This is a genomic window from Pseudoalteromonas sp. J2K-J031 (genome assembly GCF_058197095.2).
On sequence record NZ_CM200279.1, the window covers coordinates 1,476,888 to 1,534,558 of the forward strand.

Below are 57,671 nucleotides of genomic sequence, written 5' to 3' on the forward strand. Positions count from 1 at the left end.
AAACCTGGATAGCTACTGGCGGCATGTTGGCGTCGAGTGTTCCGGCGATTTCGCTCATGCTCGTGTATGGCTCAGCAATAACCGCTACCCACTTGGCTGGACGTCTTCAAAACGGTGATGCAATTGATGAAAAGATGGCAAGTCCAGATGTCGCGAAAAATGCCCCGGTGATGCAATCACAGTCAATGTTCCAAAATTCAGCCCTCACTGGTTCTGCTATGACCGGCGCGTCAAACCTACTTAGCAGTTTCTCTGTCGGAAATGCGGTGGGTTCAATGGTCGGCTCTGCAAAAGAATCCATGACTCAGGCAACTCAAGCCTTTAGCCGTCAGGTTGGCAATACCATGAGTCGAACTTTTGGTGAAAAGCTAAGTTACGACAACCTTTCTTCAGTTGGACGTCAAATCGGTTCTTCTAATTCCGCATCTAGCGCCGTTGTTAATCAGGTCACTGATGACCTTCAAACACGGTATGGTTTCGGAGACGATAAAAAAGACGCTGTACGTGGCTTGGTATCGGGCGTGCTATCGGGAGGCCTAAGGGTCGGTGGCGATGGAACTATTAGTAATCCCGGTGAGAAAGAAGTTGCTGACAAGGGTTTTCTTGGAAGGCTTCTTGGTACTGGCGGCAATGATTCTCCACAGGGCAACTTGCCAGGAGTCGATAAGCCAGACTCATCTCGTGTACCAAAACTATCAAGGGTACGAGCAGGCTTAGATTTAGGTGGTAACTTTAGTGGCCAAGTTGAGTCATCAGAGGGCAGTTCTCGATCTACGACCGCAAATACGCTCACTGGGGAGATGCAAAGCTTGGCATCAAGTGATTCACGACGTGCTGAGTTTCGCGATGCGATGGTTAAGGACCTTTCAGATTCAAGACGCTCTGGCGTTGAGATGTCGTTGTCTAATCAAGACTATCAGTCACTTCAGAGTTCAGCACAAGACGTTATCACGGCATCAAACCGCTTTAGTGAGCTTGATCAGGCCAGCTACAGTCTATCAGGACAAAGGAACACGGATGGTGCGACGTTAACTCGATTGGCAGCGGATAATCCTGAAGTCATGGATTATTTAGGTCGCTATATGAACCAGCATGTTGAAGCAGGTAACCGATTACGTGAAAACCTTCCAATGTATCAGCGCTTGCTACCTGATGATAATCAGGCGTATGTGGCCGCAGCTGTGGAGTCTTTAACCTATAGCAACTCCTCGACGCCCGCTGAACGAGACAATGACTATCAAGCAGCAATGACTGTTATGGCCATGGCTACCGGAGCCGATTTACGATCTATTCAGCCACGCTCTAATGAAGGCTTGTCATCAGCTGCACCTACTTTTGGTGGCACTCAAAGCCAAGTTGAATCCGGTGTTCTGGGAGGCTATGAGGATGCTGCAACAGTTCAAACGCAGTTCAATTCGGCTCAATCTGCTTACCAAACCAATCTGTCTGGTGTAGATGGACAGCTGAATGCGCATCAGCAACAAGCCCAGCAGGCCGTAGCTTCTGACACAAGTACTTATCAATCTGGACTAAACAGTGAAGCTGGCTCTCAGTGGCGATCTCGCATTATGGCTGATGATAGCGGAGTCTCTGGTGCCGAAATGTTCTTCAACAGCGCCAGTGCTATTGGTGATTTCAGTGGCAAGCATACTGATGCAGCACTGCATACCTTGAATCATTTTGGCGAAGACTATGAGAGTTACAAGGAGCAAGCCCTTGCAGAACCTGGCTCACGAGGTTTCTTGCACAATGCAACGGTGGCCAGCAAATCAACATGGGATGGGTTAAAAGCAGCCGTTGATGCCGGAACCTCTTTGGAAAATCCTTTGACGGCGTTTAATGATACATACAGTGGATCGAGTTCGCAGTATGCCTCCGAAGTTAACTGGGGCACTAAGTCTGAAGCCATGTTGGCTGGGGCATTCGGTGCGGCAGTTAACAATCGATACGGTGAGTTCTTAGAACAGTACGCCGATGATTTTAAACAGGAAGCATACAGCGAAGGGCAGAGAATGGGATTGACCCCGATTCAAAGTCAAGTGTTCGCTCAAGCTTTCAATGAAGGTTTGGCGGGGCGCGTATTCAACTCTGAAGACTCATCGAGTTGGTCGCCTGAAATGCTAGGTCTAAGGGAGCAAATGCTAAATGAGTATCGTCAAAAGGATGAGAGTGGCGCTTACATTCCTGACAGTGTGTCCGAAGAAGATAAAGCCTTTGTGGATAAGCAGATAACATTGATCTCAAATGCATCGCTTGCGGGAGATTATGCTAAGAACAACTTGATCGATATTAGGGCTTATAACCAGGCATCAGGAAGGAACTGAAAATAGAAGGTAGCCAGCTTGTGGTTGGCTGGCTATTTTTTTGGCTTTTTGGGATACCTTGGATAAAAGCCATCAAAAAACGAATGGAGCTTATACCAATACCATTTTTCTTCAATGCTCAAAGTTCTACCCGAATCTTTAACTTGGCTACTCAAGAATCTAATTCCAGTACAAATAGCTAAGAAAAAGAGTCCCAAACCAACAATTGTCCAACTCGCTTTCCAATATGCGATTGCTACAAGCATAGTGATTATGGCTATAAGTCCGATGGGATTACAGGTCGCTTTGAATCCCAAGTAGCTGAAAAAAACGGCGGTGCAGAACAGAAATGGCAAAGCCGCTAACTTGGCAGATGCCGTTAATATTTCTGATGGAAAGAAATGAGCCGCAGCCAAAGTCGCCAGAAAAAGCCCCAGTGATATAAACCAGCAGCGTGCTGGTAAAGATTTAAGTAAGTTTGTCATCTTCTTAGTACTCTCAAAGTGCGCGGGCGGTGCACAATCAAATCATGCATCAATATGTTAGTTCTCAAAAAGTGCTCTAGTGGTTTGCTCGGCCATAATCTCACAAACAGGGCATTTAAGTTGAATGCGCTGTTGAGATACCGTCAAATACAGACTACCGCATCGACACCGATTTAAGGTTGCAAGCTTCGATCTAAGATCGCGAGCTAGAACCCATCCTTCATTAATAGTCAACTTCTTCCAAGGTATCTCAGTAGGAAGTTCGGCCTCTTGTCTTGCAACCGAATAAGCATCGTAAGCTTTCATCAAGGCATCAATATTTAATTTTTTGTAGACACTATCGCCACCAATATTGACATAGATCGCCATCAACAAGGACCCTTCAACCAGTGATCTTCTAGTTTTCACGATGGCATCAGACTCAGGCAATTGACCTGGACAAGGTGACTTGCCGGTCACTTCTTTGTGAAGCCTTCTGATAGTGTGGATTGGCAAACCAGTATCGAGCGCGATAATCGTTGTCCGAAATCCATATTTAATAAGTAGTGAGGCTCGGGTAAACAGCTCACTTTTATATAGGTTATCAATCATGCATCCCCCTTGTTATTTAAGGTTGATAATAGATAAGCGATTCTTGGGATACCTGTACCTTTGCTCTTAACCATCTCAATCAGTAGGCTTTGGTTTCCCCTTGGTTGAAATAGCATGAATGATGAGGTTGCAACTCGTTGAAGGTCGTCAACACCTGCATTAATAAGTGATTCAACCACGTCGCGTGTAAGTCCAAAGCGTAATACAGCCTCTTGTGGATCAATTCGCGCTAATTCACGTGCTGCGTGAAGATACGCCAAATTTAATTGATAGAAGTCTTGTTGATTGTTAGTCATTGATGGGCCTCCAGTTCATGTAAAATATTGCGATAAATAGAAAGTACTCTTTGCCCATACCAGCGTGCCCGTTCTTCGTTCCAGCTGTGGTAGCGGCCTATGCCAAGCTCTAAATCGTTTGGTGAAGACTTAATCGCTTCGGCCAAAATACTGGAGCCGACCGTAAGGTTGGTGATTGGGTCTAACAGTTCGGACGCTGAGTTCACCCGATGCCCATGCCAATACAAATTGATTTGCATAAGGCCGATATCGAGCTGGTATTTTTTATTCTCTTGCAGAGCTTGATTTAAGAGTTGCTCAGCTTCTGTCTTAGATTTGGCGTAGGTTGCATTTGAACCATTGCGAATTGCGTATGGCCATGGGCTGGTCATGTTAAGACCTCGATGTGAGGCTGACTCAGCCAAGGCAACGGCGTAGAGTATGACTGGATCAATCCCAACACTTCGTGCTGCTTTTTCCCACTGATAGCCTGGAAACGCATAGATTGAAGTGCTTGCGGACATGGCTATCACTAGGGCAATGGTTTTTGCTTTAATCGTTTTCATTTTTGTCCTCTAATTGATTTTCGAGAAGCGCTTGTATGGCTTTCGGGCTTATTCTTTTTAAAGGCACTGCGCTGAAGTTGGTGATGCCTCTCGTGTAAACTTGTGCCGCTTTTGCCCAGTCACCCACGGCAACAGGCTCTCGCATATCAAATCCTTTTTGCAGGTTCTGATGGTCTGCAATACCCGGTAATAGCCTTGGGTATTCACCCACTTTGTCATGCAGCAAGTAAGCCTGGTAGCGTGTTAAAAACTCTTTTTGCTTGAAGGGATATTCCCTGTCATCAACTTTGCAGAGTTCAACCCACCCACCCATGTCTGAAATCACTCGGTGGATAAGCGCATCGTCAAACATCACTGATGTCCAAGCGCCAACCTGACGAACAGCATTGTCAACTTTGTTCCAAGCAACCATGGCTGTTGAGCCAGAGTTGCCGTCGATATGCTTGATGACGTCAGCGGGCTTCGGGAAAAATTGCCCAGTATCCGGTGATTGAATATGCCGAGTCAGACCGATTCTCACTGCTTCAATGCTATAAGCACGAAGGGCTTCAAATGCGATGGATAGCAATTGCGGTGATACGCTTTTGCCATACATGGCCCAAGCTGCTCCCCAAACCTCAGCAAACTCGCGTTTATCAACCTCCTGCACTTGAACGAACCTCCCGAATACCTTGTCTGGCCCAGCTTTCAGCAATGCGACGATTGCTTTCTTCAATATTCAATTGGTGATTGCTTCCCTTTAGGCTCGTCGATGTTTGCTGTACTTCATCAATGCGAACGTACTCGTCTTCCCATTGCCGGTTTAAAAGCCAGTTATATGGCATAGGGGTCTTAGTCCGATCTTGATACTGCAATCGGTTGTCTCGTTGCTCTTTCCAGCGTGTTAGCACTTCCAAGGCGAGTTCATGGTCTTCATTAAGGCCCATGCGTACCCATTCTTCTTTGGCTTTCGCTTTTTTCTCTTTGCGTATTTGTACATCCCAGAAGTCTTCAAACTGTATGTGTTCAACAGTTTTAACTGTTAGTTTATTGTTTCTCTCAGAGTCATCCGACCGTTGAGAGTCCCTAAAAGGGCTGCCATCAGGCATAAACAATGATGAAAATTCTTCAGGAAGCCGAGCTTGAAAAGCGGCAAGAGACTTCAAGAGCGATGCCATGCCAACGAAGTCGACAGGTACATCTTTAAGCAACCGAAAGGCTGCCTTACCTTGGTTTGGGTTTTCGATTGGGTTGTGCTTCAGAAAGCTCCGAATCAAAGTCCAACCAGATTCCTCGCAACGAATGAGGAACAGATCTTGTTCTAACTCACTTAAAGCCTTGGCAACGCGTTGCTCATCCCAGTTCAAGTCAGAAGCAACGTAACCAATCGGCAGTCGAAAACAGCCAAGCAAATTACAATGTGGGCATGTAAGCAAATACAGTCCTAGCAACTTCGCTGAGTCACTCCAGGATAAAACGTTTTGTTTTAGCCAAAAGCGGGTATAGACCTTCCCATAATCACGCATGGAGAAACTCGCTTTTGTGTTTACGTAAAATGCAGACCATTACTTGCCCTTAATCCTACTGGTTACTGGCTTTTTGTTCGCTTGGGCATTCGGGGTAGATGTCCGGTCTTAACTGAGATCGGGTTACCTGTCCTTGCGTAGCTTGTTCGATGGGTAAAACGAATTCAGCAGGAACACGCCCAGACTTATTCAACCAAAACCAAACGTTTTGCTGTTTTGAGTTGATGGCTCGCGCTAGTGCTGATTGCCCGCCGACCAAGTCAATGGCACGGCGGAGATGTTTTTGTGTAGTGTTTAACACTTCCATACCATCTCCTGTTACAATAATAAGTGTTACAAAATTTAATGTTACAGTTTTAACTGTTATCTAGTCAACAGTTAAAATTGTTGAAAAGTTACAGTTTTATTTGTAGAATATAATCGTATGAAAATTTTATCTGAACGGCTAAACCATGCATTACACCTCACTGGAGTTACTCAGTCTGAGCTGGCACGCCGCATTGGTATCAAACAGCAGTCGATTAGTCAGATTTGTTCTGGAAAATCGGCTAGGTCTCGTTACACCATGCAAATTGCTGAGGCGCTTAGAGTCAATGCTCATTGGCTTGCAACAGGTGATGGTGATATTGGATTAGGGGTTAGTAATGTTGAATTAGGGCCTGACATCAAAGGAAATATTCCTCTTATTAATTGGGTGCAGGCTGGTTGCTGGACTGAAATTGCGGAGGGATTTGCTAATGAAGATGCAGAGGAGTGGCGAGAAGTCACTGGGAAAGTTCATGAGGGTTGTTTCGCACTCCGTGTAAAAGGCGATAGCATGGAAAATCCAAGCGGCAAAAAATCAATACCAGAAGGTGCTGTTATAGTTGTAGATCCTGATGCTCCTTACTCATCTGGTTCGTTGGTTGTGGCGCGGCTTGACGATTCAAGAGAAGCAACCTTTAAACAATTAGTCTTAGATGGTGATCAAAAATATTTAAAGCCTCTGAATCCTCAATATCCAGCTATTCCTATAAATGGTAACTGTACTATAATTGGGGTAGTTAAACAGGCGATTATCGATTTTTTTTGAGTGGTGGGAACACTAACCGTATTTTACATAACATTTAGAATTAAAACGTCTTTTTTTGAATATATTAAAGTGTAGGTACTCGTGTATGACGCCAATTTAAATTATGAAGTATTCATTTTTAAATCAATGGCTTATACTGCAAAATCGGATTCCTCCGTCACCGCCATCTTATTAATAAAGACGTCTAAGGCGTTCTTTATGCTTAGAAATAATAAAAAATCAATAAGTTATTTCCATTTATGTCCATTTATGTCCATTTATGTCCATTTATGTCCATTTATGTCCATTCGACAGCGCTACGGCAAACCTTTTTAAGTTAACTGCAAAAACCCAAACCATCGAATGGTAAATCACTTCGTATATCTGATGGAGAGGACCTGCATCTGCATGTCAACACTACAGGATACGCTTTTGGGAGTTTAAATATACCAGAGCTTTTTTGGATGAAATTTTGAGGGATTTCTTATGTTGAAATTACTCTAAGACAAGCTCTCTATTTTATTGATGCTTTTAAATGGTGGGTTAAGCAATATTTCTGTTTTTCAGTAAGTGTCTGTGTTTCAAGCTTTTTTTAGATGTGATCGTATTGAAATTCTAAATGTTGAGTTTATGGGTCTTTTTACCAGATTGGCTCTTGATAAGATAAAGAATATAGTCAACTCTGCGGTCAACATAGCGTAATTGAATTTAGCGACAGGTAAAATAGCTTTTTTGGAAGGCTGATTTTTAGGAATTGGTCGGCATAGCAGGATTCGAACCTGCGACCCCTTCACCCCCAGCGAAGTGCGCTACCAAGCTGCGCTATATGCCGACGACCGAAGCCAATACTACTCAATTTTATATAAAAATCAATACGCTTAAAATCGTTTGCTTAAAAACCATCCAAGCATGTCAATATGATGCTCATTTACGCCACTTATTTATCTATCAATGCATCGCCAATTAACCAAATTAACCTTAAAGTAATGTTAAAACGTTTTAAATAGCCACAGCAAAAGAGCAGAAAAAGTTGCAGTAGTACTGATCTGCTACTTTGTATAGTTTTTTTACGCTAAAAGGTCGTTTCTGCTAGCCAATCAGTGATCTCTTTGGCCATGAAATCCCGTATTATTGGTTGGGCTTGCAGATTTGGGTGTAAATTATCGTTTTGAATGAGCTCAGGATTTCCGGCTACTGCAAGCATAAAAAATGGCATGAGTTTGGTATTTGTTTTTTCCGCTGTTTCGCTAAAAACAGCCGTGAACATGGCAGTATATCGGGGGCCAAGATTAGGCGGAATTTGTATTTCCATGACCGCTACATGCGCACCAGTTGCTTGGCTTGTTGTAACGAGTTGGGTTAAGTCTTGTTTAAGTTGTTTGATTGGAAAGCCACGCAGGCCGTCATTTGCTCCAAGCTCAATTAAAACGTGGCTTGGGCTATAACGCTTAAGGTGTTCTGCTAAAGTTAGCAAGGCGTTGCCAGTTGTCTGGCCGCTGACACTGACATTAATTAATTCAATAGCGTGTTGCTCTTGGTCAAACTTATTTTGTAACAAATTGACCCAGCCTTCTGATTGTTTTAGGCCATAGGCGGCACTTAAACTATCACCCACAATTAAAATTGTTTGCTTTGCTGATACACCTAAAGGTGTGAGAATGAAAATAAATAAGATAAATAAACGGATCATTGTAGGAGTCATATGTCAGTGCTTTCTCAACTTAATGTAATTCAGGTCAATGGATTAGCTAAAACAGTTTCCACCTTAGAAGGGGATTTAGCCATCCTCAAGGACATCAGCTTTAATGTCAAGTCTGGTGATTCAGTAGCAATAGTCGGTGCATCAGGCTCGGGTAAATCCACTTTATTGAGTTTATTGGCAGGACTGGATGTCGCCAGCCACGGTGAAATATATTTAGATGGTGAGCCGCTCCATACCTTAGATGAAGAAGCGCGAGCAGCGTTGCGGGCACAAAAAATTGGTTTTGTATTTCAATCATTTATGTTGGTACAAAGTTTAACAGCTCTTGAAAATGTGATGTTACCCGCTGAGCTTGCCGGAAAGTCTAACGCCAAAGAACAAGCCCTAGCGTTGCTTGAAAAAGTAGGGTTGTCACATCGTATTGGCCATTATCCATCGCAATTATCAGGCGGTGAGCAACAACGTGTGGCGATTGCGCGTGCGTTTGTTGGTGGGCCTAAAATTTTATTTGCTGATGAACCTTCAGCAAATCTAGATAGTAAAAATGGCCAATTAATTGAAAAGCTATTATTTGAGTTAAATGAGCAAAATGGCACAACCTTAGTTTTAGTGACGCACGATGAGCATTTGGCGCAAAAGTGCCACCATATTTTGCATATAGAAGGCGGTGAGCTTGAAAAACTAACTCAAGGAGTGCGCGCTCATGTGGGTTAAACTCGCCCTAAAATTATTTATGCGTGAACTAAAACGCGGTGAACTCACCATTATTAGTGCTGCTATCGCTTTGGCGGTACTTACGGTATTTACTTTATCAGCCGTAACTGACCGTATTCGGCTCAATATTGAGCAAAAATCAACGGAATTTATTGCAGCAGACCGTCGTTTAGATAGCAACCATGCTATAGACGCTGCTTTTTTAAGTGAGGCGCAGCAGCGCGGGCTGAAAACTGCAGAGCTTACTTACTTCGATACCATGTTGTTTGCTAACGATGATATGTTGTTGGTTTCGGTCAAAGCCGCAGCTTCTAGCTATCCATTACGAGGCAAAGTAATTATAAAAGACACCTTAGAAGGCGAGCCACTTGAAGTAAGTTCAGGCCCTGCAGAAGGTGAGGTTTGGTTAAGCGAATCGATTTTTTATAGCATGAAGTTGCAAGTGGGTGATGAGGTTGAAATTGGGGCTGGTCGTTTTGTGGTTTCGCATGTGTTGGTACGCGAGCCTGATGGCGCACTATTTTCCTTTACAGGTAATCGTCGCATCATTATTAATCAAAATGACATTGCGGCGACGAAAGTGATTCAGCCCGGAAGCCGGGTCTTTTATCGTTTCTTGTTTGCTGGTGATGAAACTACACTGAGTGATTATTACAGCTGGTTAAAACCACAATTAAAAGATAATCAAACCTGGGAGGGCATTAAAGATCGCCAATCACCATTAGGTGATAATTTAACGCGTTCAAGCCAATTTCTACTTATTGCCGGTTTGTTAGGCATTATTTTAGCCGCAGTGGCAATGGCGGTTTCGGCTAAACGCTATTGCGAGCGCCAATACGATCCTGTGGCTATGATGAAAACCTTGGGTGGGTCACGCAGTACTATTCGTAAAATGTATCTCTTACATTTGAGCCTGATCTGCTTTTTTTCAATCAGTTTAGGATTGCTAATAGGCTTTGGCCTGCAAACACTTGGTGCAGATTACCTAGCTCAATCGATGGGAACAACGTTACCAAGTGCAGGTTGGAAACCTTGGTTTATGGCGATTTTTATTGGGGCAGTATGTGCGGTGATGTTTGCGCTAAAACCATTACTCGATTTATTTGATATTCCACCACTTCGAGTGCTGCGCCGTAATTTAGGTGATACGCTGGCAATTGGTCGTATGCACATGGCAATGTCGGCATTAACTGTATTTGGCTTAATGTGGCTTTTTAGCGGCAATTTAAAAGTGAGTGTGATTTTGTATGGCGCATCTGCGTTAGTTGTTGCTGTTTTGTTTGGGATCTCACGGCTTATTTTTGGCGGCGGTCGTCGTTTAGGTTTAAGCCCTGCTAACAGCTGGTCATTGGCTTTGGCAACGATTCAAAAGCGGGCTAACGCCAATGCAATCCAACTGATTAGTTTTGCGTTAGCAATTAAATTAATGCTGCTATTGGTGGTTTTAAAAAATGACATGATTGCAGATTGGCAAGCACAAGTACCACAAAATGCACCGAATGCTTTTTTAATCAATATTGCTAAAGACGAAGTCGCCCCTATTTCGGCCTATTTTGAGCAACACGGTATTGAAGCCAGCGAGTTTTATCCGGTGATCCGTGGTCGTGTTCAATCATTAAATAATGAAAAGTATGCCCGTGATGTCTCTTTACAAGAAGGTGAGAAAAAAGATGAAGATGCCAAACAAGGGGTTGGGCGTGAGCTCAATTTAACGTGGGCACAGGCAATGCCAACCACCAATAATTTAGTAGAGGGTGAGTGGTTTAATAATGATGGCACTGCACAAGTGTCGGTTGAGCAAGATATGGCCAAAGGATTGAACATTAAGCTTGGTGATGAACTGACATTATTGATTAATAATCAAGAAGTCAGCGCAAGAGTCACTAGTTTTAGAAAAGTTGACTGGGGTAGTATGCAGCCTAACTTTTTTATGATTTTAAACCCTGAGGCGTTGGAACACTTTCCAGCCACTTATTTTACCGCATCCCATGTCAGCAAGGATCAAAACAAAGTATTTAACCAATTGTTGATGCAATATCCGACGGTTAGCGTAGTTGATATTCAAGATAGATTATTACAAGCCCAATCTATTATTAATCAAGTATCGCTTGCGATTGGTTTTGTTTTGGCCATTGTGGTGCTGTGCGGTACCTTGGTTCTGATTTCACAAGTGCAAGCAAGCTTGGCCGAACGAATGCAAGAAATTGTAATTTTAAGAACTTTAGGTGCACGCGGCCGTTTAATTAAGCAAGCAACGTTATATGAGTTTTTATTACTGGGTTTAATTGCTGGATTAGTGGCTGCGATTGTGAGCGATGTCACGCTTTTAATTATTCAGCAGCAAGTATTTGAATTATCAGGTAGGTTGCACCCTAAAATTTGGTTATTTGGCCCGCTATCGGGTGGCGTGTTTGTTGCATTAGTCGGTTACGGCATGGTGGCAAAAACCATGCGCCAAAATACTCAAGGTTTGTTACGGGCACTTAATTAATTGAGCGACTAGGTTCTAAATTAAAAAAGGTGAGTAAGGTAATGCCATTTGTTTAAAAGCATCTTGCATTATAACTATAGCTACAAAGGGATTTTATTACCTTGTACCTTACTCATCATAGGATACATAATTCGATTTTTTGTTAAAATTAGCCGTTATCTCTAGGGGATCAGTAAATATAGTTTTTAGGCGGTGCATCAGAGTTGTGTTTTTACAAAATTTGGCGGTGATAGTACACACTCTAAGTAAACTCAATCATAAAAAATCGGCTCTAACAGATATTAGAGCCGATCCTGAAGCCTTTGAAAGTTCGATTAACTGCTTAAAACGATAGGTATTAATCGATAAGTGGCTTTTTTATATTAATTTTTATTCTAATGTCCCTGTGCTGTCGCGGATAACGAGCTCTGGTGTAAACATTTTACGTAACTCTTTGGGTTTATTTCGGGTGCCGCGGGTTTTGGTAAATAATAACTGAGCAGCATGCTGGGCAATTGTTTCAATCGATTGGTGTGCGGTTGTCAGTTTTGGCCAAGTTTGACGCGAGAAGGGGTTATCCTCAAATCCAGCAATTGAAAGTTGCTGCGGAATTTTTATTGTCATGAGTCGGGCTGCGAAGAGCGCACCCGCTGCAATTTCATCGTTACAGGCGAAGATTGCGGTTACTGATTTATTCTCGCTTAATAAGGCTTTTGCGTTATTAACACCGGATTCGAATGAGTAATGACCATCAATTATTAATGATTCGTCAATTTTAATATTATTGCTTGATAGTGCTTCTTTATAGCCTGCTAGGCGCTCAAGAGTTGATTTATGCTCTTTATCACCTGATAAAAAGGCAATGTTGCGGTGTCCCAGTGAAATTAAGTGCTCGGTAATTGCAAACGATGCATCTCGGTCATTCACAAAAATACAGTCAGTTTGTGTTTCTTCTGTTTGGCAACCAGATAAAACACGTACGTAGTTTACTTCTAGTTTATCGAGTGCTTCGATTACATCTTCACGTTCAGACAAAGGCGGTGTTAAAATTAAGCCAGAAATCCGCGCTCGGGTTACCATGGTGGTTAATTCTTCTAACATATTTTCATCTTTGCCAGAACAAGGGTGAATGAGCAGCTCATAACCTTCGTCTTTACAGCGCGATAGAATTCCTTTTTGCATATCAAGGACGTAATAAGCATTTGGATTATCATAAACTAAACCGACGGTAAACGATTTGGTACCTGCTAAACTGCGAGCTGCAAGGTTGGGTTGGTATTTTAATTCGTTGACCGCTTTCATGACTTCATCGTAGGTTTTTTTACGAACAGATGGTTCATTGTTCATTACACGTGAAACGGTTTTCATTGATACGCCAGCTAATTTTGCGACGTCATTAATCGTTACTTTCATATTGTTATTCTATAGTGGAATACAGCTTAAAATATCTGACTGGATCATTGCAAAAATAGACCCTGTCGCGATCCCTTTAATTCATTTAATCTTGATGTTTAACATTTATTTTTACATCAATTAAATTGTTTTAACCTAGTCTATCTAACTTCTGCCAAAGATAGCAGAAAATATTTATTCAATTATGCATGACAACGGTGTCAAATATTTATTCAGGCATATTGACAGCGTTGTCATTTTTACTTATTGTTAACTTCTATCAAATAAAGCCATTCTATTAATGAGGATGGTGAGCAGTTTAGTAGTTAATTTTGCGTTTGGGTAAATTTAACTTTTGAGGAATTATTATGATTAACCGTTCTGCATTGCCAAGTTGGCAATCATTACAATCGCTAGCAAGCAGCATTGAGGGTGTTCATTTAAAACAGCTTTTTGCCGATGATGCTGAGCGTTTTGACCGCTATTCAATCTCGATTGATCGGTTATTATTTGATTACTCAAAAAACTTAATTACACCTGAAATACACAGCCAGCTTTTAGCGTTAGCCCAAGAGGTTAATCTTGTTGACTGGCGTGAAAAAATGTTTCGTGGTGACAAAATTAACGTTACTGAAAACCGCTCAGTATTGCATACCGCATTACGCCAACGCGCTGATAACGCATTTATGCTTGATGGTGAAAACATCAATGACGCGGTTCATACTGAATTAAATAAAATGAGCGCTTTTGTTGAAAAAGTACGTTCAGGTACATGGCTGGGCTTTGATAATCAAGCTATCACTGATGTAGTCAGTATCGGAGTCGGTGGTTCTAATTTGGGACCGCAAATGGCGACCGAGGCACTAAAGCCTTATGCAGATAACAGATTAAATGTGCATTATGTCTCTAATGCTGATGGCGTTCAAATTCATCAAGTACTAAGAGCATTAAATCCGGCTACAACTTTGTTTGTTGTTTCTTCAAAAACGTTTACCACATCAGAAACAATGACCAATGCACGCACTGCATTGGCATGGCTCAATAGTGCAACTAGTTCCGAAGGTGCAGTAGCCAAACATTTTGTGGCCGTGAGTTCAAACCTAACTAAAACGGCTGAGTTTGGTATTGATAGCGCTAATGTATTTGCAATGTGGGACTGGGTAGGGGGGCGTTTTTCGCTTTGGTCTGCTATTGGTTTACCTATCGCATTGTATTTGGGATTTGACACTTTTACCGAGTTGTTAGCTGGCGCAGCTGAGGCAGATGAGCACTTTTTAACAGCAGAGTTGGGGCAAAATATTCCAGTTATTATGGCACTGTTAAGTGTTTGGAATACCACCTTTTTAGGTGCAAAAGCACAAGCTATTTTACCGTATGACCAAACGATGCACATGCTACCTGCGTATTTACAGCAAGCAGAAATGGAGAGTAACGGTAAATCAGTCACATTTGCAGGTGAGTCAGTTGATTACACGACAGTTCCATTAATTTGGGGTATGACTGGTATTAATGGGCAACATGCTTTTTACCAATACCTGCATCAAGGTACAACAATTGTACCTGCTGATTTTATCGGTTCGATTCAACCAAGTGTTGCAATCGGCGATCATCATCAAATTCTAATGTCTAATTTCTTTGCTCAAACGCAAGCTTTAATGAATGGCGTTGATGCAACAGAGGTAAGAGCTGCTCTTGAAAAGAAAGGGCTTACTGATTTAGAAATAGATGATTTAGTGGCGCATAAAGTACATCAAGGAAATCGCCCGACTACGTCTATTATTTTAGATAAGATTGATGCCAGAGGCTTGGGTCGTTTAATCGCATTTTATGAACATAAAATATTTTGCCAAGGTATCTTGCTTGAAATTTGCTCTTTTGATCAATGGGGCGTGGAGCTTGGTAAAGGCTTAGCAAGTAATATTGAAGCTGAACTTAAAAATAGTAACTCAGTAGTTGCACATGATAGTTCAACTAATGGCTTAATTAATTATTTTAAGCAAAAACGGACAAACTAGAATTTAATTAATCACTGCTGTGATTAATGATGAGTAGCGCTGGCCTACTCGAAGAGTACTTAGCACACTGGGTATTCTTCGAGAGCCATTTTACTCAAACCAAATACCTTTGAACGGGTAGCGCTGAGTACTTTGGACCTGTAATTTTGTGAGAGGAGTTACAGCGTCCCAAGACTCATTACCTTCCCTTGGTAAACGAACCTTTGAGCGGGTAGCGCGGGTGTCTTAGAGTCTTGCAATTTGTGAGAGGGTTGCAGACTCTTAGCCCCTTATCCCGAAGAACTGAATTAAAGCAAGATGTTTTAATTGCCTCCTTAGTGTGCTTTTGGCATATTTGTCATCTTTAAATTGATACTTGCATACGAATTCATAATAAAAGCTTTTAAATAATCAGCAATTTATTAAAGCAATTACCAATTAAACGATACTATTATCCTCAGCACGACAGTAAAATGTGACCAGACTTAGAGCCCTCGCTCCTAATAAAAGAGAGTTAATTATGCTAAACCCATTTGATATTATTATTTTTGGTGGTGGTGGTGATTTATCATTACGAAAACTCCTACCTGCATGGTATCGCGCTTATCAAGAAGGCAATTTGCCAGCTGGTAGCCGCATTATGCCCACAGTAAGAGAACTAGCAGATCGTGCCGATTTTATTGCAAAGGTAGACAGCGCGCTGCAAGCCCATTTAAGTGCAGGTGAATATAATAAAAAAGATTGGGCTATTTTTGCTGAATTTATTCATCCGATAGCGATTAATGTCACTGAAATTGATGAAAACTGGACTTTGTTAAAAGAGCGCCTTGAGGCAGAAGCCGCTGATCGTTCTCGCGTATTTTATTTATCATTACCGCCAGCAGTGTATGGCCGTTGCTGCGAGTTGTTGTCGCAGATGGAGCTTATCACGGAGACTTCTCGTGTTGTGGTTGAAAAACCTATAGGTTACTGCGGTTTTTCTGCTGAAGAAATTAACTCTCAAGTTGCTCTGTATTTTAAAGAAGAGCAAATCTTCCGTATCGATCATTATTTAGGAAAAGAAACAGTACAGAATTTAATGGCATTACGTTTTTCTAACGTGCTGTTTGAAAATTTATGGGACGCTAAAACAATTGATAATATTCAAATTAGTATCTCAGAAACTGTAGGTTTAGAAACACGCGCTGGATTTTATGATAAAGCGGGTGCGTTGCGCGATATGGTTCAAAACCATTTACTCCAATTGTTGTGTTTAGTTGCGATGGAGTCACCGCATAAACTAAATGCAAATAGTATTCGTGCTGAAAAATTAAAAGTACTTGAAGCCCTTCGACCGATAGTAGGTAAAGAAGTAAAGGCTAATATTGTGCGTGGACAATATGTACCCGGAACAATGAACGGCAAAGTCGTACCTGGTTATTTAGAAGAATTAGGTGATAACTCAACGACTGAAACATTTGTGGCCATTCGTGCTCATATTGATAACTGGCGTTGGGCGGGTGTCCCTTTTTACCTTAGAACGGGTAAGCGTTTGAAAAAGCGTTGTGCAGAAATCGTTGTTGAATATAAATCGGTTTCGCATAATGTATACGAGCAAAATGTAGGGCCAATCCAGCCAAACCGTTTAGTGATTCAAATTCAACCAGAGGAAAGCATTCAACTTACGTTGATGTCAAAACGCCTCGATAGCCTTGAAATGCAACTAGAGCCTGTAACCTTAAACATTGAACTAGCTGAAGATTATAGCAATAACTATCAAGGTGATGCGTATAAGCGTTTAATGCTTGATGCCGCCGCTAATAATCCAGCACTCTTTATTCATCGTGATGAAGTGCGTCAAGCTTGGAAGTGGATTGATCCGATTGTTGAACAATGGCAAAAGTCAGGTGTACCAGCGCTGTATCGCGCAGGTTCTTGGGGGCCAATTGATGCCGATGAGCTATTAGCTGAGCGCAACCACACATGGTACAACGCTGGGGATAATATATAAAATGGCAATTATCGAAAAATTTTTTGATTCAAAAGAAGCGCTTAATGCTGAATTATCAGCGTCATTAGAAAAGTCATTAGTCGCTGGAATTGATTCGGATGGTCGCGCGACATTATTAGTATCAGGTGGTTCTTCACCTGCACCGGCATATAAGCATTTATCTGGTTTAGCGTTACCTTGGCACAATATTGATGTGGCGATGGTTGATGAGCGTTGGGTTGATGCAACTCATGAAAAAAGTAATGAAGCATTTATTAAAGATACTTTATTACAAGGTTATGCCAAAAAAGCTAACTTTATCACCATGAAAAACAGTGCTGTGTCAGCTAAAGAGGGGGCAGTGCAGTGCGAAGCTCAATACCAAAAGCTAAAACAACCTTTTGACGTCACTATTTTAGGGATGGGACCTGATGGCCACACTGCATCATTGTTTCCTCATGCTGATGGGTTAGAGCATGGTTTAACGACTGAACAATTAGTGTGTGCGATTAACGCGACTAAAAGTGATGTGACTGGTGATATTACTGAGCGTATGACACTGAGTTTACAGGGGATATTAAATTCTAAGGTCATTAAACTGTTGATCAGTGGTCAAGAGAAACGCGATGTTTATCTTAAAGCGAAAGAAAAAGCAGATATTTACTCAACTCCAGTAAGTGCTGTGTTACATCAAGATAAAGTCATAGTAGAGGTATATTGGGCACCTTAAGGTGCCTACACTGCCTATTGCGATTTAAAAGCGGTTTTCTAGGCATTTGTGTTTTTTTAGCCGCTTATCAGTCAAATTTTTTATTGCAGATTAGATAAATTCTCTCTTAATCCTTCATTTCTTAAATATTAAAACGTTTCTCCTTACGTTTGAAATGTGTATCAAAGTTAAATATCTGGTGTAAAAATCAGCCCTTTTTCGTGAAATAAGGCATCTGTTATATATCACTAACTCACTTATTGCAGAGATGATTAATTTACTAAACATATTAAAAGTTCTAAAGCTGCGTATTATCTTAAAATTTAATGTGTTTACTACTGGATTTTAAAGGAAGGAGTGTTAGAATACACAAATGACAGCGCTGTCATTTGTGTATTCTAACACTCCTTAGCTCTCAATTCCTGCCCGAATTGTGTGTTGCATAAAAATACAGCTAATATGTGTCCCTTTGAATCCAACAGCAACGTCATTTTATGCAGCGTCTGTGATAAAAATGACTTTATGGGCCTTGGTATGCTTGAGGCCTTTAATTCTTTCATCTGGTCGCTCCAGTTTGCAATTATCAAAATGTATTTATAACTTGTTGTTTTAAAAGTTTATTATTAGTGAACTTTACCTTGTTCATATTTCATTACATTTTTATGTCCTCGTTTCTTATCGCTAACATCTTTACATCCTCATACATCGGTAGGTACTATTACCTTCAGCAAAGGAGCGAAATGCTCTTTGCGGGCTTTTTTGTGTTTATTTTGTTAATTTAAAGTTTGTTTAATTTTAAATTAAGCAGAAAAACTGTACAAATTACACAAGAAAAATGTAGCGAAGTTGTAATTTTGCGTGTATGGTTTGTTACTAGATGACAGCGTTGTCATCATCACTGGGCAGAAGTGATTTAAAAACCAACAAAATTGATTCAAGGGGAATCCTGTGTTAGCTAAAAATTTTAAAAAAAGCTTACTAGCAGTTAACATCGGTCTAGTTATGACCGCTGGCTTTACTGGTACTGTTTACGCTGCTGAAGAAACTCAAGTTAAAGAAGATGTTGAAGTTATTGAAGTACGTGGTATTCGTCGTTCACTAGAGGCATCACTGAATACTAAACGTTTTGCTGATGGCGTTGTTGACGCGATTACAGCAGAAGACATTGGTAAGTTTCCGGATAAAAACGTTGCAGATTCATTATCACGTATCACTGGTGTAGGTGTTAGCCGTGAGTTCGGTGAAGGTGAGAAAATCACTATCCGTGGTTCAGATCCATCAGTTAACCGTTCATTATTAAATGGACAAAACGTAGGTACTGCTGACTGGTTCATCCTTGATAATCCATCACGTAGTTTTAACTACACATTATTACCATCATCTTTAGTTGGCTCTTTAGAAGTTCACAAATCTCCAACAGCTAAAATTGATGAAGGTTCAATCGGTGGTACGGTTATTATGCGTACTCGCCAACCTTTAGACTTAGATGCCAACACGGTTAATATTGGTGTTCAAGCTCAGTATTCAGATGCATCTGGTGAAACAGATCCTCAAGTGGATGCACTTTATTCTTGGAAAAATGATGATGAGAACTTAGGTTTCTTAATTTCATTAACTAAGCAAGACAGACAAGTTCGTCGTGAAGGTTTAGAAGTATTAGGTTGGCAAGAGCGTAAAGATGCTCAAGGCAATAGCTTTATGGCTCCAAAGGATATTGGTAACCCAATTTTCCGTCAAGACCGTGAGCGTGAAACTCTTTTTGCAAGTTTACAATATGCACCATCTGATAAATTAGAATTAACACTTAACGTTTTAGAGTCAAAAATGGACTCTGATAATGTTAACTCTAACTTCCTTATCCGTCCTCAGAATGATGGTTTTGGTGAGTTTTCAAACGTACAAATCGTTGACGGAAATATGGTCGGCGGAACGGTTGCGACTGATGGCGCCTATGAGTGGGATATCATCAACCGTGAATCAAGCACAAAAACTTCAACATATGATTTACAAGTAAATTATGATGGTGATGATTTCAAACTTGATTTCCAAATCGGTGTTACCGATGCAAAAGGTGGTACATATAAAGAAACATCTTGGGCATATGGTCCAGCGGCTAAACCTGGCTATTCATTCGACCTAACTGGCAAACCAACTGTTAATACTCAAGCAGATCTTACAAATGGTGCTGAGTTTACACCAGGTTGGGTTTGGGGTGGTGCTAAACCAACAACTGATAAAGAAAACTATGCTCAAATTGACTTAGAGCTTCCAGTTGAGTTTGGTCCATTCACAACCGTTGAAACTGGTCTTAAATACCGTGATCATGACCGTACTCAAGGTCGTCATGCGTATAGCTGGCATGGTCCACAAACTGCAACTGATCCAGCATACGCTAACTATTTAGCTCAAATGTTTGGTAATTGCCCTAACTTAGGCTCATGTGGTTTCACTTCAGGTAGCGAGTCTGTTGCTGATGCGGTTGTTGGTGGTAACGTTGTTAACCAATTAATTCCAAATACGCAGGCATTCCGTGATTTAGCGTTTGCTGGCGATGTGTATGCTATTCATGATAACCTAGCTGAAATTTGGGAAATCAATGAGAAAATCGTTGCAGGTTATGTACAAGGTAATTTCTCAGGCGAAGCTTTCCGCGGTAACATTGGTGTTCGTGTTGTTCAAACTAAGCAAGATTCAGCTTCATGGTCATTCTCTGGCGACAGCTGGGGTTTAAATACAATTAACCGTGAATGGTTAACACCAGCAATCATGGATTGGGTTGCAGAATCAAACGATTACACTGAAATCCTACCTAGCTTCAATATCGCATTTGATGCAGCAGACGATAAAATTATTCGTTTCTCATCTGCACGCGTTATGGCTCGTTCAAACTTCTCTGACCTTGCGCCAGTAGAAAGTGTAGGTGATTTAAATGCAGCGGCACCAATTGGTACAGCTGGTAACCCAGAACTTAAACCACAAATCGCTGATCAATTTGATGTAACGTATGAGTGGTATTTCAATGATTCATCACTATTATCTGCAGCTTATTTCTACAAAGATATCCAAAGCTACAGAACAAGTGATACTTATCAAAAAGATTTCTTCAACCAATCTACAGAACAATGGAGAACAGTAACTCTGACTCAACCTGTTAATGGGTTAGGTGGTTCTACAGATGGTTTTGAAGTATCTTACCAACAAGATTTTGGTGGTTACGGTGTAGTTGCTAACTATACATATACCAATGCTACAAGCGATCAAAAGAAAGAAGTAGGTCGTTCAGGTTCTGGATTAGTGCAAGGTGCATCACGTCACATGGCTAATTTAACTGGTTACTACGAGAACGATTCAGGCTTTGGTGCTCGCTTAATGTATAACTACAGAAGTTCATGGTTCAAGGGTGTGGGCTGGACTGGTGATGAAGTGTATAACACAGCATACGGTCAGCTAGATTTCAGTTCTTCGTATGACGTTTCTGAAAACATCTCTGTAGTATTTGAAGCTGTTAACTTAACAAATGAAAAAGTTGAAGAGTACAGTAATGGTGACCCAGCTCGTATCATGTCAATCTACGAGAATGGCCGTCGTTATGTATTAGGCGCAAACTTCCGCTTCTAATCTTTAACGTTCGTTAGTTGTTTAAAGCCAAGCTTAATGCTTGGCTTTTTTTTATAGAGGTGTTTTTAGATGACTAAAAAAATAAGTAACATTGTTGTCGTTGGCGGAGGCACCGCAGGGTGGTTGAGCGCTACTATTTTAGCTGCAAAGTTAGATATAAAAACAAATCAGCATATTAAAATCACATTAGTCGAATCACCTACAATCCCGACAATCGGAGTAGGGGAAGGAACTGTGCCTACAATGAGGGAGACATTAAAGCTGATAGGGATTAGTGAAACTGACTTTGTTCAGCACTGTGATGTTACCTTCAAACAAGCGATTAACTTTATTAATTGGCGAGTTAACCCAATTGATTCAGCTGCAGATTATTATTTTCATCCGTTTACGTATCCAAAATCTGCAGGCGCAGATCTTTCAACTGACTGGTGTAATTCACAGATGTCATATTCATTTGTTGATACCGTTTCAGTCCAAGGATTGTTATGCCAGCAAAATAAAGCACCTAAAAAAATTACCACTCCCGAATACCAAGGTGCCGTCGATTATGCTTACCATTTAAATGCTACAAAATTTGCAGCATTACTCCACCGACATGGGGTTGATAAATTAGGTATTAACTATTTACAAGCTGATGTTGTTAATGCAACCGTTGCAAGTGATGGAGCAATAAGTGCATTAGTATTTGAAGACAAAAGCACATTAGAAGCCGATTTTTTTATTGATTGTTCAGGTTTTAGTGCTGTGCTATTAAATCAGGCGTTAAATGTTGGGTTTATTGATAAAAGTGATGTTCTATTCGTCGATAAAGCGATTGCTGTACAAGTACCTTATGCTTCTAGCAGCCAAACGATCCCATCTTATACATTAGCAACGGCTCAAAAATACGGCTGGATTTGGGATATCGGCTTAACAGAGCGCCGCGGTGTAGGGTATGTCTATTCTTCAAAATACACCAACGATGAAGCGGCACTAAGTTGTTTGAAAGATTATTTAGGGGGAGAGGTATCCGAGCTCAATTTCAGAACTATTGAGATGAAGGTAGGTTATAGGGAAAAGTTTTGGCATAAAAACTGTGTGGCTTTTGGTCTATCAGCTGGCTTTGTTGAGCCTTTAGAAGCGACTGCGCTGTTGCTCATTGAAGCGTCAGCAAAATTATTAGCTGATTTATTTCCGTATACCGAGCAGCAATTACTGGCGAGTGAAAAACAATTTAATGAAACCGTCCGCTATAGCTGGGATCGCGTAATTGACTTTATTAAATTGCATTATTATCTATCTGATAGAGACGATACTGAATTTTGGACTGATAATCAAAAATTTGAAGCTTTACCTTTGTCATTACAAGACAAACTAAATCGTTGGCAACACAGGGCACCCTCAATCCATGATTTTCCATCTCGCTATGAAGTATTTGGTTTGGATAACTATCAATATATTTTATTTGGCATGGATTTTAAGTCGCAGTTGCCGACCATGAGTGTCAACAAAGATTCCCAACACACATTAAACAGGCTTCAAGAGTATAATTTCTTGGAATTTGAAAAATTAAACGCAGCGCTTCCGTCACATCGCGTGTTAATCGATAAAATAAAGCAGTATGGTTTGTCTAAATTATAGCCTCTGGATAGAGGCTACTAAATTAATAACTTAAATTTTAATTAACGATTAAACTTCAAGTTAATTAAATTGTTTACTTGGCTAATTGATATTAGTTGTGCATAAATTGCCGCAAAGTAGCCTGTTTTATGTAATTCAACAATGACACTTTCATTTAAATTATTTAATTGGTTTTGATTAATAGCATATAACCCATCTATATTTAACGTTTCATTATTGGGTTTGTTAATTGTTAAAGTATATGGGCTAATTAAATCAAGTTCATTTAATTTATTAATAAACTGTGTTGTTTTAAAATCATCTTCTACAATTTTTTTAAGTAAATTATTGATATAAATTAAGAAATCACTTTCGCTCTTATCTTCGTTATAAAGTGCTAAGCCTTCTGTTTCATTGACTCTTTCTGAACTTTCATCAATAAAAATACTATAAGTATTTTGTTCGGTATTGCTGCGGCCAATTGCAAACGGGTATCTTAAAATATTGTTAGGTACAAAATGTGTTAACCATTTACCATCACGGTAAAATAAATTTTCACCGGCTTCTAAACCGAATAATGCGATAAGTTTAAATAAGCCAGTATCTTGATCTTTAATAAAAAAAACTGGGTAGCTAGTGGCTGAATTTGCTAATTCATTCGCCGAAATAGGGCTCATGTTTTGGTTTTTAACTTGATTGAAATCTTGGCTTTGCTTTATTTTAATTAAGTTGTGGCGTACTTTATCTAACGCAATTAAATGAGAAGTCATGTTTTATCCTTGATTATTCTTATGCATTTATTATATAGAGTTATGATAAAATTATCACCGAGGAAATCAAGTGAATGATCTTATTGAGCTGTAAAAGTGCATGTTTTTTATTGGTGTTCATTTAAACGTTTTATAGTGTAATTTAAATTTTGGTTAAGGTTGCTCTGGGGTTATATCAATGAAAATAAATAAAGAGATGTTTGATAAGGACGTTTTAAAAAATAAAAAACCAGTATTACTTAAAGGGCAACTCGAACATTGGCCATTAGTTATTAATGCCAAGCAATCCCATCAGCATTTTCTCGCTTTGATTAAGACTTATGATATTGGTGAAGTGGTCGATTGTGTGATTCAAGACCCAATTCATAAAGGACGGATTTTTTATAATTCATCGATGACAGGTTTCAACTTTGAGCATAAAAAAATAAAACTGACTGATGCATTAGTGAAGCTGTCTCAGTGGCATGGCACACAAACAAGCCCGTCATTGGCAATTCAAAGTGCACCTATCTTACACACCCTGCCTAAAATGCTTGAAGAGCATACTATCGATTTAATCGACCCTGATGTGATCCCACGAATTTGGCTGGGGACCGATGCAATTGTGCCTGCACATTACGACAATGCTGAAAATTTAGCATGCGTTGTTAGTGGTAAACGACGTTTTACGTTATTCCCTCCTGAGCAAATCGAAAATTTATACATTGGGCCGATTGATTTTGCTCCTACTGGTGCGGCAATCAGCCTAGTTGATTTTAACCAGCCTGACTTTGATCGATTCCCAAAATTTAAAGAAGCCTTAAGTCATGCTCAAGTTTTTGAGTTGGAACCAGGCGACGTTTTGTATATTCCTTCGATGTGGTGGCATCATGTTGAATCTTATGGCCAATTAAATACTTTAGTAAATTATTGGTGGGGAGGAACTGTTGGTTTAAACGATAACCCTCATGGGCCTTACGATACATTGTTACATGGTTTGTTAACAATTAAATCACTCCCTAAAGAAGAGAAAAAAGCGTGGCAGGCTTTATTTAATTTTTATTTATTTGAGGATAATGACGTATTTGAGCATATACCTGAACAGGTAAAAGGTATTTTAGGTCAGCTGTCACCACAGAAAAGAGCGCAACTGGCAAATTGGCTCATCCAGCAATTAAAGCATGAATTAAAATAACGATTATTAACATATTGAATCAATTTAAAATTATTTGATTTTACAAGTCAGAGAGTGATCTAAATATACGCTCGATTATTAGAGCTGAGCTGTTGCAAACTGACTTTTTTACAAACCCCCTGCGAATTTTTGAACAAAAAATAACAAATTAAGTAGAATTTATGTTAATAAAGGTGTAGTTTTTGTTAACTGATGACAGCGATGTCATTCGTTGTTACTCAAAAATACTAAAACCAACAAATTGATTCAAGGGGAATCCTGTGTTAGCAAATAAATTTAAAAAAAGCTTACTCGCAGTTAATATCGGTCTAATCATGACCGCTGGTATGACTGGAACCGTCTACGCTGCTGAAGAAACTAAAGTACAAGAAGATGTAGAAGTCATTGAAGTACGTGGCATTCGCCGCTCTTTAGAAGCCGCATTAAATACTAAACGATTTGCTAACGCAGTTGTTGACTCAATTTCTGCTGAAGATATCGGCAAAATGCCAGATAAAAATATTGCCGAATCACTGCAACGTATTCCTGGTGTGTCAATTACTCGTAACTTTGCGGGTGAGGGTGGTTCAGTATCAATTCGTGGTACAAACCCTGAACTTACTGCGGTATCGCTCAATGGCAACTACGTTGCTTCAACAGGTTGGTTCTCGCAACAAGCGATGTCTCGTTCTTTTGATATGGATTTAATGCCAGCAGAGATGGTTGCAGGCGTTGATGTGTATAAATCACCAACGGCTAAACTCGATGAGGGCGGCGTAGGTGGTACAGTGGTAATGCGAACCCGTAAACCACTTGAATTAGATGCCATGACTATTTTTGGTTCATTAGAAATGCAACAAAACAGTATTGCCGATGACAATGGTTTTGGTGGGACAGGTTTAGTGAGCTGGAAAAATGATGACGCGACATGGGGTGTTTTAGGTTCACTTTCTACTCTTGAAACCGTTGGCCGTGCGCACAAAGCTGAAAACTATATGGATGATGGTTGGGCGGGTGCGGGTATTGCTGAATTTAACCAAACACGTAAACGTGATGCACTTAACTTTGTTTTACAATATGCGCCGACAGATTCGCTCGACATGTCTTTCAATTATTTTGGTGTTGATTTAGATGCAGGTAACTCAAATCAAAACTACTTAATTATTGCCGGTACTGATGTCGCTGCTTTTAACAATACAGTAGCGGGTGCAACTGAATTTGGCCCACTTGGATTTGCATTAAATGGTACACGTACAGGTGGTCCATTTGATGATCAAAATACCCGTAATGCTGAAGTAGACACTAAAGTATATTCGTATGAAGTGAACTACATTGCTGACAGTTATACAGCGAAATTTATTTTAGGTAAAACCGAAGCATCAGGTGGTGATGGCGGTAACTATAACATTGGTTGGACCTCAACAAACCCAAATCAAACAATCGCGTTTGATATGACTCGTCCAAACGATATGTTACTTAAACCAAATAATACTGATGCAGGTAATCATGCTGAATACGTAATGAATACCCCTGCGGTAACAGAAGGTGTGCGTTCAGACGAAGAAACATTTGCACAGATTGACCTTGATTTTGCAGTTGAAATTGGTTCAATTACTAATATTAAAACTGGCCTTAAAATACGTGACCACGAGTTTTTAAGCTATTCAAATGCATGGAGCTTTGCTAACGGCATTAATTTAGGCGCTAATGGTCAGCAATTAACAAAAGCTGATTTTGCTGACGGCCATTTTGATCACTCAGGTGTGGGTTTAGTGTCTGGTTCACCAACTAATATTGCACGTACAGATGGTGAAGCACTTCGTAACCACATCGATAGTTTCAAAAATGGTTCAACACTGAATAAAGATGGCTGGGGTAAAGTGTCAGAAGAGATCACTGCAACGTATGTGCAAGGTGATTATTCAGGTGACGGCTTTCGCGGTAACGTAGGGGTGCGTTATGTGCAAACTGATACAACCTCAACGTATTATGATTTCGTTACACTTGGTTTTAAAACCACTGAAAAACGTGATTATGCCGATTGGTTGCCAAGCTTTAACTTAGCGTTAGATCTTGATGATACGCTTATTTTACGTATGTCTGCTGCTAAAGTAATGAGCCGTCCTAACTATACGTTTATGAATCCAGCTTCAAGCTATAATACGACCACACAAACGTATACACGTGGCTCTGTTGATCTTGATCCGTATCGTGCAAATCAAGCCGACATCGGTATTGAATGGTACTTCAATGATTCATCGCTTATTTCAGCAACCTTATTTAGCAAAGACATTAAATCGTTCATCATTCAAGGTGGCAATGTATCGCAAATTGTTGTTGACGGTCAGACTCGTTTTGTTAGTGCACCAGCACAAGGGCTAGGCGGACAAATTGAAGGCCTAGAATTCCAATATCAACAATCGTTTGGTGAGTTTGGCGTATTAGCTAACTTAACGTATGCCGATGGTTATGGTTTACAAAATTCAAATGGCCAAATCATCAAAGCAGGCTTACCTGGTTTATCTAAATTAACCATGAACTTAACTGGTTATTACGAAACAGACTTATATTCAGTGCGTGTTGCATATAATCACCGTGATGATTATTTAGCTGAAAGTACCGGTATTGGTGGTACTACGCTTTGGGATGCACATGGTTTTGTTGATTTATCGGCAACATGGCATATTACTGATCAGCTAGATTTAAGCCTTGAAATGACAAACTTGCTTGAAGAAACCACAACACAACGTTTGGATGGCGCTTATAACGAAATGCGTTTAGCCGCTGATAACGGCCGAAATACGTATTTGAAACTGTCATATCGTTTCTAAGTTGCAGCGAATTCATAAAGGAAGGCTTATGCCTTCCTTTGTTTTTATGTATTTATCACAGTGATTTAAGGTAAATTATTGTGATAAGTACATAGTCTGAGGTTGTTATGTCACATCAAGTAAATCAAGTTGTTATTATCGGTGGTGGGACAGCAGGTTGGCTCACCGCTGCTGTTTTATCTAGTCAGCTAAACAGTACAAATAAAGACGCGGTACAAGTGACACTGGTTGAATCACCGGATATTCCTATTTTAGGCGTGGGTGAAGGCACTTGGCCAAACCTTCGTGCAACGCTCAAACAGATTGGCGTCAGCGAAGCAGAGTTTATGAAAGAGTGTGATGCAACGTTTAAGCAAGGTGCTCTGTTTTGTAATTGGATGAAGCCAGTTAATCAGCAAACTCATCAGTATTATCATCCGCTTAACACTGTATTTCATTCATCGTATGAATTTAGTCTTGCACCATATTGGTTGTTAGGGCACAGCGAACGCGCTCGCTATGACCATGCAGTTGCAACACAAAGCTTAGTGTGTGAGGCTGGCCTTGGACCAAAAGAAAAAACCACGCCTGAATACCAAGCAGTTCAAGAATATTCCTATCATTTAAATGCCAATAAATTCGCGAGTTTTTTAACCAAGCACTGCACTGAAAAGCTAGGTGTTAAGCATATAAAAGCCAATGTATTAAAAGCGCATTGTGATGCTGATGAGTACGTCATTTCAATTAGTACTGACAGTGAGCAATACCCTGATATTCGCGGTGATTTATTTGTGGATTGCAGTGGTACAACACCGATTTTATTTGAACAAACTTATGGTATTGCGTGGGTTGATATTAGTGATGTGATACTCAACGATACTGCAATTGCCATGCAAGTGCCTTATGCTGATCCTGAGCGCGATATCGCCTCACATACCATTATGACCGCGCAAGATAACGGCTGGATTTGGGACATTGGTTTGTACAACCGCCGTGGAGTTGGTCATGTGTTTAGTAGCAAACACACCGATGTTAAGACTGCAGAAAAGCAATTGCGTGATTATATAGGTGAAGAGGCCGAAGGTTTAGTTGCTAGAGTCATCCCTTTGAAATTAGGCTACCGAGAAAAGTTTTGGCATAAAAACTGTGTTGCCATTGGTATGTCGGCTGGCTTTGTCGAGCCGCTTGAGGCATCGGCTATTTATCTTTACGATGCGGCAGCCAAAATGTTGGCTGACCAATTTCCAAGAACCCGTAACTCAATGGCGTATGTAGAAGATAAATTTAACCGTTCCTTTACTATGCGAATGATCAGAACCATAGATTTTATAAAGTTACACTACTGCGTATCAGATCGTGACGATAGCGCATATTGGCGCGATAACTGTTCAAATAAAACGATTCCAGCAGCATTGCAGCAACGTTTATTGCATTGGAAAGAGCACCCACCAACGAAATATGATTTTGATTATGCATGGGAGCCGTTTAACTTAGACAGCTACCTATATGTGCTGTATGGCATGAAATATCAAACAACGCTGCTGCATAATAAAGATAGCTTTATTTACGCCGAAAAAGCCAAAGCCAAATTTCAAGACGTGCAACGCATGGCAGACCAGCTTGTCACACATTTGCCTAAGCACCGAGATTTACTAAAAAAAGTCTATCAGTTTGGTTTTACAAAGATTTAAGGTATCTACATGAGTTATTCAAATAATGTCATTATCGTAGGCGGAGGCACAGCAGGGTGGCTAAGCGCGGCTAAATTAGCCAAAGAATTAGGCGCCAATCAACCCAATGGTGTGCAAGTGACCTTGCTTGAGTCTTCGGATATTCCGACCATTGGCGTGGGTGAAGGCACTTGGCCGACCATGCGTAAAACTCTAGCAAGTATCGGGATTGATGAAGCTGAGTTTATAAAAGAAACCGATGCTTCGTTTAAACAAGCGACCAAGTTTGTCAATTGGAAATCAGACCCAATTAGTACCAATAACGCCTATTATCATTTGTTTAGCTCCATCAGCGACAGTGCGCAGTTTAACTTAGCGCCTTATTGGTTGTTAGGCGACAAACAGACTTCTTATGCCCAAGCGGTCAGTGCGCAAGATATTTTATGCGATCAAGGACTAGCACCAAAGCTGATTACCAATAAGCCCTACGAGGGAATTCAAAATTACGCTTATCATCTCGATGCAGGTAAATTTGCGACGTTACTTAAACGCTATTGTATTGAAAATTTGGGTGTGAAACACCTTATTGGAAATGTAATCGACGTTAATACTGATGATGAGGGCGCGATAGCTTCGCTGGTAACCGATACACAAGGCATTTTACTTGCCGATTTATATGTTGATTGCACCGGATTTAAAAGTTTATTGCTGGGTGAGGCGCTAGGGGTAAAGTTTAATTCGATTGCTGATACCTTACTGGTTGATAATGCCATCGCAATTCAAATGCCTTATGAAAGTGATGACGATAATATTGCCAGCGCAACAATCTCAACTGCGCAAAATGCTGGCTGGATTTGGGATATCGGACTGCAATCTCGTCGTGGCACAGGGCATGTTTATAGCTCGCAGTTTATCAGTCATGATGAGGCTGAACATACTTTACGTGAGTATTTGGGGCCAAAATCTCAAGACTTAGCTGCTAAACATATCAAAATGAATTGTGGTTATCGTGAAAAGTTTTGGCATAAAAACTGTGTTGCAATTGGCTTATCTGCAGCGTTTGTAGAACCTTTAGAGGCATCCGCTATTTTTCTAATTGAAGCGTCAGCCAATATGGTTGCAGAGCTCTTTCCACGCAATAAACAGCTTATGAATTCAAGTGCACAAACTTTTAATGACTCGTTTGGTTATCGTTGGCGTAAAACCATAGATTTTATAAAGTTACATTACGTCCTTTCGAATCGAAACAGTGCATTTTGGCAGGCCAATCAAGACCCAAGTACGATTCCGGCATCGTTATCGCACACTTTAGAGCAGTGGCAACATCGGCCGATCAGTAAATATGATTTTGCTAATGTGTTTGAGCCTTTTCCACAAGACAGTTATCAATATGTATTGTATGGCATGGGGTATCACCCTGACTTGAGTATGAGCCAAAGTAGCTATAACAGTGGCAACATAGCCGATAATTTATTCGGTCAAGTGGGTGACATGCGGTCAAACTTTGCCAAACACTTAACCACAAATCGCGCGCTACTCAATAAAGTGAAAAAATATGGATTCCAAAAGTTATAAAGTGGTTATTTAGGAAATTGATACTTCCAATTTACGCGCAAAACCAGTAGCCTTGGGCTTAACAGTAAGTTGAATGTATAAAAACAATATTTTTTTGGAGCAGTAGAATGACGGATTCTAATATTCAGCCGTTACACAACGTAACACATGCCAACACAAAAATTAAAAATGGCATCAACATCGAATTCATGAAAAACCAACACTTAGTACCGATTGTTGCACACGAGTTTTCTCGCGTTGCGAATGAGTACCCAATTGTGTTTGTTAAAAATGCAGAAACAGGTGAGTTTCAACCTGTTGCAATGCTAGGTTTAGAGCCAGGCGAAAACTTATTCATTAATGAAGACCGCTGGACAGGTCTGTATGTACCACATGCATTAGTACGTTACCCATTAGCGCTAGTTGCAAGCCCTGAAGACAAACAACGTTTAATCGTTGCGGTTGTACAATCGAGCAACTTAGTAAGCCAAGATGACGGCCGTGCGCTGTTTGATGAGAAAGGCGAAGAAACAGAATATTTAAAGCGTCGTAAAGAGTCTTTAATTTCTTACCTTGAGTTTTCTCAAGTAACAGCTGCGTTTTCTAAATATTTAGCCGATAAAGAATTATTATCAGCTCAAACACTCACAATTGAAATTGATGGCGAAAAACGCGACATCAATGGTATTTACTTAGTTGATGAGAAAAAATTAAACGAGCTAGCAGACGAAGATTTCTTAGATTTACGCAAACGCGGTTTCTTAGGCCCAATCTTTTCATCATTAACATCAATGCACCAAGTTAACCGTCTAGCACGCGTTAAAGCAGAGAAAAACCCAAAGTAAGGGTTTACTTAGGGTGAGCGTTCGCCTCAAAGCGGATCATTTTCTCTCGCCCTATTGATGTTTAGTATGATAAAAATCCGATGAATTTAATTCATCGGATTTTTTATTTCTTATCTCAAATTACTTCAATATTTTTTATTGAGTCAGCGTGTACTCGAGTTTCGAGCGTGCACTTTGGCATCTCTTAACGTTTTTTGTTTTAATCTGGTTAAGAGACTAGGAGGTAAGCTCTTTTGGTGCAGGTAAAAGATGTGTGACTGTATCAAATAGAATAAAAAATGCCGTTCTTAATAAAGAGCGGCATAATATTAAAACTTTTTATATTACTGCGCGGTTATGATCACAAGGTGGCTGCTTTCATTCGGGCAACAAATTGCGTTAACTCACTGAGCATAGTCTCTGGTTGGCTTAAGTTATTTTCAATAATTTTAACAACCGCAGAGCCTGAGATAGCACCCGCTGCACCTGAGTCAAGTGCCGCTTTAACATGTTCAGGTTGTGAGACACCAAAACCTAGCAGCGTAGGGGCTGCATGATATTCAGCTAGTTTTTTGATCATTGCATCAGCAGGTAACTGCACTTGGCTATCGGTCCCCGTTACCCCAGCACGCGAGAGCAAGTAGGTATAACCACGACCATAAGAGGCGCAGGTGCGCAGCGTATCGTCATCGGCGTTGGGTGTTGCAATAAAGATAGGTTCAATACCCGCATTGCTTGCTGCTTGGCGAAATGGTTTTGATTCATGTAGTGGCACATCGGCAATCAAAATAGAGTCAACACCTGCAGCTTTAGCTAACTGGTAAAAGTGTTCAATTCCTTTGGCAAACACTAAATTTGAATACAGTAATAAACCAATAGGAATATCGGCATTGTATTCGCGCACTTGTTTGATGATGTTAAAACAAGTATCGGTATTAATATGCTCAAGTAACGCACGAATATTTGCCGCTTGAATCACTGGGCCATCGGCTATTGGGTCTGAAAACGGAATGCCAAGCTCTAACGCATCAGCTCCACCATCAATTAAGCTTTTAATTATTTCAACTGACAGCTCGGCATTAGGGTCACCAATGGTAACAAATGGCACAAAGGCTCCTTGTTTTTTAGCTGCTAATTGTTCAAAAGTGGCTTGATAACGGCTCATAGTTTGCCTCCTGCAGTTAAAACAGTATGTACATGGGTTAAATCTTTATCGCCACGGCCACTTAAATTCACCACTAAAATGGTATCTTTATCACACTTTTCTGCCATTTTTAGCGCATAAGCAAGGGCATGGCTTGATTCAAGTGCTGGAATAATCCCTTCTTTACGCGCTAATAATTGGAACGCTTCCAGTGCTTCATCATCACTAATACCTACATATTGTGCACGGCCCGTTTCGTGTAAAAAAGCATGCTGTGGGCCAACTGCAGGGTAATCAAGCCCAGCAGACACTGAATAAGACTCTTCAATTTGGCCATCTTTATTTTGCATGATGTATGTATATGCACCATGTAAAATACCTTTAGTCCCTTTACAAAGGGCTGCGCCATGCTCGTCAGTATCGAGGCCTTTACCTGCAGGCTCTACACCAATTAATTGAACTGATGTTTCATTGATGAAGTCACTGAACATCCCAATTGCATTTGAACCGCCACCGACACATGCAATAACTGCGTCAGGTAAACGACCTTCGGCTTTAAGTACTTGTTGTTTGGCTTCCTCACCAATCATTTTTTGGAATTCACGCACCACGGTTGGGAATGGGTGAGGGCCAGCTGCGGTACCAAGCAGGTAATGCGCATCTTTATAGTTAGCAGACCAATCACGCATAGCTTCGTTAACTGCGTCTTTTAACGTGCCAGAACCGGCAGTAACAGGAATGACTTCTGCACCCATCAATTTCATGCGAAATACGTTAGGTTGTTGGCGTTCAACATCTTTGGCGCCCATATAAACACGGCACTTTAAACCAAGCAGTGCACATGCAAGGGCTGTGGCAACACCATGTTGGCCTGCGCCCGTTTCAGCGATGACTTCTTTTTTGCCCATGCGCTTAGTTAATAAGGCTTGGCCTAGTACTTGATTGGTTTTGTGCGCACCGCCATGGAGTAAATCTTCACGCTTTAAATACAGCTTTACGTGAGGGTTTGTTACTAAATTACGGGTGAGCGTTAGAGGCGTTGGGCGACCTGCATACTCATTTAAGAGTTGTTGAAACTCGGCTAAAAAAGCTGGGTCTTTTTGAGCAAGATTAAACTCTTGTTCTAGTTGTTTTAGTGCTGGCACTAGTAGTTCAGGAACAAACATTCCACCGAACTCGCCAAAATAGGCTGGATTTTGCATTTTCACCTCATTCATTCTTTAAATTTGCAAACAGCGTTGCGATTTTATCTTTACATTTTTTACCAGGGCTAAGTTCTACCCCAGAGTTTAGATCGAGCCCTAAAACGCCCTCAACAGTGCGCGCTTCAGTAATATTTTGTGCGTTGATCCCACCGGCGAGCATAAAGTTACTTTGCCCAGCAAGTAATGACCAATCAAATTTTTTGCCTGTACCACCGGCTTGGTTTTCGCTGTGGGTATCAAATAAATACCGATCAACGTCTGAGATAAGCTCAGGAATGTGGTCACTCACACTGATGGCTTTCCAAATTTGGCAGCCCACAGGTAATTGGTTGCGCAGTGCTGCGATGTAGGCGTTGTCTTCTTGGCCATGTAATTGAACGGCTGAAAGTTGCAGTCGCGCTGCGTGTTCTACAACATCTGATAAATTAGCATTTACAAACACACCAACAAATTTTAAGCGAGTACTTTGCACTATGGCTTGTGCGCAGTCAAAATCGACATAACGAGGGGATTTTTTATAAAAAATTAATCCACCATAGACAGCGCCGCGTTCGAAGGCTGCTTGCGCGTCATCAACGCGCGTTAAGCCACAGACTTTATTGTCACCATAGATTAAGCGACGACATGCAAGGTCGATGTTGGCCTGCGCCATCAATGAACTGCCTACTAAAAAGCCATTACATAAACCACGTAAGCGTTTTACATCGTCATGGGTATAAATGCCCGATTCTGAAATCACTACTTTATTGTCAGGAATAAGCGCACGAAGTGTTTCGGTAGTTGCTAAATCGGTACTTAAGTCTCGCAGGTTACGGTTGTTTATACCAATAATGTCAGCATCTAGGGCAAGTGCACGATGGACTTCTTCTTCGTTACTCACTTCGGTCAAAATGCTCATGTTGAGCGATTTTGCCACTGCCGCTAGGTGTTGATATTGGCTGTCATCAAGCACCGAAAGCATTAATAAAATAGCATCAGCACCATGCAAGCGAGCAAAATAAACTTGGTATTCATCGACATAAAAATCTTTACCAATTAAAGGCTGCTCGACCAATTGGCTGACTTTTTTTAAGTAAGCGAAACTGCCTTTAAAGTATTTCTCATCGGTTAATACGCTGATGCAGGCGGCGTAGTGCTTATAAGCACCAGTAATTTCGTTTAAGTCGAATACTGCTCTGATCAGGCCTTTTGAAGGCGATGCTTTTTTACATTCTAAAATGTAATGCGTGCCAGGTGCTGCCAGTGCTTGATAAAAATCACGTTGGCTTGGTTTTACCTCATTAATAAAGCTTTCAAGCGGTTGTTTTCTTTTGCGCTCGGTAATTTCAAGGTGTTTATCTGCAACAATTTTTTCTAATACATTAGCCATGACTTGCCTCTACAACGTCATTTAATGTCGCAATGGCGACACCTGAGGATAATACTTGGCGCACTTGGTTTGCACCTTCTTTAAAGTTTTGCGCCTGCCCAGATAAATACAGTAATGCGGCAACATTAGCAATGATGGCTGCGTTATGAGCGGGCGTGCCTTGGCCACTTAAAATTGCGCGACTGGCAGAGGCATTTGATTCGGGGCCTTCACCTGCAAGTTCACTCAATGCAAAATGTTCTAAGCCAAAATCAGCAGGCGAAACGTAATATTGGGTTATTTCACCGTTATTAAGCTCAACCACTAAGGTGTCACCGTGTAAGGCTATCTCATCGGTCCCTGCACCATGCACCACCATAGCACGACGACAGCCTAAGGTTTTTAAGGTTTGGGCAAGTGGCATGCATAACGCGCTGTCGTACACACCTAAGAGTTGAATCTGCGGTGCAGCAGGATTGGCCAAAGGGCCCAGAATATTAAAAATAGTGCGCGTTTTGAGGGCATTTCTCACCGGCATCGCATGTTTTACACCACTGTGATAAAGCGGTGCGAATAAAAAAGTGAAACCGGTTTTACTTAAACAAGCACTTGCTTGCTCGGGTGTCATGTTGATATTAATGCCCAGTGCAGTAAGTAAGTCGGCCGAACCTGAATTACTCGAAACACTTTTATTGCCATGTTTGACCATTTTTAGGCCACAAGCGGCCGCAACAATTGCGGCAGTTGTGGATATGTTTATGGTATTTGAACCATCACCACCCGTGCCACAGCTGTCGGCTGTGAGGGGAAGTGAGGTGCTAAAGGGTACGGCATTGGCGCGCATGGCTTGTGCTGCACCGGCAATTTCATCGGGTGTTTCTTGTTTGATTTTAAGTGCTACAAGGGCTGCAGTGAGCTGAATTTCACTGATCTGTCCTTGCATCACCGCATTAAAAAATTGCTCAGCTTGAATAAAACTTAAATCTTGTTGTGCAATGAGTTGTGCAATGAGTTGTTCCATCATCATGTCCTTATTGACTCAAAAATTCTAAACTTTGACGCAACAGCACCGAGCCATCTGGCGTTAAAATCGATTCTGGGTGAAATTGATAACCGATCACTTTATCTTGTTCATGGTAAATGGCCATTGGGATATCTTGATAATGTGCAATCACGTTTAAGCTATCAGGCACATGGGTGGCCATTAGGGAGTGATAGCGCGCCACAGGCATGCTGTCACCAAAGCCATCAAAGACAGGGTGGGCAGCTAAGCTTATCACCGATGATTTACCATGTACGGTTTCGCCCGCATGACCAATCACACCACCATAACTTTGGGTTAATGCTTGTTGACCCAAACAAATGCCTAAAATAGGGAAGTGACCTTTACACAATTCGATCAAAGCCATTAAGCAGCCTGCTTCACTTGGTGCACCAGGACCTGGTGATAAAACTAAAATGACCGGCACGGTTTCTTGCTGCATTTGTGCGAAGATAAAGTCTGCGCTGAGGTTGTTACGGTAGATGACAAGCTCAGCCCCTAGCTGGGCAAATTCGTCTACAAGGTTGTAACTAAACGAGTCAAAATTATCTAAAAAATAAATTTTATAGTTCATTATTCACCTGCCAAAAATGTTGATTGAATGGCTTTAATGACCGCTTGGGCCTTTGCGCGGGTTTCATTGGCTTCAGCCTGAGGGTTTGAATCAAACACCACACCAGCGCCAGCTTGCACGTGGGCGATATTATTTTTGACAAACGCACTGCGAATGACAATACACGAATCCATCGACCCATCTCCGGTTAAGTAGCCCACGGCTCCACCGTAACTTCCACGGCGTTTTTGTTCCGTTAAACGAATAAGCTCAGACGCTTTTACTTTTGGCGCACCCACTAAAGTGCCCATGTTCATACACGCTTGATAAGCATGCAGCGCATCAAGTTGTGGTTTTAATTGGCCTACAACACGCGAGACTAAGTGCATAACTTGAGAATAGCGGTCTACTTTGAGTAACTCCTTGGCAAAACGAGTGCCTGCAATTGAAATTCGTGCGACATCATTGCGCGCTAAATCAACCAGCATTAAATGCTCAGCAAGTTCTTTTTTATCGTTACGTAAATCAAGTTCAATGCGGCTGTCCTTATCTGGATTAATGTCGCCATTAGGGAATTTACCGCGAGGACGAGTGCCAGCAATTGGGTAAACTTCAACTTGATTGCTGGTGGCACAATATTTTAAGGCAGACTCTGGTGATGCACCAAACAGAGTGAAATCTTGGTCGCGCATATAAAACATGTAAGGGCTTGGGTTTTGTTTTTTCAGTTGCTGGTAGGCGGCCAAAGAATTTGGGCAGCTTAAGCTAAACGTGCGTGAGGGTACAACTTGGAAAATATCGCCATCAACAATGTGTTTTTTTAATTGGCTTACTTGGCTACAAAAATCATCATCATTAATATCAACTAATACATCGCGAGAACCATTTATAGCCTCAGGACTAAAAGGTTGGCTGTTTGAACATAGTTGGTTAAGAGATTCAAGTTGTTGGCCTACTTCAAAACAATTGGCATGTACATCGGGGCCATTAAATACATTGCCCACCAGTTCCGTAGTTTGTTTTTGATGATCAATTACCACCAAGGTTTCGGCTAAATAAAATACGTAGTCTGGGCATTCATTTGGGCCGGTTGGTACTGTTGGTAACGTTTCAAAATTTGCCACCATGTCATATGCAAACACACCGCCTAAAAACACCGCGAACGGATGAGCTGTGGTGCTTTTTATTGTATTAATACAGCTACGTAGCGCACTAAATGCATTGTCGGCAGTCAATCTTGAAAACTCATCCATATCAGATTGGTTGTCACGGTAACGTAAGGTCAGGGTATTGTCTGCGAGTGTAACATCACAATTTTCAACCCGTTGCGCTAAATATGGTAGCAGTTGTTGACCATTATTAGACTGAGAAACTAAGGTTACGCTTTGCCCTGTACATTCAATACGGATTGCGGCATCAACTAAAATTAAACTTTTGACATTATCTTTAGAATCAATCTCGGCAGACTCTAATAATAACGAATTAGCTTTATTTAAATTGGCATAAACCGACAAAGGGCAAGCAATGTATTCCCTTGATAGGGTAATACTGGTGACCTCTCCTGGACTGGTTGTAATATGGCTAAAAATCAATTCTCATTCCCCTAAATAAAAAAGCCCGCAGTAACTATGCGGGCTTGAAAAACTGTAGATGCAAGTATTCCGTCCCGTTAAATCAGGCGCCACCACCAAGAGCTGTGTTTGTTAACTACGTTATTCATTTTAAACCTCAAAATTTTGCTATAAAAAAACCCGCACGAGGCGGGTTTTAAAAACTGTTAGACATGACAGTTCCCACCCGATTTTTACGAGTGCCACCACCAAATTACTGTTAGTGTTTGAACTGAAGTATTCATTATTGTTTTACCTAAAATGTCTTGGCCCCTAGTAAACAAGATTTACGGTACGAGTGTCAAGCCCAAAGCGTCTGGTCGTATATGATTATTTTTCAATTTTGTTGTTAACTTGTTATATATCTGTAGAGCTCTTTAGAGAAAATAACGATTAAATGCCTTTAAAATACAGCGTAAAAAGCCCTTTGGTATCTTTTAGGCCTAAGTGGCTGCTATAATCGACGCCATTAATGCGTCAATATATTGATTTTACAGACATGAAATATGACTTACACAGTCACACCTTATTTTCCGATGGTAGCTTAACCCCTGAGCAACTGATCGATCGCGCCATTGAAAAAAAAGTAGATGTATTAGCGATTACTGACCATGACACCATCAATGCTTTGGCTCAGAGCCACGCCTACATTCAAAACAATCAGTTACCTTTGACTTTAATTGACGGTGTTGAAATTTCCACTAAGTGGAAGAATTTTGAAATTCATATTGTCGGTTTAAATATTGATGTAACCAATCCACAATTGTTAGCTTTATTAGCTGAACAACAAGCTAAGCGAGATACACGCGCTATGGAGATTGGCGCGCGACTTGAAAAACACGGTATTGCTGATGCCTATGAAAATGCCAAAAAATTGGCTGAGAATGCGCAAGTAACACGGGCGCATTTTGCACGTTATATCGTGCAACTTGGACTTGCTAAAAATGTGCAATCGGTATTTAAAAAATATTTAGTGCGCGGCAAAATAGGCTATACACCCAGTGAGTGGTGTGACATGGCGACCGCTATTAGCGCAATTACTGCTGCAGGCGGCCAAGCTGTTATTGCCCATCCTGGTCGATATCAGTTATCTAATAAGTGGCTACGCCAACTACTCAGCGATTATAAAATGGCGGGTGGACATGCGATGGAAGTTGCGCAGCCTCAACAAGCGCCAACCGAGCGCCAGTTTTTAGGCCAATTAAGTCGTGAATTTGAATTACTCGGTTCACAGGGTTCGGATTTTCATTTTCCAACTACATGGCTTGAGCTTGGCAAAAACTTATATTTACCAAAAGATTGCCAAGCTGTATGGCAATCTTGGCCAACCGAATTAACAGCGGCTTAACTAGCGCACTGATTGAGAGATAAAATATTATGAGTCAATTTTTTCAAATCCATGTCGACAATCCTCAAACGCGACTAATTCGTCAGGCGATTGAGGTGATTCAAAAAGGAGGCGTGATTGTCTACCCAACAGATTCAGGTTATGCCCTTGGATGCAGTATTGGAAATAAAACTGCAATGGAACGTATCCAGCGGATTCGTTCTTTAGAAAAACATCACAATTTAACGTTAGTATGCTGTGATTTATCGGAACTTGCGACTTATGCTCGTGTTGATAACCAAATGTTTCGTTTAGTGAAAAACAATACTCCTGGTGCATATACCTTTATTTTTAAAGGCACAAAAGAAGTACCAAAACGTTTATTGAATGATAAGAAAAAAACCATTGGGATCCGTGTACCTAATCATAAAATCACTCAAGCATTATTGGCAGAACTTGGTGAACCAATCATGTCTTGCTCGTTAATCTTACCAGGCCAAGATCATACAGAGTCAGATCCAGAAGTCATTCGCTCATTACTTGAAAAACAAGTCGATTTAATAATTGACGGTGGTTACTTAATTGAGCAAGCAACCACAGTAATTGATTTATCAGACGATACCGTTGAGATTTTACGCGTTGGATGTGGTGATATTAGCCCATTTGAATAATCTCGCGTGATGGGAATACATACTCAATGACGGCACCGGTTCAGCAGGCTCTCCCTTTGGCTTTTTTACATGGAAAAGCCTATACCAATCAGCCACAAGATCTTTATATCCCTCCTGATGCCCTTGAAGTGGCCCTTGAAGCGTTTGAAGGGCCGCTTGATTTATTGTTATATTTAATTAAGCGCCATAAGCTTGATATACTCGAATTATCTATTCATACAATTACGTGCCAATACGTTCAATATATTGACTTAATGCAAGAGTTTAAGCTTGAATTAGCTGCTGAATATTTGGTCATGGCGGCATTGTTGGCGCAAATAAAATCACGGTTATTATTACCCGTTCATCAAGAATTAGCTGGCGAAGAAGAAGACCCCCGGGCTGAACTGATCCGCCGCTTACAAGAATACGAACAGTTTAAGCAAGCTGCTGAACAAGTCGATGCGATACCACGATTAGAGCGTGATTTTTTTGTAGCTCAAGCAATGGTGCCCCAAGAGCCTGAGCACCAAAAGCCTTTGCCAAGTGTTGAGTTAAAAGATTTATTATTGGCACTGAGTGATGTAATGGCTAGAGCAAAAGTATTTACACATCATCAAATTACAGCAGAAGTATTATCAACTCGAGAACGGATGAGTCGTATTTTAACCCTATTACAAAGCCGAACAGATTTTGTTGCCTTTGCTGAGTTATTTGAACTCAATGAAGGGCGAAGTGGCGTAGTCGTAAGCTTTATAGCAATGTTAGAGTTGATCAAAGAAGGCTTGATAGAGTGTATGCAAACAGCCTTTAATAGCCCTGTGTATGTTCGTTTAGCGGCGAAAAGGGATGAGCAACAATCCGAATTTTAACCGATAATCTCGTTTCTTTGTCGCATATTACCTGTCATAATGGCATGCTAAATTTTCCATTGCATAAATTCAATCACCCTTGTTGTGATAGGCGAGTACGTGAATAAAAATCCAATATCTGATCATCAACTTATGCAACTTATTGAAGCAACTTTGTTTGTTGCAGGTAAACCCGTAAGTTGTGATTTTTTAAAAAGTACGGTATTGGATGAATTTAATGTTTCTTTAAAACGGATTAAACACATCCTTAGCGAATTGCAACTACACTATGACAATCGTGGTATTGCATTAGTGGAAGTGGCATCAGGATTTCGTTTTCAAAGCAATCCTAGTTTAGCACCTTGGTTAAACAAAATTTGGCCCGAAAAAGCGCCTCGTTATTCACGTGCATTGTTAGAAACCTTATCTTTAATTGCGTATCGTCAACCAATTACTCGAGGTGAGATTGAACAAGTACGTGGTGTTGCCGTCAGTAGTCAAATTATGAAGCAACTACAAGATCGTGATTGGATCCAAATTGTCGGTCATAAAGAAGTACCGGGACGTCCTGCACTTTATGCCACTACCAAGGTATTTTTAGATTATTTTTCGTTAACTGGTTTAGATAATTTACCCGAGCTGCCTCAATTGCAGCAAAGTAAAATTGACCAGTTGTTAAGAGACCCTTCAGTGAGTGAACTGTCCGAATGAGTGAAAAACTGCAAAAAGTATTGGCAAGAGCTGGTAAAGGCTCACGCCGTGAGATTGAGAAATATATCGAAGCCCATCGTGTAAGTGTTGATGGAAATGTTGCGCGATTAGGTGATCGCGTAGAGCCGCATCAGCTTATTCGTTTAGATGGCCATGTGGTTAAAATTGAAGAACCTGAAGAGCGGGTGTGTCGTGTTTTAATGTACCACAAACCAGAAGGTGAGTTGTGTACACGTAAAGATCCTGAAGGTCGTCCAACAGTGTTTGATCGCTTAATGCGATTAGATGATGATCGCTGGATTGCTGTTGGTCGATTAGATGTTAATACATCAGGTTTATTATTATTTACCAATGATGGTGAGTTGGCCAATCGTTTAATGCATCCTCGTTATGAAGTTGAGCGTGAGTATGCGGTGCGTGTATTTGGCGAAGTAACAACTGAAACGCTAAAAACCTTAACTAAAGGTGTTGAACTTGAAGATGGCCCAGCCAAATTCCTTAAGATTATCCCTCATGGTGGAGAAGGCATCAATAAATGGTACAACGTACTATTAACGGAAGGCCGTAATCGTGAAGTGCGCCGTTTGTGGCAATCGCAAGGTGTTGAGGTATCGAGACTAATTCGCGTACGTTATGGTGATTTAGAGCTGCATAAACGTTTACCGCAAGGCGGTTGGGAAGAACTAGACCTTGAAAAGGTGAACTATTTACGTAAGTTGGTTGGTCTTGACCGAGAGTTGGAAACTAAGCTTTCTGTGATCCCAGAAAAACGTAAAGATAAACGCGCAAAAATTGCTCAAATTCGTAAGGCTGTGAATAAACATAAACAGCGTAGTACGGGCAAAAAAACTGACCCTAAAGCTAAAAAACGTACGTAATAAAAAAGCCGCAGTTTTTGCGGCTTTTTTATATGTAGAAGAGCAATAAAATATGTATTGCTCTTTTTTAGTTGCTACTTTTGCTGTGCATCAATCGATTGACCATTGATACCGATTGAGCGGTCGCTCATTAAATAAAGATAAGTTGGCATTAAATCATGTGGGCTTGCTAATTTTGAACGGTCTTCGCCAGGATAAGCAGAAGCACGCATTTTAGTCTCAGTGGCACCTGGATTAATGCAATTGATACGGATATTTGTTTTAGACACTTCTTTTGACCACGTTTGCATCATGCCTTCAACCGCAAATTTGGAAATGGCATAAGCGCCCCAAAACTCACGGCCTTCTCGACCCACACCCGAAGACGTAAAAATAATTGATGCATTAGATGATTTACGCAAAATAGGAAACATATATTTTGTTAATACAGCTTGCGCAGTCACATTCACTTTCATGATGTTTTCAAACGTAGACACACAAAAATGTTCAAGCGGGCCTAAAGAGCCTAAAATACCAGCGTTATTGAGTAAGCCATCAAGGCGGCCAAATTGATTTTCAATAGTGGCAGCTAAATCACGATAATGCTGTTTAGTAGCACCTTTCATATCAAGCGGAACAATAGCTGGTTGAGGGCCACCGGCAGCAATAATCTCATCGTAAACACATTCAAGTTTGTTTACTGTTTTGCCCAATAAGATAACAGTTGCACCTGCTTTTGCATATTCAAGTGCGGCAACTCGACCAATTCCGTCGCCGGCACCAGTAATTAAAATAACTTTTTCTTTAAGCTCTAAAGGATCTAGTTGCTGGTTTTGCATTAAAATACCCAAAATAATATTTTTCGATATTTTATCACATTCAAAGAGCGAAGTTGCGGATTTTGTGTAAAATTTAGTGGCGAAATGAATTTGTTTACGTTAACTTTAACTGGTCTAATGTCTGAATATTAATCACCGAATATATTTTCAATTAACTATTAAAAATAAGAAGATCGGGATCGGAGCAAAAAAATATGAAAAAACTGCTACTCTCACTCGCAATTACAACAGCATTAACTGGTTGTGGTGGTGAAAGCCTAGAAGAATTAAAAAATGATGCCGTAACGGTTGTTCCAGCTTCAACAGTGGCATTTGATCCTAGCAACGGAGTTGTTTCTGTACCAAATGACCTCCTGTTTAGTGGTACCAAAGATGGTACGCTCACAATGCCAGGCGAAAGCGCTGCAAAAATCAATTATGCAGATCCTCAAACTGCACTCGGCGCATTAGATGGTTGGTCTACACAGACTCCGTTTACAATCGCGTTAAAATTTCCAGAAAATGTGAGCTTAGATCCAGTCTCTGTTGTCACGCCTGGTTCAGTACGTATTTTTGAAGTTGTGATGGGCGCAAGCTTGGTTGATGAGGAGTGCTCGGTCGTGCCTGCAGGACTTGGTTGTAAATTAGTCGGGGAATTAACGTATGGTGTTGATTTTGCTACTAAGCCTGTGGGTGATAGCATCGCTATTATTCCGCTTAAGCCATTTAAAGCAGGTGCTTCTTATATCAATGTGTTAACAACGGGCGTCAAAGACAGCGAAGGGCGTTCAGTAAATCCTTCATCAACATATGCTTTGGTTAAACAAGATATGGTTACAATGCCGCTTGTAACCGCCAGTCAAAAACAACTTCAAGCTGTTATCAACAGTTATGAAAATGCCATCACATCAGACGGTACTATCACAAAAGATGAAATAATTTTTAGTGGCGCAATGACGATGCAGTCAGTAGGTACAGCTCTTGGTACAGTTAAAAAACTGCTAGCTGCAAATTTACAGATGAATCCAGCGGCATTGCCTAAAGTATCCGTTAACCCGAATTTCCCATCAATGACAGTTGCTGATGTTTTTGCAAGCATTGGAATGACTAATATTAGCCCGGTGTTTTCAGCTGTGAAATATCAAAAAGGAAGTATTGTGCTTCCTATTTATAATAAAACACCCAAAGCGTCAGGTATTAATGCATTAGCTGAAAGTTCATGGCAAGGTTTGTGTGATAATGCTGTTATTGTATCTGGTTACAAAGCGTTAGCAGGCGCTACGTTTCCTATGGATCCGATCAATGAAACCGATGGTCTTTGTTTTGGTTTAAGTGGTGGGAAATTACGCGATTTAGGGTTAGATCCCCAAAAGCATTTAACAAAATACAATTCAATTCCTAAAGTTCAGCGTTATGAAAATGCAGAAGTGCAATTGACCACACCTGATAGTGATTTAACGTTGCTTAACTATGTGCGCTCAACTCAAGGTTTGCCGCCATTAGTGATGCCTGAAGCAGGTTGGCCAATTGTTATTTTACAACATGGTATTACTCGCCAAAAAGAAGATATGCTTGCAGTAACTGCGGCTTTAACTTTACAAGGTTTTGCAACCGTTGCAATTGATCATCCATTACATGGAACACGTGGTTTAGATGTGAATCAAGATGGCACAGATGATTTCAATGCTAGTAAGATTTCGGTTTTACACTACATGAATTTATCATCGTTGCTAGTTGCTCGTGATAATTTACGCCAATCAGCAGCCGATTTGCTTGCGCTGCGTTTAGGTCTTAATTTCATGAACGTGGCAAACATCAATAAACAAGATGTGAGTTACGTGGGTCAATCGTTAGGCTCGGTTGTTGCACCTATGTTTTTAACTCATACCAATTCAACATTAGGTAATGCGCAAGTTGATGCGATGTTTAAAGTGAATACTGCATCATTATCAAGCGGCGGCGGCGGCGTAGCGAGTTTCTTACTTGAGTCACAAGAGTTTGGACCATTTATTCAAGCGTCGGTTCTTTCTGCAGCTGGCACGGATGAATCTAAAGAGTTTTTAGCATTTGCACAAAGCGTACCGGCTAATTGTGCTGTTTATGCACAAAATGCAGAAGCGTTTGCAACCTGTTCATATCAAGAGTTTATGACTTCTCTGACGCAACAAGGTGATTCAGCTAAAATCGCTAGCATCCAAGCGGTATTTACTCAATTCGTATTTGCTGCGCAAACAGTGCTTGATGTCGCAGATTCAACTAACTATGCACAAGGTCTTCAAGCAACAGGTACACCGGTGCACATTAGTTTAGTTGTAGGTGACGGTATGGATAACAAGAAAGACACGGTTATCCCGCCTTATACAATGAATAATCCTTTAGCAAGTACTATTCCTTTTGCAAAACTTGCCGGTTTAGAAGTCGCAACTGAAACTCAAATGACAGCTGATCCGCAATCTTACGTTACCAAGTTTGTTAAAGGCCATCATGGCTCGCTATTATCACCAGCTGCACGCGATGGTGCAGGTGCAACTGCTGAAGAAAGTGCCAGAGCAACGGCAGAAATGCAATTGCAGATGGCGACCTTTTTAGCAAGCCGTGGTCGCATGTTAGTAATAGGTGATTCAAGTTTAGTAACTGAATAATCCAAATGATTTTTAAAAGCCGCTGAACTCAGCGGCTTTTTTTTATCTACAATTTATGCCTGTTAAATGGTAAATTTTCATTAACTTTTTTTTGAGGATTTATTTTGGAATTTTTATATCAATATGGCTTATTTTTAGCCGAAACAATTACTTTTGTACTGGCGTTTATTGTGATTATTGCTTCTGTTGCAGGTGCTGCTCAAAAACCTAAAGTGAAAAAAGGGCAAATAGAACTTGATGATGTTTCTTTACAATTGGATGAATTAAAGTCAGAGTTTTTGTCGGCAACGCTATCAAAAGATGAATTTAAAAAGTGCGAAAAAGAAGAAAAAAAACGTCTCAAACAACAAAAAAATGAAGTTAAAAATAAAGTCTATGTGCTTGACTTTAATGGGAGTATCGATGCTCGTGAAGTTGATGAGTTGCGAGAGGAAATCACTGCAATTTTAACCGTAGCTCAAGCTGGTAAAGACCAAGTTTTATTACGTTTAGAAAGTGGTGGTGGCGTTGTTCATGGTTATGGTTTGGCTGCTTCTCAATTAGAGCGAATTAAAAAAGCAGGTATTCATTTAACTGTCTGTGTCGATAAAGTTGCAGCAAGTGGCGGTTACATGATGGCATGTGTTGCAGATAAAGTTGTTGCAGCCCCTTTTGCGATTATTGGTTCTATCGGAGTCATTGCTCAAATTCCAAATTTTAATAAAATTTTGAAAAAAAATGACATTGAATTTGAACAAATTACAGCGGGTGAATTTAAACGCACCCTGACTTTGTTTGGTGAAAATACAGATCAAGCCAGAGATAAGTTTCGTGAAGAAATTCAGCAAACTCATGAGTTATTCAAGCAATTTGTTAGTTTAAAACGCCCTGAGCTAGATTTAACCGAGGTTGCGACAGGTGAGCATTGGTTTGCGTCTCAAGCCATAGAAAAAGGTTTAGTGGACGAGATAGCAACCAGCGATGATATTTTATTAACACTTAATCAGCAGGCTCAAATTTATAAAGTGAAGTTTTCTCATAAAAAAACATTAGCCGATAAATTTTCTGTTGGGTTAACAAAAGGTATTGAACGTTCGTTAATAAGTTTATTGTCGACGTTACAGCGTTTAAAACCTTAATAATAAAAAAGCCGAGAGATTAATCTCTCGGCTTTTTAAAGTCGAAATAAGTCTCTATTTTTTGAAATGTATTTCTTCTAAATCTTTTGCAGCATCCAAATTATCAAATACCGTTTGGTCAAATTCACCTTCGGATTTGGCGACAATACACGTAACCATACAATCTCCAGTGACATTAACGGCTGTGCGGGTCATATCAAGCAATCTATCCACACCAATAATAATTGCAATACCTTCCACAGGTAAACCCACTTGGTTAAGCACCATCGCGAGCATAATCAAGCCAACACCCGGCACACCTGCAGTGCCTACTGATGCTAAAGTAGCCGTTAAAATCACCATTAAATAATCAGACAGTGTCAAATCAACCGAGAAAACTTGTGCGATAAAAACAGTGGCAACACCTTGCATAATAGCGGTGCCATCCATATTAATGGTGGCGCCTAATGGGATAGTAAAAGAAGCAACGCTGTTTTTGGAGCCTAATTTTTTAGTGGCTGTCTCCAGGGTGATGGGCATTGTTGCGCTAGAGCTTGATGTACTAAAAGCAAAAAGGGCTGCATCTTTCATTTTTATTAAAAATATAAGAGGGTTGAGATTAGCTAATAGCTTGAGCAACAAGCTGTAATTGATAAGGCCGTGCACCAATAATGCGAGTATAACGACAAAAAAGTACTTCGCTAATCGACCAATCATATCAAGCTCAATGGTTGTAAACAGTTTTGCCATTAAACAAAAAACACCAATAGGTGCCAAGTTCATTAAAATTGTAACGAGCTTTAATATAACAGTATTTAAGTCTTCAAAAACATTGGCTAAACGTTTTCCTGATTCACCACTGAGTGCCATTGAAATACCAAACAGCAAAGCAAAAACGATAACTTGAAGCATATTACCACTGGCCATTGCACTAATTGGGTTGGTAGGAAACATATTGATAATGACTTGCGCTAAAGTTGGCGCTTGTTTGTTATCAAAGGTGGCGTCGGCAGGAATGGGTACACCTTCACCAGGAGCAATTAATAATGCTAAAGTAATCGCGACAGTGATTGCAATCGCTGTAGTGATTAAGTACAAACCAATTGATTTGCCACCCAAACGACCAAGCTTCTTAGGGTCACTTAAACTACAAGTGCCGCATACTAAAGAAACAAAAACTAATGGTACTACTAACATCTTTAAACTAGCTATAAAGATAGCGCCACCAATGTGAAACAATCCATCAACAAAAAAGCCTTTGATGGCTAAATCAAAAAATCCAAACGAAATAAAATAGTCATTCTGATCACCAATAATAAATTTAATCAGTGAACCGAGTAAAATACCTAAAACCATGCCAATCATAATGCGGCTGGTTAAACCAAGTGATGTGCGAGAGATCATAAAAATAGAGTACTTTTATTAAAATTTTGCATAGCCTACCAGCCAATTTAAATTATTAAAGCTAAAAGCGGTAACTTTTTTTAAAAATGCTATGATTTTTAGATTGCTAATAGGTTAAGATAGGGTAAATAACTCTATAATTATAACAAGCTAGGGAGAGGTAAATGCCTTTAATACGCTTAATCTGTATGACGCTTTTTTGTTTAGCGCTCGCAGCCTGCGGTGGCGGTGGGAGTCTTGAAACAACAACAGGAAACAACGACAGCTACAAACTAGAAGTCACAATTCTAAGTTATGACTCTGGTGCTGGCATTTCAACCATATCAAAAGATATCCCTGGCAAGTTAGTCGCTACACTTACCAAAAATGGCAAAGCCGATCCAAACAAATTGATTACGTTTACTCTTGAAGGTGGAATTGGCACTTTAGATCCAGAATCTGGAACCGCTCAGACCAATACAACAGGAACTGCTGAAATTAAACTTCGGGCAGGCAGTGTCGCTGGTGCAGGTAAAGTGATTGCTAGTTTCGGCGCTCCAGAAGGCGCAACAGCCTCAGTTGAGCATGTATTTACCAGTTTAGGTGATGAAGGCGATGGCGGTGGTGAGCAAGGCGCACTAAAATTAACGGTTTCCGTTATTGATAGTAAAGGAAATATGTTTGATGAACAAAATCCTGTAACTACCGATAATATGGGCATTGTTAATGCGACAATTACTCAAGATGGCGTAGGGATTCAAGGGGCACTAGTGTCTTTTACTACACAATTTACTGGAGAGATTAAACCTGCAACGCCAGGCACAGCTATTACAAATAGTCAAGGTATTGCTAAAATTGATTTAGCGCCAGGTAATTTTAAAGGCGCAGGTAAAGTGATTGCTACTTATGCGCCAGTTAATGGTGCTGCACTCACTAATGAAACGGTATTTTACTCATCAGGCGATGGCGCACCTATTGAGCAAGCTGTAGCAGTGGTTGATGTGAAAATTCTGGTAGGTTGTAATGCTGAGTGGGGTAAAAATCGCGATTCAGTTAAACTTGATCCAACAAGTAATGGCTGTAAAGTGGTAAACCGTGTTTCTTCAGATAGTATTGCAGACATCTATATTACTGCTACTGACACTAACACCGGTGATGGGTTTAAAAATATTTTAGTCTCGGCTGAAACGACACTTGGAAAAATATTACCAGAGTCAGGAACTGCAATTACCGATAATTTTGGTGTTGCGATTTTAAAGCTTCAGCCTAGCGCCGATGGTGGTGCAGGCGAAGTAAAAGCAACAGCAAAAGGAGTGAGTAAATCAACGGCATTTGAAATCGGTGTAGCTGAGATTGAACTTGAAATTGATAATGGCTTACCTTTTGTTTTAGATGAAAGCGGTGCTGCAACAGATAAAAATCAACCACTCGCAGCGGGTGCTACTACCGTAATTACAATCAAAATTAAAAATACAGATAAATCATTGATGACGTTACCGTTAGAGGTCGAGCTTACTTCAGGTTGTACCCAAGCCGGTCTTTCTGTATTGGATGAAAAAGTAACTAGCATAGGTGGTATTGCAACAGCAACTTATCGTACCAAGGGCTGTAATGTGTCTCAAGGTGATACGGTCGTAGCCTCAGTTGTAAGTGGCGGTAGCGCTAAATTTATTGAAACTAATATTCCGGTTTCGAGCGCTCCTGTTGAATCTATTAGTTTTATTGATGCAACAAATACTGTTTTGGCTTTAAAAGGAACGGGTGGGCAAGGTCGTTCAGAAACCTCAGAAGTTACCTTCAAATTAATTGATAGTGTTGGTCAAGCTGTGCGCCAAGCGCGAATGGACTTTAAACTGTCGTCGACAAATGGTGGAATTTCAGTCTCACCAAAAACAGTCAATACTGATAACGATGGGATTAGTCGTGTACAAGTAAACTCAGGCACTGTGCCTATGGCTGTGCGTGTTCATGCTTGTTATATTCCAGCAAGTCAAATACCGATTAGTCAGCTAGATGATGTGACTTGCTGGAAAGAGCGTTACGATCAATGTAAAGCGAATGAAGGTGCAGCTGTTCGCGACGCTGCATGCCCATCAGGTAAACTTAATTTAGTAGCACTAGATCAGCAAATAATTACTGTGTCTGATTTAGTATCAACCAGCACAGGGTTGCCAGATAACAACAGTTTTACCGCATCGCCTGATATTATTAATGCAGAAGGCTTAGATTATAATGGAGAGATTTCGAATATTACCATTTTGATGGCTGATCATTTTAATAATCCTGTTCCAGATGGTACTGCTGTGTATGTTACAACCGAAGGCGGTGCTGTAGGAACTTTAGATGGCACAGCGTTTAATCCGCAACTCGAATGCCGTACTGTTGATGGTAAATGTGAAGTGCAATGGCGCTCACAAGATCCAAAACCATTTACAGAAGCTAAATGGAACAACACAGTTGGCTCATTCAACCCAAAAACAAATGCTGTAAATTGCGATACTTATTTTGGTCAGGCTGCTCCATGTTTGTTTGGTATTAGAAATGCGGCATATGATCCTCTTGGTGTGCCATTAGGTGGACGTGCAACGGTATTAGCTACAGCTAAAGGTGAAGAATCGTTTGTTGACCGTAATGGCAATGGCGTGTTTGATAACGGTGAGTTCTATTCAAGTTTTGACCTTGCCGAAGCGTTTCGTGATGACAATGAAAATGGTATATTTGAAGGTGATGTTGATTGTGAATCCGTTTCAAATCCTTGTTCACCAGCTAATACAAATGGCGGGCAGTGGGAAGAGTTTGTTGATTTAAATAATGATCAGGTTCACAGCTCTGCGGATGGTAAGTTTAATGGTCTAGTTTGTACGGCCGATGCAGAGGCTTTAGGTAAATGTACTAAAGATTTAATTGATGTACGCCGTCGTTTTGAAATTGTGATGTCTGGTAGTGAAGCATATTACCGATTTAATATTGCTAAAGCTTCAGTACCTGGAATTCCTGCTTATGGAATTGCAGGTATGCCAGCTGATTGTAGCAATTACAAAATTACCGATAAAGACGGGATTGTAAGAACTTTATTATCGTTAGAGCCTTCAGAGTCTGCGGATTTTTGTGATGTCGCGGCTGTTGATTTGACACCAGTGTTGGTTCATATTGATGATGATAATGATCCAGCAACACCGATTGATAATGATGATTCGGATCCTACTTCTCCTGATAGTCCTGTAAATGTTGGTTTAGGTGCAACGACTATCAACTTCTATTACTCTGACTTGTATAATAATTCATTACCAGCTGGTACATCTGTAGATGTTGCAGCAACAAATGGTGATTTTTCGGGCCGTGATACTGAAACTTTACCAAATAGTGCACGAACAACAGCGCGTGGTTTTAGTTTCACCATTGCGCCTGAAGCGACGCCTAACAAGAAATCATCAGGTTCAGTTAATGTGAAATTTACCACACCTAAACAAGTAATTTCGCAAGCTAGCTTGGTTGTATTAGATGCAGGTTAATAAAATATCTTAATATGAAAAGGCCTCATTTGAGGCCTTTTTTATTGAATGGCTCCATTATTAAATGTAACTTTTATGCTTAAAGTGCATTAAAAAGAACAATCCTTGAATTAATCAAAGAGTTACTTGCTATTGATTTTTGCACGTTTTGTTGAGAACTCACCTGTGTTAAAAATTGAGCAAATCGCTCAAATTTATCTCAAAAAAGCCAATTTATTGAAAAAACTTTTAATTTATTGCTTGTCACACTGGCAGTTTGTCGATATACCTTTAATAATAGAGCCCTAAACGGGTGTAATTAATCAAATTGAATGTTAATTGTTCAAAATAGGCAGACATGGGTAAATCGTTAGTAATTGTTGAGTCACCGGCTAAGGCTAAAACAATTAATAAATACTTAGGGAAAGATTTTGTGGTGAAGTCCAGCGTTGGACATATCCGCGATCTTCCAACTTCAGGTTCGGGCCAGAATAAAAAATCTTCAACGGGTAAAACACCTGCGGAAGTACGTAAAATGGACCCTGAAGAAAAAGCCGCTTATAAACAAGCTCGTGACTACAGTAATTTGGTTGCGAGAATGGGTATTGATCCAGCTAAAGGCTGGCAACCACATTATGAAATCCTTCCGGGTAAAGAGAAGGTTGTTCAAGAGCTGCAAAAATTAGCTGAAGATGCTGACCAAATCTATCTCGCAACCGACTTAGATAGAGAAGGGGAAGCCATAGCATGGCACCTCGAACAAGTAATAGGTGGCGAGTCGAGCAAATATAAGCGTGTTGTGTTTAATGAAATTACGAAAAATGCAATCCAACAAGCATTCTCTACACCGGGTGAATTGAATACTGACATGGTCTATGCGCAGCAAGCAAGGCGCTTTCTAGACCGTGTTGTGGGCTTTATGGTGTCGCCTCTGTTATGGCAAAAAGTAGCAAGAGGTTTATCTGCAGGGCGTGTGCAATCGGTCGCTGTGCGTGTGCTTGTTGAACGTGAACGCGAAATTAAAGCATTTATTCCTGAAGAGTATTGGGATTTGCATGCAGATGTTGCCGCCAAAGAAGAGCAAATACGCCTTGCGGTTGTAAAATATCAGCAACAAGCATTTAAGCCTGTTAATAAAAGTCAAACAATGGCAGCTGTAGCTGCATTAGAAAATGCACAATTTACTGTGGTTGAAAATGAGAAAAAACCTAGTAAAAGTAAACCAACAGCGCCTTTTATAACTTCTACAATGCAACAAGCGTCGAGTAACCGCTTAGGCTATGGTGTTAAGAAAACCATGATGTTAGCCCAGCGTTTATACGAAGCGGGTTATATTACTTATATGCGTACCGATTCAACCAACTTATCAGCAGATGCTGTAGCAAGTTGTCGTGAATATGTCGCTGATAAGTTTGGGCAACAGTATTTACCAGCAGAACCTATTTCTTATAGCTCTAAAGGGAATGCTCAAGAGGCTCATGAAGCCATTCGACCATCTAATGTGGCATTTTTATCAGGTGACTTAGATGGGGTTGAAGCTGACGCTAAGAAGTTATATGAGCTGATATGGCGTCAATTTGTCGCGTGCCAAATGGTTAATGCGGAATACGACTTAACGACTATTACTGTAGAAGCAGCAGATTACCAATTAAAAGCCAAAGGCAGAGTGTTGGTTTTTGATGGTTGGACTCGAGTACAACCTGCTATTCGTAAAAAGAATGAGGAAGAGCAAGCATTACCTAAAGTTGAAGTGGGTGATGTACTGATACTTGAGCAGCTTGACCCATTACAGCACTTTACTAAGCCTCCTGCTCGATTTGGTGAAGCAAGCTTAGTTAAAGAGCTTGAAAAGCGAGGAATAGGGCGACCATCGACTTATGCCGCTATTATTTCAACAATTCAAGATAGAGGCTATGCCCGTGTTGAAAATCGCCGATTTTTCGCAGAAAAAATGGGTGAAATTGTTAATGATCGCTTAGTTGAGAATTTTACTGAATTACTGGATTTTGATTTTACAGCAAAGATGGAAGGTCAATTAGATGACATCGCGCTTGGAAAATTAGAATGGACTGATGTACTTGATACCTTCTATAAAGATTTTTCGCTGCAACTTGATGTAGCGGGTAAAGAAGAAACTGAAGGTGGCATGCGTCAAAACCAAATGGTTGAGACGGATATCAAATGCCCAACATGTGAACGTAACATGGGGATCAGAACTGCTTCTACCGGCGTATTTTTAGGCTGTACGGGTTATAACCTCCCACCGAAAGAACGTTGCACTACAACTATGAATCTAACTAGTGGTGATGAAGCACTTGCAGTTGATTCAGAAGATGCAGAAACTGAAAGCCTACGTCATATGAAGCGTTGCCCGATATGTGAAACAGCAATGGATTCATATTTAATTGATGAAACGCGCAAATTACATGTGTGTGGCAATAATCCTGGTTGTCATGGGTACATTGTTGAATCAGGTGTGTTTAAAATCAAAGGATATGATGGCCCACTGATAGAGTGTGATAAATGTGGTTCTGATATGCAGCTTAAATCCGGTCGCTTTGGTAAGTATTTTGGCTGTACGAACGATGATTGCAAAAATACACGCAAACTACTTAAAAGTGGTGAAGCTGCACCACCTAAAGAAGATCCCGTTCATCTACCTGAGCTTGTTTGCGAAAAATCTGAAGCTTACTTTGTATTAAGAGATGGTGCGTCAGGCCTATTTTTAGCTGCATCAACGTTTCCAAAGTCACGAGAAACACGTGCACCGAAAGTGGCAGAGTTAAAGCGTTTTAGGGATCGTATCTCACCTAAGTTTTATTATTTAGCTGATGCACCTACAACCGATGCACAAGGTAATGAAACAATTGTTCGATTCAGTCGTAAAGCAAAAGAGCAGTACGTTATGACGGAAGTTGAAGGAAAAGCAACGGGCTGGACAGCGCATTATCAGCAAGGTAAATGGGTTGTTGAAGAGAAAAAAGCAGCCAGCAAAAAAGCTTAACATTGTTTTTTCACTAAAAAACCAGCTTAATATAAGCTGGTTTTTTTATTTTTAAATTATGATATTTTGGTTTAGGGCGTTACCACTTTTTCTTAGGTGCAAATAACACATCCAAATCGTCTTGTTCTTGCTCTGCTTTTTTCTTCCTGTCTGTGGCGTTTGTCACTTTGAGCTCATTGGTGATTTCTTCTAGCAACGCTTCAACCTCTGCTTTTTTAGTGACAATATATTCATCTGAGTAAGTTTGAGCTGAAAGTGTGGCAATCGCTTTTTCGAAGTATTGACGTGCGGAACCTAACATATTGGCTGAACGTGCTGCCATCCCTCGCTTAGCTTGGCTTTCTACGTTAATTCTTAATTGGAGCTTTTCTAATCGCTTATCTTCATTTAAAAATATTTGTGTATCTACTTTGCCTTTGGTGTGCTCGGAACGTAATAAATTACGTAATTTTTTAATGCCCTGTACAAGTCCGATAATTTGCTTGTCATTATCAGGCAATACGATTTTATCACCTGCAGATGAGTCTGTGCTCTGGGAGTTTTGCATTCTTTCATTTGATTCTACCAACCGTGATTTGAGTTCTTTTGAGGTAGGTGAAAGCTCACACATCGATCGAAGTGAATCTACAATTCGCTTATGTAAGACACCAATTAAAGCTGATGACATAGGTAAGTTAGCAGCATTCATTAAAATATCTTCGGTCTCTTCAATAATCTTTTTGTGCTTGGTTAATTCTTGACGACGTTCAACCTCTTGTTTTTCTCTATGTTGCTGTACTGCATTAACCCAAACGGCAATAACGATTAATGCAACTATTAATACTAAAATGATAGCAACTATCATAAATACATCTCTTTTAAATTTTTCATGATTATTCTCTAATCTTACCTAAATATATGAAGTTAGGGTAGTGTTAGGGTAAAGACACTGCCGTTAAATCGCCCGCCATTACTTAAGTTGATATGACCGCACACGTCATTATTACAATGTGCTTTGGCTATTAAGCTGGCAAAATACAAACCTAAGCCTGTGCGACTTTGACTTAGCGAGATGCTTGCCATCTGCTCATGAGAATTGAGCAGCATTTGTTTTGGATAACCTTTACCATCATCCATGATTTGTATATAAAGTTTTTTTTCTTTTATAAATGCTTTTAAAAGTAGCTGTGATGTTGAATAGCGCATTGCATTTACTAAAATGTCATTTAATAGGTTCGAAATTAAATCACTATCGAAAAACCATGATAACTCCTCTTCTACCTCTACAGTACACTGTAGCATTTTATTTTTAATATACATTTCGTTTTTAATTAAAAGCTCTTCAAACAATTCATCAAGATACACTTCTTCAATATTTAAAGGTAAAGCATCTTGTGAGTTTCGGTATAAAGCCAGCAGTTGTAATAAGTTTGAGTTTAATCGTGCAATTTCATAATGAAACTGAGCAAATTCGTTTTTACTTTGAGCATCATGTTCAAGCCTAGCGCTAATATGATCCATGGATTGTAATAATAAACAAAGCGAGTTCTTCATATCATGCATACTTGCAGCTAGCACAGTGGAAAAATCAAGAGGGGCAGAAGTGTTGGGCATATTCATTCCTTATTGTGCTAATTTTGCTTTGATATTTCGAAACAAACTTTGGCTATGAGCATAACGATGATCGGCAGGATCTATTGATTCTAATGATTGTGCACATAAAGTGAGTAATGCAGGTTCAATCGCTTTACGTTGATGGTTTTCGGCTAAACGATATAAACATTGTAATAGATTCAACGCGATATTGATATTTGAAGGTGAGTTCATTAATGCTGTTTTAAATGCATTTTTTGCCGCTAAGTAGTCTTTTTCTTTGAATTTCACCATTCCTTGTCGATTATAATTGTTTGCTTTGTTGAAGTTTTCTTGTGTGATAAGTTCTGCTTTATTATCTAAAAATTGTGAGTTTATGGTGTTTTTTACTTCAGGATCTTCAATCCGTTGCTCAACAAAGGTAATTTGGTTGATTAAATACGGTTTAAGGCGATCGGGTAACTGCTGGCAACGGGCTATTAACTCAGTAATTTCATTTAAACCCATCGCTTGATCATTACTTAAATATTTCAGCAGCGATTGGTGAAGGCTAAGGGCTATTGAGAGTTGTATATCTCCTGGATAACGCCTAGCGATATCTCGATAAATACCTGAGTATTCTTTTGGTGCTCTTAGTGAGAG

The 57,671-nt window shown here is 40.4% G+C and carries 44 protein-coding genes and 1 tRNA gene (2 of these 45 cut by a window edge); 23 read left to right on the plus strand and 22 right to left on the minus strand.

Going from position 1 to position 57,671, the window contains the following annotated elements:
- Nucleotides 1–2,324: the 3' portion of a conjugal transfer protein TraG N-terminal domain-containing protein gene (locus AC3KZC_RS06955; protein ID WP_490576752.1), read on the plus strand. The gene continues 1,246 nt to the left of window position 1, outside the view; the window shows 2,324 of its 3,570 coding nt (coding positions 1,247–3,570); its start codon lies beyond the left edge, outside the window; its stop codon occupies nucleotides 2,322–2,324.
- A 32-nt stretch (nucleotides 2,325–2,356) separates the two neighbouring features.
- On the opposite strand, the gene eexS is transcribed toward AC3KZC_RS06955, so the two are convergent.
- Genes eexS through AC3KZC_RS06990 form a run of 7 tightly spaced genes read right to left on the minus strand, consistent with a single transcriptional unit; the run spans nucleotide 2,357 to nucleotide 6,026 of the window.
- A complete protein-coding gene (gene eexS, locus AC3KZC_RS06960; protein WP_490576753.1) occupies nucleotides 2,357–2,788 on the minus strand; it encodes an entry exclusion protein EexS in 432 nt (143 codons plus the stop codon).
- Between the two features lie 57 nt (nucleotides 2,789–2,845).
- Complete coding sequence (locus AC3KZC_RS06965) at nucleotides 2,846–3,379, minus strand: FlhC family transcriptional regulator (protein ID WP_490576754.1); 534 nt, start codon at nucleotides 3,377–3,379, stop codon at nucleotides 2,846–2,848.
- Entirely contained in the window at nucleotides 3,376–3,675 is a 300-nt protein-coding gene (locus AC3KZC_RS06970; protein ID WP_490576755.1) for a flagellar transcriptional regulator FlhD, read from the minus strand. The genes AC3KZC_RS06965 and AC3KZC_RS06970 overlap by 4 nt, the downstream gene beginning before the upstream one ends.
- The gene (locus tag AC3KZC_RS06975) at nucleotides 3,672–4,220 is read right to left on the minus strand and encodes a lytic transglycosylase domain-containing protein (RefSeq protein ID WP_490576756.1); all 549 of its coding nucleotides are present in this window, start codon (nucleotides 4,218–4,220) and stop codon (nucleotides 3,672–3,674) included. Before AC3KZC_RS06975 ends, AC3KZC_RS06970 begins: the two co-directional genes overlap by 4 nt.
- The gene (locus tag AC3KZC_RS06980) at nucleotides 4,207–4,869 is read right to left on the minus strand and encodes a DUF6475 domain-containing protein (RefSeq protein WP_490576757.1); all 663 of its coding nucleotides are present in this window, start codon (nucleotides 4,867–4,869) and stop codon (nucleotides 4,207–4,209) included. The genes AC3KZC_RS06975 and AC3KZC_RS06980 overlap by 14 nt, the downstream gene beginning before the upstream one ends.
- Nucleotides 4,856–5,725, minus strand: a complete 870-nt coding sequence (locus AC3KZC_RS06985; protein ID WP_490576758.1) for a hypothetical protein — start codon at nucleotides 5,723–5,725, stop codon at nucleotides 4,856–4,858. The genes AC3KZC_RS06980 and AC3KZC_RS06985 overlap by 14 nt, the downstream gene beginning before the upstream one ends.
- A 55-nt stretch (nucleotides 5,726–5,780) precedes the next feature.
- Entirely contained in the window at nucleotides 5,781–6,026 is a 246-nt protein-coding gene (locus AC3KZC_RS06990) for a helix-turn-helix domain-containing protein (protein ID WP_490576759.1), read from the minus strand.
- 123 nt (nucleotides 6,027–6,149) lie between these two features.
- Here AC3KZC_RS06990 and AC3KZC_RS06995 point away from each other — a divergent pair, with 123 nt between their 5' ends.
- Complete coding sequence (locus AC3KZC_RS06995) at nucleotides 6,150–6,797, plus strand: LexA family protein (protein WP_490576760.1); 648 nt, start codon at nucleotides 6,150–6,152, stop codon at nucleotides 6,795–6,797.
- 734 nt (nucleotides 6,798–7,531) lie between these two features.
- Here AC3KZC_RS06995 and AC3KZC_RS07000 read toward each other — a convergent pair.
- Nucleotides 7,532–7,608, minus strand: a tRNA-Pro gene (locus AC3KZC_RS07000).
- A gap of 240 nt (nucleotides 7,609–7,848) precedes the next feature.
- Entirely contained in the window at nucleotides 7,849–8,478 is a 630-nt protein-coding gene (locus tag AC3KZC_RS07005; protein ID WP_490576761.1) for an arylesterase, read from the minus strand.
- On the opposite strand from AC3KZC_RS07005, the gene AC3KZC_RS07010 reads away from it, so the two are divergent.
- Nucleotides 8,479–9,192, plus strand: a complete 714-nt coding sequence (locus AC3KZC_RS07010) for an ABC transporter ATP-binding protein (protein WP_490576762.1) — start codon at nucleotides 8,479–8,481, stop codon at nucleotides 9,190–9,192.
- On the plus strand, nucleotides 9,182–11,683 hold the full coding sequence (locus AC3KZC_RS07015) for an ABC transporter permease (protein WP_490576763.1): 2,502 nt from the start codon (nucleotides 9,182–9,184) through the stop codon (nucleotides 11,681–11,683). The genes AC3KZC_RS07010 and AC3KZC_RS07015 overlap by 11 nt, the downstream gene beginning before the upstream one ends.
- 369 nt (nucleotides 11,684–12,052) lie before the next feature.
- On the opposite strand, the gene AC3KZC_RS07020 is transcribed toward AC3KZC_RS07015, so the two are convergent.
- The gene (locus tag AC3KZC_RS07020; protein ID WP_490576764.1) at nucleotides 12,053–13,075 is read right to left on the minus strand and encodes a LacI family DNA-binding transcriptional regulator; all 1,023 of its coding nucleotides are present in this window, start codon (nucleotides 13,073–13,075) and stop codon (nucleotides 12,053–12,055) included.
- Nucleotides 13,076–13,422: 347 nt separating this feature from the next.
- Here AC3KZC_RS07020 and pgi point away from each other — a divergent pair, with 347 nt between their 5' ends.
- From pgi to AC3KZC_RS07045, 5 genes are all read left to right on the plus strand, one after another.
- Entirely contained in the window at nucleotides 13,423–15,069 is a 1,647-nt protein-coding gene (gene pgi / locus AC3KZC_RS07025) for a glucose-6-phosphate isomerase (protein ID WP_490576765.1), read from the plus strand.
- 499 nt (nucleotides 15,070–15,568) lie between these two features.
- Nucleotides 15,569–17,038, plus strand: a complete 1,470-nt coding sequence (gene zwf / locus AC3KZC_RS07030; protein ID WP_490576766.1) for a glucose-6-phosphate dehydrogenase — start codon at nucleotides 15,569–15,571, stop codon at nucleotides 17,036–17,038.
- A gap of 1 nt (nucleotide 17,039) precedes the next feature.
- Nucleotides 17,040–17,747 (plus strand): 6-phosphogluconolactonase, encoded by a 708-nt coding sequence (gene pgl, locus AC3KZC_RS07035; protein WP_490576767.1) that lies wholly within the window; start codon nucleotides 17,040–17,042, stop codon nucleotides 17,745–17,747.
- Between the two features lie 927 nt (nucleotides 17,748–18,674).
- A complete protein-coding gene (locus AC3KZC_RS07040) occupies nucleotides 18,675–21,344 on the plus strand; it encodes a TonB-dependent receptor (protein WP_490576768.1) in 2,670 nt (889 codons plus the stop codon).
- A gap of 69 nt (nucleotides 21,345–21,413) precedes the next feature.
- On the plus strand, nucleotides 21,414–22,964 hold the full coding sequence (locus AC3KZC_RS07045) for a tryptophan halogenase family protein (RefSeq protein ID WP_490576769.1): 1,551 nt from the start codon (nucleotides 21,414–21,416) through the stop codon (nucleotides 22,962–22,964).
- 41 nt (nucleotides 22,965–23,005) lie between these two features.
- Here the strand turns inward: AC3KZC_RS07045 and AC3KZC_RS07050 are convergent, their stop codons facing one another.
- The gene (locus tag AC3KZC_RS07050; RefSeq protein ID WP_490576770.1) at nucleotides 23,006–23,713 is read right to left on the minus strand and encodes a SapC family protein; all 708 of its coding nucleotides are present in this window, start codon (nucleotides 23,711–23,713) and stop codon (nucleotides 23,006–23,008) included.
- Nucleotides 23,714–23,891: 178 nt separating this feature from the next.
- Here AC3KZC_RS07050 and AC3KZC_RS07055 point away from each other — a divergent pair, with 178 nt between their 5' ends.
- From AC3KZC_RS07055 to AC3KZC_RS07075, 5 genes are all read left to right on the plus strand, one after another.
- A complete protein-coding gene (locus AC3KZC_RS07055) occupies nucleotides 23,892–24,887 on the plus strand; it encodes a cupin-like domain-containing protein (RefSeq protein WP_490576771.1) in 996 nt (331 codons plus the stop codon).
- 260 nt (nucleotides 24,888–25,147) lie between these two features.
- Entirely contained in the window at nucleotides 25,148–27,697 is a 2,550-nt protein-coding gene (locus AC3KZC_RS07060; protein ID WP_490576772.1) for a TonB-dependent receptor, read from the plus strand.
- A 107-nt stretch (nucleotides 27,698–27,804) separates the two neighbouring features.
- Entirely contained in the window at nucleotides 27,805–29,367 is a 1,563-nt protein-coding gene (locus AC3KZC_RS07065; RefSeq protein ID WP_490576773.1) for a tryptophan halogenase family protein, read from the plus strand.
- A 9-nt stretch (nucleotides 29,368–29,376) separates the two neighbouring features.
- On the plus strand, nucleotides 29,377–30,921 hold the full coding sequence (locus AC3KZC_RS07070) for a tryptophan halogenase family protein (protein WP_490576774.1): 1,545 nt from the start codon (nucleotides 29,377–29,379) through the stop codon (nucleotides 30,919–30,921).
- 107 nt (nucleotides 30,922–31,028) lie between these two features.
- Nucleotides 31,029–31,745 carry a SapC family protein gene (locus tag AC3KZC_RS07075; RefSeq protein ID WP_490576775.1) on the plus strand — a complete coding sequence of 239 codons (717 nt, stop codon included), beginning with the start codon at nucleotides 31,029–31,031 and terminating at the stop codon, nucleotides 31,743–31,745.
- 340 nt (nucleotides 31,746–32,085) lie between these two features.
- Here the strand turns inward: AC3KZC_RS07075 and trpA are convergent, their stop codons facing one another.
- The 6 genes from trpA to AC3KZC_RS07105 are packed head-to-tail and all read right to left on the minus strand — an operon-like array spanning nucleotide 32,086 to nucleotide 38,608.
- On the minus strand, nucleotides 32,086–32,889 hold the full coding sequence (trpA, locus tag AC3KZC_RS07080) for a tryptophan synthase subunit alpha (RefSeq protein WP_490576776.1): 804 nt from the start codon (nucleotides 32,887–32,889) through the stop codon (nucleotides 32,086–32,088).
- Entirely contained in the window at nucleotides 32,886–34,070 is a 1,185-nt protein-coding gene (gene trpB, locus AC3KZC_RS07085; protein WP_490576777.1) for a tryptophan synthase subunit beta, read from the minus strand. The genes trpA and trpB overlap by 4 nt, the downstream gene beginning before the upstream one ends.
- A gap of 7 nt (nucleotides 34,071–34,077) precedes the next feature.
- Complete coding sequence (gene trpCF, locus AC3KZC_RS07090; protein ID WP_490576778.1) at nucleotides 34,078–35,442, minus strand: bifunctional indole-3-glycerol-phosphate synthase TrpC/phosphoribosylanthranilate isomerase TrpF; 1,365 nt, start codon at nucleotides 35,440–35,442, stop codon at nucleotides 34,078–34,080.
- The gene (gene trpD / locus AC3KZC_RS07095; protein WP_490576779.1) at nucleotides 35,435–36,442 is read right to left on the minus strand and encodes an anthranilate phosphoribosyltransferase; all 1,008 of its coding nucleotides are present in this window, start codon (nucleotides 36,440–36,442) and stop codon (nucleotides 35,435–35,437) included. Before trpD ends, trpCF begins: the two co-directional genes overlap by 8 nt.
- Nucleotides 36,443–36,452: 10 nt before the next feature.
- On the minus strand, nucleotides 36,453–37,037 hold the full coding sequence (locus AC3KZC_RS07100) for an aminodeoxychorismate/anthranilate synthase component II (protein ID WP_490576780.1): 585 nt from the start codon (nucleotides 37,035–37,037) through the stop codon (nucleotides 36,453–36,455).
- A complete protein-coding gene (locus AC3KZC_RS07105; protein WP_490576781.1) occupies nucleotides 37,037–38,608 on the minus strand; it encodes an anthranilate synthase component 1 in 1,572 nt (523 codons plus the stop codon). The genes AC3KZC_RS07100 and AC3KZC_RS07105 overlap by 1 nt, the downstream gene beginning before the upstream one ends.
- A 517-nt stretch (nucleotides 38,609–39,125) precedes the next feature.
- Here AC3KZC_RS07105 and rnm point away from each other — a divergent pair.
- The 5 genes from rnm (at nucleotide 39,126) to rluB (ending at nucleotide 43,043) form a co-directional block, all read left to right on the plus strand.
- Entirely contained in the window at nucleotides 39,126–39,974 is an 849-nt protein-coding gene (rnm, locus tag AC3KZC_RS07110) for an RNase RNM (RefSeq protein WP_490576870.1), read from the plus strand.
- Nucleotides 39,975–40,003: 29 nt separating this feature from the next.
- Nucleotides 40,004–40,624 (plus strand): L-threonylcarbamoyladenylate synthase, encoded by a 621-nt coding sequence (locus tag AC3KZC_RS07115; protein ID WP_490576782.1) that lies wholly within the window; start codon nucleotides 40,004–40,006, stop codon nucleotides 40,622–40,624.
- A 26-nt stretch (nucleotides 40,625–40,650) separates the two neighbouring features.
- A complete protein-coding gene (locus tag AC3KZC_RS07120; RefSeq protein WP_490576783.1) occupies nucleotides 40,651–41,475 on the plus strand; it encodes a segregation and condensation protein A in 825 nt (274 codons plus the stop codon).
- 132 nt (nucleotides 41,476–41,607) lie between these two features.
- Nucleotides 41,608–42,165 (plus strand): SMC-Scp complex subunit ScpB, encoded by a 558-nt coding sequence (gene scpB, locus AC3KZC_RS07125; protein WP_490576871.1) that lies wholly within the window; start codon nucleotides 41,608–41,610, stop codon nucleotides 42,163–42,165.
- Entirely contained in the window at nucleotides 42,162–43,043 is an 882-nt protein-coding gene (rluB, locus tag AC3KZC_RS07130; RefSeq protein ID WP_490576784.1) for a 23S rRNA pseudouridine(2605) synthase RluB, read from the plus strand. Before scpB ends, rluB begins: the two co-directional genes overlap by 4 nt.
- Before the next feature lie 74 nt (nucleotides 43,044–43,117).
- On the opposite strand, the gene AC3KZC_RS07135 is transcribed toward rluB, so the two are convergent.
- Nucleotides 43,118–43,861, minus strand: coding sequence for a YciK family oxidoreductase (locus AC3KZC_RS07135; protein ID WP_490576785.1), 744 nt, complete (start codon nucleotides 43,859–43,861; stop codon nucleotides 43,118–43,120).
- Nucleotides 43,862–44,055: 194 nt separating this feature from the next.
- Between AC3KZC_RS07135 and AC3KZC_RS07140 the strand changes: the two genes are divergently transcribed.
- Nucleotides 44,056–46,482 (plus strand): VolA/Pla-1 family phospholipase, encoded by a 2,427-nt coding sequence (locus AC3KZC_RS07140; protein WP_490576786.1) that lies wholly within the window; start codon nucleotides 44,056–44,058, stop codon nucleotides 46,480–46,482.
- Nucleotides 46,483–46,586: 104 nt separating this feature from the next.
- On the plus strand, nucleotides 46,587–47,600 hold the full coding sequence (gene sohB / locus AC3KZC_RS07145; protein ID WP_490576787.1) for a protease SohB: 1,014 nt from the start codon (nucleotides 46,587–46,589) through the stop codon (nucleotides 47,598–47,600).
- A 54-nt stretch (nucleotides 47,601–47,654) separates the two neighbouring features.
- Here sohB and AC3KZC_RS07150 read toward each other — a convergent pair whose 3' ends face one another.
- On the minus strand, nucleotides 47,655–48,983 hold the full coding sequence (locus AC3KZC_RS07150; RefSeq protein ID WP_490576788.1) for a dicarboxylate/amino acid:cation symporter: 1,329 nt from the start codon (nucleotides 48,981–48,983) through the stop codon (nucleotides 47,655–47,657).
- Nucleotides 48,984–49,147: 164 nt separating this feature from the next.
- On the opposite strand from AC3KZC_RS07150, the gene AC3KZC_RS07155 reads away from it, so the two are divergent.
- Nucleotides 49,148–52,474, plus strand: coding sequence for a hypothetical protein (locus AC3KZC_RS07155; protein ID WP_490576789.1), 3,327 nt, complete (start codon nucleotides 49,148–49,150; stop codon nucleotides 52,472–52,474).
- Between the two features lie 337 nt (nucleotides 52,475–52,811).
- Entirely contained in the window at nucleotides 52,812–55,457 is a 2,646-nt protein-coding gene (gene topA / locus AC3KZC_RS07160) for a type I DNA topoisomerase (RefSeq protein ID WP_490576790.1), read from the plus strand.
- 79 nt (nucleotides 55,458–55,536) lie between these two features.
- Here the strand turns inward: topA and AC3KZC_RS07165 are convergent, their stop codons facing one another.
- The 3 genes in view from AC3KZC_RS07165 to AC3KZC_RS07175 are tightly spaced (at most 59 nt apart) and all read right to left on the minus strand, a layout consistent with a single transcriptional unit that may run on beyond the window.
- Nucleotides 55,537–56,301, minus strand: a complete 765-nt coding sequence (locus AC3KZC_RS07165) for a hypothetical protein (protein WP_490576791.1) — start codon at nucleotides 56,299–56,301, stop codon at nucleotides 55,537–55,539.
- 59 nt (nucleotides 56,302–56,360) lie between these two features.
- A complete protein-coding gene (locus AC3KZC_RS07170) occupies nucleotides 56,361–57,050 on the minus strand; it encodes a sensor histidine kinase (RefSeq protein WP_490576792.1) in 690 nt (229 codons plus the stop codon).
- A 9-nt stretch (nucleotides 57,051–57,059) separates the two neighbouring features.
- A protein-coding gene (locus tag AC3KZC_RS07175; RefSeq protein ID WP_490576793.1) for a response regulator crosses the window boundary here: on the minus strand, nucleotides 57,060–57,671 show its final stretch. Its footprint extends 981 nt past the window's final position; only the last 612 of its 1,593 coding nucleotides appear in the window; the start codon falls outside the window, past its right edge; the stop codon is at nucleotides 57,060–57,062.

Bases quoted from the DNA above. Each gene is read 5' to 3' on its own strand.
- eexS (WP_490576753.1), bottom strand. From the start codon at position 2,788: ATGACAAACTTACTTAAATCTTTACCAGCACGCTGCTGGTTTATATCA.
- AC3KZC_RS06965 (WP_490576754.1), bottom strand. From the start codon at position 3,379: ATGATTGATAACCTATATAAAAGTGAGCTGTTTACCCGAGCCTCACTA.
- AC3KZC_RS06970 (WP_490576755.1), bottom strand. From the start codon at position 3,675: ATGACTAACAATCAACAAGACTTCTATCAATTAAATTTGGCGTATCTT.
- AC3KZC_RS06975 (WP_490576756.1), bottom strand. From the start codon at position 4,220: ATGAAAACGATTAAAGCAAAAACCATTGCCCTAGTGATAGCCATGTCC.
- AC3KZC_RS06985 (WP_490576758.1), bottom strand. From the start codon at position 5,725: ATGCGTGATTATGGGAAGGTCTATACCCGCTTTTGGCTAAAACAAAAC.
- AC3KZC_RS06995 (WP_490576760.1), top strand. From the start codon at position 6,150: ATGAAAATTTTATCTGAACGGCTAAACCATGCATTACACCTCACTGGA.
- AC3KZC_RS07005 (WP_490576761.1), bottom strand. From the start codon at position 8,478: ATGACTCCTACAATGATCCGTTTATTTATCTTATTTATTTTCATTCTC.
- AC3KZC_RS07010 (WP_490576762.1), top strand. From the start codon at position 8,479: ATGTCAGTGCTTTCTCAACTTAATGTAATTCAGGTCAATGGATTAGCT.
- AC3KZC_RS07015 (WP_490576763.1), top strand. From the start codon at position 9,182: ATGTGGGTTAAACTCGCCCTAAAATTATTTATGCGTGAACTAAAACGC.
- AC3KZC_RS07020 (WP_490576764.1), bottom strand. From the start codon at position 13,075: ATGAAAGTAACGATTAATGACGTCGCAAAATTAGCTGGCGTATCAATG.
- pgi (WP_490576765.1), top strand. From the start codon at position 13,423: ATGATTAACCGTTCTGCATTGCCAAGTTGGCAATCATTACAATCGCTA.
- zwf (WP_490576766.1), top strand. From the start codon at position 15,569: ATGCTAAACCCATTTGATATTATTATTTTTGGTGGTGGTGGTGATTTA.
- pgl (WP_490576767.1), top strand. From the start codon at position 17,040: ATGGCAATTATCGAAAAATTTTTTGATTCAAAAGAAGCGCTTAATGCT.
- AC3KZC_RS07045 (WP_490576769.1), top strand. From the start codon at position 21,414: ATGACTAAAAAAATAAGTAACATTGTTGTCGTTGGCGGAGGCACCGCA.
- AC3KZC_RS07050 (WP_490576770.1), bottom strand. From the start codon at position 23,713: ATGACTTCTCATTTAATTGCGTTAGATAAAGTACGCCACAACTTAATT.
- AC3KZC_RS07055 (WP_490576771.1), top strand. From the start codon at position 23,892: ATGAAAATAAATAAAGAGATGTTTGATAAGGACGTTTTAAAAAATAAA.
- AC3KZC_RS07065 (WP_490576773.1), top strand. From the start codon at position 27,805: ATGTCACATCAAGTAAATCAAGTTGTTATTATCGGTGGTGGGACAGCA.
- AC3KZC_RS07070 (WP_490576774.1), top strand. From the start codon at position 29,377: ATGAGTTATTCAAATAATGTCATTATCGTAGGCGGAGGCACAGCAGGG.
- AC3KZC_RS07075 (WP_490576775.1), top strand. From the start codon at position 31,029: ATGACGGATTCTAATATTCAGCCGTTACACAACGTAACACATGCCAAC.
- trpA (WP_490576776.1), bottom strand. From the start codon at position 32,889: ATGAGCCGTTATCAAGCCACTTTTGAACAATTAGCAGCTAAAAAACAA.
- trpB (WP_490576777.1), bottom strand. From the start codon at position 34,070: ATGCAAAATCCAGCCTATTTTGGCGAGTTCGGTGGAATGTTTGTTCCT.
- trpCF (WP_490576778.1), bottom strand. From the start codon at position 35,442: ATGGCTAATGTATTAGAAAAAATTGTTGCAGATAAACACCTTGAAATT.
- trpD (WP_490576779.1), bottom strand. From the start codon at position 36,442: ATGGAACAACTCATTGCACAACTCATTGCACAACAAGATTTAAGTTTT.
- AC3KZC_RS07100 (WP_490576780.1), bottom strand. From the start codon at position 37,037: ATGAACTATAAAATTTATTTTTTAGATAATTTTGACTCGTTTAGTTAC.
- rnm (WP_490576870.1), top strand. From the start codon at position 39,126: ATGAAATATGACTTACACAGTCACACCTTATTTTCCGATGGTAGCTTA.
- AC3KZC_RS07115 (WP_490576782.1), top strand. From the start codon at position 40,004: ATGAGTCAATTTTTTCAAATCCATGTCGACAATCCTCAAACGCGACTA.
- AC3KZC_RS07120 (WP_490576783.1), top strand. From the start codon at position 40,651: ATGACGGCACCGGTTCAGCAGGCTCTCCCTTTGGCTTTTTTACATGGA.
- scpB (WP_490576871.1), top strand. From the start codon at position 41,608: ATGCAACTTATTGAAGCAACTTTGTTTGTTGCAGGTAAACCCGTAAGT.
- rluB (WP_490576784.1), top strand. From the start codon at position 42,162: ATGAGTGAAAAACTGCAAAAAGTATTGGCAAGAGCTGGTAAAGGCTCA.
- AC3KZC_RS07135 (WP_490576785.1), bottom strand. From the start codon at position 43,861: ATGCAAAACCAGCAACTAGATCCTTTAGAGCTTAAAGAAAAAGTTATT.
- AC3KZC_RS07140 (WP_490576786.1), top strand. From the start codon at position 44,056: ATGAAAAAACTGCTACTCTCACTCGCAATTACAACAGCATTAACTGGT.
- AC3KZC_RS07150 (WP_490576788.1), bottom strand. From the start codon at position 48,983: ATGATCTCTCGCACATCACTTGGTTTAACCAGCCGCATTATGATTGGC.
- AC3KZC_RS07155 (WP_490576789.1), top strand. From the start codon at position 49,148: ATGCCTTTAATACGCTTAATCTGTATGACGCTTTTTTGTTTAGCGCTC.
- topA (WP_490576790.1), top strand. From the start codon at position 52,812: ATGGGTAAATCGTTAGTAATTGTTGAGTCACCGGCTAAGGCTAAAACA.
- AC3KZC_RS07165 (WP_490576791.1), bottom strand. From the start codon at position 56,301: ATGATAGTTGCTATCATTTTAGTATTAATAGTTGCATTAATCGTTATT.
- AC3KZC_RS07170 (WP_490576792.1), bottom strand. From the start codon at position 57,050: ATGCCCAACACTTCTGCCCCTCTTGATTTTTCCACTGTGCTAGCTGCA.